The organism is Variovorax sp. CF313, from assembly GCF_000282635.1.
In the GTDB taxonomy this organism is placed as follows: Bacteria; Pseudomonadota; Gammaproteobacteria; order Burkholderiales; family Burkholderiaceae_C; genus Variovorax.
The window spans coordinates 111,464-169,134 of record NZ_AKIW01000068.1; the positions used below are offsets into that span (position 1 = coordinate 111,464).

At 68.0% G+C, this 57,671-nt stretch carries 46 protein-coding genes and 1 pseudogene (2 of these 47 running past the window's edge); 31 read left to right on the top strand and 16 right to left on the bottom strand.

Annotated features, from left to right (window positions below; genetic code table 11):
• Positions 1-66: the 5' end (the start) of a Bug family tripartite tricarboxylate transporter substrate binding protein gene (locus tag PMI12_RS16505; RefSeq protein ID WP_007834634.1), read on the bottom strand. The gene continues 945 nt to the left of window position 1, outside the view; the window shows 66 of its 1,011 coding nt (coding positions 1-66); its start codon is at positions 64-66; its stop codon lies beyond the left edge, outside the window.
• A pseudogene (locus tag PMI12_RS16510) lies at positions 63-1,058 on the bottom strand (Bug family tripartite tricarboxylate transporter substrate binding protein). Before PMI12_RS16510 ends, PMI12_RS16505 begins: the two are co-directional and overlap by 4 nt.
• 155 nt (positions 1,059-1,213) lie before the next feature.
• On the opposite strand from PMI12_RS16510, the gene PMI12_RS16515 reads away from it, so the two are divergent.
• From PMI12_RS16515 to PMI12_RS16545, 7 genes are all read left to right on the top strand, one after another.
• The gene (locus tag PMI12_RS16515) at positions 1,214-2,668 is read left to right on the top strand and encodes an FAD-dependent oxidoreductase (RefSeq protein ID WP_007834649.1); all 1,455 of its coding nucleotides are present in this window, start codon (positions 1,214-1,216) and stop codon (positions 2,666-2,668) included.
• 78 nt (positions 2,669-2,746) lie between these two features.
• A complete protein-coding gene (locus PMI12_RS16520; protein WP_007834650.1) occupies positions 2,747-3,589 on the top strand; it encodes an IclR family transcriptional regulator in 843 nt (280 codons plus the stop codon).
• Positions 3,590-3,642: 53 nt separating this feature from the next.
• Positions 3,643-4,938, top strand: coding sequence for an aconitase X (locus PMI12_RS16525; RefSeq protein WP_007834654.1), 1,296 nt, complete (start codon positions 3,643-3,645; stop codon positions 4,936-4,938).
• On the top strand, positions 4,935-5,384 hold the full coding sequence (locus PMI12_RS16530; RefSeq protein WP_007834656.1) for an aconitase X swivel domain-containing protein: 450 nt from the start codon (positions 4,935-4,937) through the stop codon (positions 5,382-5,384). The genes PMI12_RS16525 and PMI12_RS16530 overlap by 4 nt, the downstream gene beginning before the upstream one ends.
• Positions 5,381-7,081 carry a dihydroxy-acid dehydratase gene (ilvD, locus tag PMI12_RS16535; RefSeq protein WP_007834658.1) on the top strand — a complete coding sequence of 567 codons (1,701 nt, stop codon included), beginning with the start codon at positions 5,381-5,383 and terminating at the stop codon, positions 7,079-7,081. The genes PMI12_RS16530 and ilvD overlap by 4 nt, the downstream gene beginning before the upstream one ends.
• A 120-nt stretch (positions 7,082-7,201) precedes the next feature.
• Positions 7,202-8,329 carry a porin gene (locus PMI12_RS16540; RefSeq protein ID WP_007834664.1) on the top strand — a complete coding sequence of 376 codons (1,128 nt, stop codon included), beginning with the start codon at positions 7,202-7,204 and terminating at the stop codon, positions 8,327-8,329.
• 11 nt (positions 8,330-8,340) lie between these two features.
• Positions 8,341-9,303 (top strand): Bug family tripartite tricarboxylate transporter substrate binding protein, encoded by a 963-nt coding sequence (locus PMI12_RS16545; protein WP_007834665.1) that lies wholly within the window; start codon positions 8,341-8,343, stop codon positions 9,301-9,303.
• Here PMI12_RS16545 and PMI12_RS16550 read toward each other — a convergent pair.
• Positions 9,290-10,117, bottom strand: coding sequence for an aldo/keto reductase (locus PMI12_RS16550; RefSeq protein ID WP_007834666.1), 828 nt, complete (start codon positions 10,115-10,117; stop codon positions 9,290-9,292). The two genes, PMI12_RS16545 and PMI12_RS16550, sit on opposite strands and share 14 nt — an antisense overlap.
• Before the next feature lie 194 nt (positions 10,118-10,311).
• On the bottom strand, positions 10,312-11,442 hold the full coding sequence (locus tag PMI12_RS16555; protein WP_007834667.1) for an ABC transporter substrate-binding protein: 1,131 nt from the start codon (positions 11,440-11,442) through the stop codon (positions 10,312-10,314).
• A 116-nt stretch (positions 11,443-11,558) separates the two neighbouring features.
• Between PMI12_RS16555 and imuA the strand changes: the two genes are divergently transcribed.
• From imuA to PMI12_RS16575, 4 genes are all read left to right on the top strand, one after another.
• Positions 11,559-12,371: a translesion DNA synthesis-associated protein ImuA gene (gene imuA / locus PMI12_RS16560; RefSeq protein ID WP_007834669.1), complete on the top strand. Its 813-nt coding sequence runs from the start codon at positions 11,559-11,561 to the stop codon at positions 12,369-12,371.
• Positions 12,340-13,686, top strand: a complete 1,347-nt coding sequence (locus tag PMI12_RS16565) for a Y-family DNA polymerase (protein ID WP_007834671.1) — start codon at positions 12,340-12,342, stop codon at positions 13,684-13,686. The genes imuA and PMI12_RS16565 overlap by 32 nt, the downstream gene beginning before the upstream one ends.
• Complete coding sequence (locus tag PMI12_RS16570) at positions 13,679-17,047, top strand: error-prone DNA polymerase (RefSeq protein WP_007834672.1); 3,369 nt, start codon at positions 13,679-13,681, stop codon at positions 17,045-17,047. The genes PMI12_RS16565 and PMI12_RS16570 overlap by 8 nt, the downstream gene beginning before the upstream one ends.
• 73 nt (positions 17,048-17,120) lie before the next feature.
• Positions 17,121-18,041, top strand: coding sequence for a hypothetical protein (locus tag PMI12_RS16575; protein WP_007834674.1), 921 nt, complete (start codon positions 17,121-17,123; stop codon positions 18,039-18,041).
• Positions 18,042-18,059: 18 nt separating this feature from the next.
• Here the strand turns inward: PMI12_RS16575 and thpR are convergent, their stop codons facing one another.
• The 3 genes from thpR to PMI12_RS16585 form a co-directional block, all read right to left on the bottom strand.
• A complete protein-coding gene (gene thpR, locus PMI12_RS16580) occupies positions 18,060-18,575 on the bottom strand; it encodes an RNA 2',3'-cyclic phosphodiesterase (protein WP_007834677.1) in 516 nt (171 codons plus the stop codon).
• Positions 18,576-18,587: 12 nt separating this feature from the next.
• Entirely contained in the window at positions 18,588-18,791 is a 204-nt protein-coding gene (locus tag PMI12_RS28240) for a hypothetical protein (RefSeq protein WP_056592037.1), read from the bottom strand.
• A gap of 104 nt (positions 18,792-18,895) precedes the next feature.
• A complete protein-coding gene (locus tag PMI12_RS16585; RefSeq protein ID WP_007834678.1) occupies positions 18,896-20,173 on the bottom strand; it encodes an SGNH/GDSL hydrolase family protein in 1,278 nt (425 codons plus the stop codon).
• A gap of 107 nt (positions 20,174-20,280) precedes the next feature.
• Here PMI12_RS16585 and PMI12_RS16590 point away from each other — a divergent pair, with 107 nt between their 5' ends.
• Entirely contained in the window at positions 20,281-21,273 is a 993-nt protein-coding gene (locus PMI12_RS16590; RefSeq protein WP_007834680.1) for a LysR family transcriptional regulator, read from the top strand.
• On the opposite strand, the gene PMI12_RS16595 is transcribed toward PMI12_RS16590, so the two are convergent.
• The 3 genes from PMI12_RS16595 to PMI12_RS16605 are packed head-to-tail and all read right to left on the bottom strand — an operon-like array spanning position 21,249 to position 24,096.
• Positions 21,249-21,533, bottom strand: a complete 285-nt coding sequence (locus PMI12_RS16595; RefSeq protein WP_007834682.1) for a hypothetical protein — start codon at positions 21,531-21,533, stop codon at positions 21,249-21,251. The genes PMI12_RS16590 and PMI12_RS16595 overlap by 25 nt on opposite strands.
• A 44-nt stretch (positions 21,534-21,577) precedes the next feature.
• Positions 21,578-23,104 carry an amidase gene (locus tag PMI12_RS16600; RefSeq protein ID WP_042673573.1) on the bottom strand — a complete coding sequence of 509 codons (1,527 nt, stop codon included), beginning with the start codon at positions 23,102-23,104 and terminating at the stop codon, positions 21,578-21,580.
• A gap of 8 nt (positions 23,105-23,112) precedes the next feature.
• Entirely contained in the window at positions 23,113-24,096 is a 984-nt protein-coding gene (locus tag PMI12_RS16605; protein ID WP_007834686.1) for a Bug family tripartite tricarboxylate transporter substrate binding protein, read from the bottom strand.
• Between the two features lie 138 nt (positions 24,097-24,234).
• On the opposite strand from PMI12_RS16605, the gene PMI12_RS16610 reads away from it, so the two are divergent.
• Positions 24,235-25,146, top strand: a complete 912-nt coding sequence (locus PMI12_RS16610) for a LysR family transcriptional regulator (RefSeq protein ID WP_007834688.1) — start codon at positions 24,235-24,237, stop codon at positions 25,144-25,146.
• Positions 25,147-25,304: 158 nt separating this feature from the next.
• Entirely contained in the window at positions 25,305-25,568 is a 264-nt protein-coding gene (locus PMI12_RS29240; protein ID WP_193386558.1) for a hypothetical protein, read from the top strand.
• Here PMI12_RS29240 and PMI12_RS16615 read toward each other — a convergent pair.
• Positions 25,533-26,321, bottom strand: coding sequence for a response regulator (locus PMI12_RS16615; RefSeq protein WP_007834690.1), 789 nt, complete (start codon positions 26,319-26,321; stop codon positions 25,533-25,535). The genes PMI12_RS29240 and PMI12_RS16615 overlap by 36 nt on opposite strands.
• A 403-nt stretch (positions 26,322-26,724) precedes the next feature.
• On the opposite strand from PMI12_RS16615, the gene PMI12_RS16620 reads away from it, so the two are divergent.
• Positions 26,725-29,973 carry an autotransporter outer membrane beta-barrel domain-containing protein gene (locus PMI12_RS16620; protein ID WP_007834691.1) on the top strand — a complete coding sequence of 1,083 codons (3,249 nt, stop codon included), beginning with the start codon at positions 26,725-26,727 and terminating at the stop codon, positions 29,971-29,973.
• A 106-nt stretch (positions 29,974-30,079) separates the two neighbouring features.
• Positions 30,080-30,388 carry a hypothetical protein gene (locus PMI12_RS16625; RefSeq protein ID WP_042673575.1) on the top strand — a complete coding sequence of 103 codons (309 nt, stop codon included), beginning with the start codon at positions 30,080-30,082 and terminating at the stop codon, positions 30,386-30,388.
• 27 nt (positions 30,389-30,415) lie between these two features.
• On the opposite strand, the gene PMI12_RS16630 is transcribed toward PMI12_RS16625, so the two are convergent.
• A complete protein-coding gene (locus PMI12_RS16630) occupies positions 30,416-31,540 on the bottom strand; it encodes a pyridoxal phosphate-dependent aminotransferase (RefSeq protein WP_007834692.1) in 1,125 nt (374 codons plus the stop codon).
• 103 nt (positions 31,541-31,643) lie between these two features.
• On the opposite strand from PMI12_RS16630, the gene PMI12_RS16635 reads away from it, so the two are divergent.
• Complete coding sequence (locus PMI12_RS16635) at positions 31,644-33,107, top strand: aminotransferase-like domain-containing protein (protein WP_007834693.1); 1,464 nt, start codon at positions 31,644-31,646, stop codon at positions 33,105-33,107.
• Between the two features lie 30 nt (positions 33,108-33,137).
• On the opposite strand, the gene PMI12_RS16640 is transcribed toward PMI12_RS16635, so the two are convergent.
• The 4 genes from PMI12_RS16640 to sctQ form a co-directional block, all read right to left on the bottom strand.
• A complete protein-coding gene (locus PMI12_RS16640) occupies positions 33,138-33,632 on the bottom strand; it encodes a MarR family winged helix-turn-helix transcriptional regulator (RefSeq protein WP_157632213.1) in 495 nt (164 codons plus the stop codon).
• An 86-nt stretch (positions 33,633-33,718) separates the two neighbouring features.
• Positions 33,719-35,659: a tannase/feruloyl esterase family alpha/beta hydrolase gene (locus PMI12_RS16645; protein ID WP_007834695.1), complete on the bottom strand. Its 1,941-nt coding sequence runs from the start codon at positions 35,657-35,659 to the stop codon at positions 33,719-33,721.
• A gap of 343 nt (positions 35,660-36,002) precedes the next feature.
• Positions 36,003-36,662, bottom strand: coding sequence for a type III secretion system export apparatus subunit SctR (gene sctR, locus PMI12_RS16650; RefSeq protein WP_007834701.1), 660 nt, complete (start codon positions 36,660-36,662; stop codon positions 36,003-36,005).
• 12 nt (positions 36,663-36,674) lie between these two features.
• Entirely contained in the window at positions 36,675-37,793 is a 1,119-nt protein-coding gene (gene sctQ / locus PMI12_RS16655; RefSeq protein ID WP_007834703.1) for a type III secretion system cytoplasmic ring protein SctQ, read from the bottom strand.
• A gap of 300 nt (positions 37,794-38,093) precedes the next feature.
• Here sctQ and sctV point away from each other — a divergent pair, with 300 nt between their 5' ends.
• From sctV to PMI12_RS16725, 14 genes are all read left to right on the top strand, one after another.
• Positions 38,094-40,166 (top strand): type III secretion system export apparatus subunit SctV, encoded by a 2,073-nt coding sequence (gene sctV / locus PMI12_RS16660; RefSeq protein ID WP_007834704.1) that lies wholly within the window; start codon positions 38,094-38,096, stop codon positions 40,164-40,166.
• A 69-nt stretch (positions 40,167-40,235) separates the two neighbouring features.
• Entirely contained in the window at positions 40,236-40,502 is a 267-nt protein-coding gene (gene sctS, locus PMI12_RS16665; RefSeq protein ID WP_007834706.1) for a type III secretion system export apparatus subunit SctS, read from the top strand.
• A gap of 8 nt (positions 40,503-40,510) precedes the next feature.
• Positions 40,511-42,286, top strand: coding sequence for a type III secretion system outer membrane ring subunit SctC (gene sctC / locus PMI12_RS16670; protein WP_007834709.1), 1,776 nt, complete (start codon positions 40,511-40,513; stop codon positions 42,284-42,286).
• Between the two features lie 4 nt (positions 42,287-42,290).
• Positions 42,291-43,466 (top strand): FHA domain-containing protein, encoded by a 1,176-nt coding sequence (locus PMI12_RS16675; protein WP_007834710.1) that lies wholly within the window; start codon positions 42,291-42,293, stop codon positions 43,464-43,466.
• Positions 43,467-43,607: 141 nt separating this feature from the next.
• Entirely contained in the window at positions 43,608-43,811 is a 204-nt protein-coding gene (locus tag PMI12_RS16680; RefSeq protein ID WP_007834711.1) for a hypothetical protein, read from the top strand.
• 66 nt (positions 43,812-43,877) lie between these two features.
• Positions 43,878-44,306 carry a hypothetical protein gene (locus PMI12_RS16685; protein WP_007834713.1) on the top strand — a complete coding sequence of 143 codons (429 nt, stop codon included), beginning with the start codon at positions 43,878-43,880 and terminating at the stop codon, positions 44,304-44,306.
• Entirely contained in the window at positions 44,303-45,079 is a 777-nt protein-coding gene (gene sctJ, locus PMI12_RS16690; protein WP_007834714.1) for a type III secretion system inner membrane ring lipoprotein SctJ, read from the top strand. Before PMI12_RS16685 ends, sctJ begins: the two co-directional genes overlap by 4 nt.
• Before the next feature lie 9 nt (positions 45,080-45,088).
• Complete coding sequence (locus tag PMI12_RS16695; RefSeq protein WP_007834715.1) at positions 45,089-45,799, top strand: hypothetical protein; 711 nt, start codon at positions 45,089-45,091, stop codon at positions 45,797-45,799.
• On the top strand, positions 45,781-46,431 hold the full coding sequence (gene sctL, locus PMI12_RS16700) for a type III secretion system stator protein SctL (protein WP_007834716.1): 651 nt from the start codon (positions 45,781-45,783) through the stop codon (positions 46,429-46,431). The genes PMI12_RS16695 and sctL overlap by 19 nt, the downstream gene beginning before the upstream one ends.
• Positions 46,428-47,786 carry a FliI/YscN family ATPase gene (locus PMI12_RS16705; protein WP_007834717.1) on the top strand — a complete coding sequence of 453 codons (1,359 nt, stop codon included), beginning with the start codon at positions 46,428-46,430 and terminating at the stop codon, positions 47,784-47,786. The genes sctL and PMI12_RS16705 overlap by 4 nt, the downstream gene beginning before the upstream one ends.
• The gene (locus PMI12_RS16710) at positions 47,783-48,268 is read left to right on the top strand and encodes a hypothetical protein (RefSeq protein WP_007834718.1); all 486 of its coding nucleotides are present in this window, start codon (positions 47,783-47,785) and stop codon (positions 48,266-48,268) included. Before PMI12_RS16705 ends, PMI12_RS16710 begins: the two co-directional genes overlap by 4 nt.
• Before the next feature lie 13 nt (positions 48,269-48,281).
• A complete protein-coding gene (sctT, locus tag PMI12_RS16715; protein ID WP_007834719.1) occupies positions 48,282-49,061 on the top strand; it encodes a type III secretion system export apparatus subunit SctT in 780 nt (259 codons plus the stop codon).
• Positions 49,062-49,071: 10 nt separating this feature from the next.
• Entirely contained in the window at positions 49,072-50,103 is a 1,032-nt protein-coding gene (locus PMI12_RS16720) for an EscU/YscU/HrcU family type III secretion system export apparatus switch protein (RefSeq protein ID WP_007834720.1), read from the top strand.
• A 34-nt stretch (positions 50,104-50,137) separates the two neighbouring features.
• Positions 50,138-57,671, top strand: partial view of a hypothetical protein gene (locus PMI12_RS16725; RefSeq protein ID WP_007834721.1) — the beginning only. The gene runs 8,414 nt beyond the window's last position; the window shows 7,534 of its 15,948 coding nt (coding positions 1-7,534); its start codon is at positions 50,138-50,140; its stop codon lies off the right edge, out of view.

Genomic DNA, 57,671 nt, shown 5'->3' on the forward strand with positions numbered 1-57,671 from the left:
CGCGCCGAGCGCGAGCCAGGCGGCAACGCGGCGGCGGCGAAGAGAAGAAACAGGCCCGCCGCTCATTGCTTGACGAACCCCACCTGCTGCACCATCGCGCCCCAGCTGTCGTAGGTCGAGCGCGTGATGCTGGCGAATTCTGCCGGCGTGGTCGAGCCGGCCTCGTAGCCGCCGCTGCGGTAGAACTCGCGCACCTGCGGCATCGCCAGCACCTTCGCCAGCGCGGTGTTGAGCTTCTCGACCACTGGCGCCGGCATGCGTGCCGGCCCGTAGAAGCCCAGCCAGCTCGGCAGATCGAGCCCGGCCTAGCCCTGCTCGGCGAAGGTGGGTACATCGGGCAGCGCGGCAATGCGCGCATTGGCCGCCACCGCGAGGATCTTCACCTTGCCGGTGGAGGCGGTGATGATGGCCGAGGAGGCGGAGTCGAACATGTACTGCACGCGCCCGCCGATCAGGTCCTTCGCCGCGTCGGAGCCGCCCTTGTACGGGATGTGCACCGCGTCGATGCCGGTCTTCTTCACGAAGGCCTCGCCGTAGATGTGCGAGGAGGTGCCCGCGCCGAAGGAGGCGTAGCTCACCTTGTCGGGGTGCGCCTTCACGTAGGCCACCAGTTCCTTCACGTTGTTCACCGGCACGCTGGTGCTCAGCGACAGCACCAGCGGCCCGCGCCCGCCCATCGAGATGGCGGTGAAGTCCTTGAATGGGTCGTAGGGCACCTGCGCGAAGGTGTGCGGGTTCTGCGCCATGGTGGACGAGGGCGCGTACAGCAGCGTGTAGCCGTCGGGCTGGGCGCGCGACACCTCGTTGGCCGCCAGCATGGTGCTGGCGCCGGGCTTGTTGTCGACGATCACGCTGGTGTCGAGCACCTCGCCGAGCTTCTGCGCAACGATGCGCGCCTGCGCGTCGGTGCCGCCGCCGGCCGTGAAGCCCACGACGATTCGGATGGGTTTGCCGCGCACCGGGAAGTCTTGCGCGAGCGCCAGTGGCGCGAGGCCCAGCAGGGCCGCGGCGCCGAGGGCCGAGCCGAAGGCACGGCGGGTGCCGTGTGGTTTTCTCATCGATGTCTCCGTTGGATTGCTTTTTTAATATTGATCTTGAAATCCATAAAAATCCATATTAACTAGGGAATACCCCAAATTCATGCGCATTTAGTTTGACAAAATGGAAAGTGAAATCAAAATACGACGAAACAAGCCAAGCCGAGAACGCATTCATGAAAACTGTCGTCCGTACCGACGAGCGCATCCTGTCCTCCGACATCTTCGACCGTGACAGCCGCGTCAAGCGGCCTGACCACGGCAGCTGGGCCGAGCCCGGCAAGAGCATCCCGGTCTATCACCGCTGCGGCGTGCTGGTGGTGGGCGGCGGCCCCTCGGGCACCGCCGCCGCTGCCGCCGCTGCCCGTGCGGGCGCCGACGTGGCGCTGCTGGAGCGCTACAACCACCTGGGAGGCCTCTCGACCGGCGGCCTGGTCATCTGGATCGACCGCATGACCGACTGGGAAGGCAAGCTGGTGATCCGCGGCTTCGCCGAAGAGCTGTTCGACCGCCTGCCCGCCGACGCCATCGCCGGCCCGGCACGCGAGGACTGGGGCTCGCAGGACGCCGCCAAGGCCGCGCACTGGTCGCAGCGCACCGCGGCCTACCACGGCGTCGTCACCTGGTCGCCCACCATCGACCCCGAGCGGCTGAAGCTGCTCTCGCAGGAGATCGTGCTGGAGCGCAAGGTCAAGCTCATCTACCACTCGTGGGCGGCCATTCCCATCGTGCAGGACGGCGCGGTGAAGGGCGTGGTGTTCGAGAGCAAGGAGGGCCGCATGGCCATCATGGCCGACGTGGTGGTCGACGCCACCGGCGACGGCGACCTGTTCGCCCGCGCCGGCGCCGACTACGTGAACGACATCGAGGAGGCTGACGTGCATCACTGCATGAACACCTCCTGGCTGTTCGGCGGCGTGGACATGAATCGCTGGATCGAGTTCAAGGCCGGCCAGCCCGAAGCCTTCACCGCCTTCATGGCGGGCGGGCGCGAGCAGTGCGGCCTGTTCGAGCGGCCCTTCGTCTCGTGGCGCAACGACGTGGCGCTCTTCATGGGGCCGCGCCAGTCGGGCTACTCGGCGCTCGACGTGGACGACCTCACCGCCGTGGAGGTGCGTTCGCACCGCGCCATGGCCGCGCACCTGGACTACTTCCGCGCCCATGCGCCGGGCTTCGAGAACGCCTACCTGATGCTGAGTGCGCCGCAGATCGGCGTGCGCCACGCGCGGCGCCTCGTCGGCGTGGGCTCGGTGCTGCGCAGCCAGTGGCCCGACGGCGTGCCGCTGGCCGACGAGATCGGCGTGTCGCCCGCCGTCTCGCCCAAGTTCCCGAACATTTCCATCCCCTACGGCGCGCTGGTGCCCAGGCAGCTCGACGGCCTGCTGGCCTGCGGGCGCCACATCTCCTGCGACCGTAACTCGCACGGCTTCATGCGCGAGATCCCGCAGTGCTGGATCACAGGCCAGGCGGCGGGCGTGGCGGCGGCGCTGGCTTCGCGCGGCGACATCGCTCCGCGCTTCGTCGACGTGGGCGCGCTGCAGTCCGCGCTGCTGGAGCAGGGCGTGTACCTGCGCGCCGGTGCCGGGCAGGGCGACAACGCTTCGCTGGCCACGGCCGAGGCCGGCGCCTGACGCACATGCAAGGCCATGAACCCGGCAGCCCTGCATTCGCGAGCCTCTACATTGGAGAGTCTTGCGAAGGATTCCTCCATGTCCACTGAAAAAAACGACAACTCCCTGTCCGCCGCCGAGCCGGCCGACGCACGCGGCGAGCGCTCCGACACCGTGAGCGCGCTGGAGCGCGGCATCTCCGTGCTGCGCTGCTTCAGCGAAGACCGCCCGGTGCTCGGCCATGCCGACCTGGCGCGCATGACCGGCATTCCGCGCGCCACCGTCAACCGGCTGGTCGCCACGCTGCTCTCGCTGGGCATGCTCAAGCCCGCGCAGGCGGCGGACCGCTTCATGCTCGGGCCGGGCGTGGTGTCGCTGTCGCGCGTGTTCCTCGGCAGCCTCGACGTGCGCGCCGCCGCGCGGCCCAGCATGCAGGCGATGGCGGAAGAAGTCGGTGCCTCGGTCTACCTGGCCGTGCGCGACGGCATGGAGATGGTGCTGATCGAAGCCTGCCGCCCCCGCTCGTCGATGCTTTCGGCGCGGCTGGACGTGGGCTCACGTGCGCCGCTGGCCAACTCGGCGCTCGGCCGCTCGTACCTTTCGGCGTTGCCCGAGGCCCAGCGCAATCAGCTCATCGATTCGATGCGCCTGCTGCGCGGCCCCGAGTGGGACAGCATCGCGCCCGGCATGAACCGCGCCATCGGCGAGTCGAAGCGGCTGGGCTACTGCCTCTCGCTCGGCGAGTTCCACCGCGAGATCAACTCGGTGTCGGTGCCGCTCATCGGACCCGACGGCGAGGTGATGGCGCTCAACGGCGGCGGCGCCGCCTTCGTCTTCACCGAGGAGCGGCTGCGCAACGAACTCGCGCCGCGCCTGCACGACATCGCGCTGAGCATCGCGCGCGACATCGGCGGCCACGTACCCACACCCTCGCCGGGCTAGCAGTCCCGGCCGGGGTTCATTCCCCACGACACAGAAGAACGGAGACACAGGTCATGCACCTGAGCGATGAAGAAAAGGCCATGTACGACGGGCGCGACGGCCCGGCGGTGCAGAAGGCGATGGACCTGCTGGTGCGCTACGGCGAAGCCCTCGGGGCAGAGCGATTGGTCGAGACGCGCAACGTCTGCGCCACCATCACATCGACCACGCCCTTCCAGCGCGACTTCGCACTCGCCAAGGGCGGCGGCATGGACGCGGTGTTCTCCGAATTCAGCCTCGACAGCCAGGAGACGGTCGAGATCCCGAAGTTCAAGGTCTTCACCAGTCACCTGCAGCTGGGCTTCGACCCCGGCCAGCCCGAGCGCATGGGCGTGAGCGAGGAGATCGTGCGCTTCTACGAGAAGAGCGAGCGCCACGCAGCCGGCCTTGGCGCGCAGATCATGAACACCTGCACGCCCTACCAGGTCGGCAACATCCCGACGCGCGGCGAGCACTGCGCATGGATGGAGTCATCGGCGGTGGTGTATTGCAATTCGGTGCTGGGCGCGCGCACCAACACCGAAGGCCGCGAGAGCACCGGCGCCGCCATGCTCACCGGCCGTATTCCGTACTGGGGCTACCACCTCGACGAGAACCGCCGTGCCACTCACGTGGTCGAGCTCGACATCGAGGTCGAGTCGGTGCAGGACTGGGGCCTGCTCGGCTACTACATCGGCGAGCACGTGCAGGAGCGTGTGCCGGTGGTGCACAGCCGGCGCGGCATCTCGCGGGTGCCGAACCTGCCGAGGCTCAAGCACTTCGGCGCGGCGGCCTCCTCCTCGGGCGGCGTGGAGATGTATCACATCGCGGGCGTCACGCCCGAGGCGCTCACGCTCGAACAGGCACTGGGCGGGCGCCCTCCGGCGCAGGTGCTGCGCTACGGCGAGGCCGAGCGCCGCGCCACCTACGAGAAGATCAACACCACGGGCAAGGATGCCGAGGTGCAGTACGTGATGCTGGGCTGCCCGCACTACACCATCGAGCAGATCTGGGAAGCCGCGCAGCTCATCGAAGGGCGCAAGGTGCACCCCGGCTGCGAGCTGTGGATCTTCACGCCGCGCGCCATCAAGGCGCTGGCCGACCGCAACGGCTACACGAAGATCATCGAGGACGCGGGCGGCATCATCATGGGCGACAGCTGCTCCGCCATGAGCCGCGCCGTGCCCAAGGGCACGAAGACCGTGGCGCTCGACTCGGCCAAGCAGGCCCACTACCTGCCCGCCATCCTCGGCGTGCAGGCCTGGTTTGGCAGCACGGCCGAATGCATCGATGCTGCCTGCACGGGCCGCTGGAATGGAGCCTACGCATGAGCGCCGAAGTCATGAGCGAAGCAACCATCGTCATCCGCGGCCGCAAGGTGGTGGGAGGCGTGGCCGAAGGCGAGGCGCTGGTCACGCGCGACCGCATCTCGGGCTGGGGCGGCATCGATCCGCGCACCGGCACCGTCATCGAGACTCGGCACGAACTGCGCGGCCAGAGCTTTGCCGGCAAGGTGCTGGTGTTCCCGGGGGCCAAGGGCTCCTCGGGCTGGTCGGCTATGTTCCACATGACGCGGCTCATGAACTCGGCGCCTGCCGCGTTCCTGTTCAACGAGATGACGACCAAGATGGCGCTGGGCGCGGTGGTCACGCACGCGCCTTCGATGACCGACTTCGAGCGCGATCCGCTCGAATGCATCGAGACCGGCGACTGGGTGCGCGTGGACGCCGACCGCGGCGTGATCGAGATCACCAAGAAGAGGGGAACCCAGCCATGACCCGCCCCCTGCGCAGCAACTTCCCGCGCGGCTCCTACCTCTGGTCGGTGCGCAACGCGCACTGGCGCGCGCTCGGCATTCCGGAGGAGGACTGCGAGAAGCCCAAGATCGCCATCGTCAACAGCTCCTCCGAGCTGGCCGCCTGCTTCAGCCACCTCGACCGCGTCGCGGCCGAGATCAAGGCTGCCATCCGCGCGGCCGGGGCCGTGCCCTTCGAGATCCGCACGGCCGCGCCCAGCGACTTCATCACCGGCGCGGGCGCGCGCGGCGCCTACATGCTGGCGGCGCGCGACCTCGTCACCAACGACATCGAGGTGGCCGTCGAAGGCGCGCAGCTCGACGGCATGGTCTGCCTCACCTCCTGCGACAAGACCGTGCCGGGCCAGCTCATGGCGGCCGCGCGGCTGAACATACCGACGCTGCTCGTGCCCTGCGGCTACCAGCCCAGCGGCGAGTACAAGGGCCACCACATGGACATCGAGGAGGTGTTCATCGGCGCGATGCATGCGGTCACCGGCAACCTGCCTGTGGAAGAACTCGTGGGCATGAGCCGCGAGGCGATTCGCGGCCCCGGCGTGTGCTCGGGCCTGGGCACGGCGAACTCGATGCACATCGTCTGCGAGGCGCTCGGCATGGCGCTGCCCGGCAGCGCGCCGGTGGCTGCGCTGAGCCCGAAGATGATGGCCGACGTGCGCGCGGCCGGCACGCGCATCGTGCAGATGGTGTGGGACGACCTGAAGCCGCGCGACATCCTCACGCCCGGCGCCTTCGCCAACGCGGTGCGCGCGGTGCTGTCCATCGGCGGCTCGCTCAACACCGCCAAGCACCTGCAGGCGGTGGCGACAGAAGGCGAATGCGGCGTCGACGTGTACGGCATGTTCGAGCGCCTGGGCCCCGAGACGCCGGTGCTGGCCGGCGTGCGGCCCATCGGCGCGCATTCGATCGAAGCCTTCGAGGCGGCGGGCGGCTGCCGCGCGCTGATGAAGCAGCTCGAGCCGCTGCTGGACACCGGCGCGCGCACCGTCACCGGCGGCACGGTCGCCGACAACCTGCGCAATGCCGAAGTGGCCGACGCCGAGGTGATCCGCCCCATCGGTCGCCCGGTGGCGCCGCTCCCGGCCATCGTGCTGCTGCGCGGCAACCTTGCGCCCGAGTCGGGCCTCATCAAGACCGGCATCGCCGAGCGCAAGGTGCGGCGCTTCACCGGCCCGGCCGTGTGCTTCTGGACTTCGGACGCCGCCATCGCCGCGCTGAAGAAGGGCGAGATCGTGCCCGGCCAGGTCGTCGTGATGCGCGGCGCCGGTGCCTGCGGCGGCCCGGCCATGGGCGGCGGCGCGTCGCGCGTGGTCTTCGCCGTTGACGGCGCGGGGCTTGGCGACCAGGTGGCGCTGCTGACCGACGGCCATCTTTCGGGCCTGGTCTGCAAGGGGCTGGTGGTGGCCGAGGTGTCGCCCGAAGCGGCGCTCGGCGGACCGCTGGGGCTGGTGCGCGACGGCGACACCATCACCATCGACCTCGACGCGCGCCGGCTCGACATCGACCTGACCGACGCCGAACTGCAGGCGCGCCACGACGGCTGGCAGGCGCCGCCGCCGGCGCATGACACCGGCTGGCTGCAGCAGTACCGGCGCAACGTGGGGCCGCTCTCGAAGGGCGCCGTGCTCGTGCGCACCGAGCGGCCCGAGCCCTCGAGCTAGACCTTTTTCACCCCCCGGCCTTCGCCAACCGGTGCGCACACCCGAGCGCACCCGGTGGCGCAGCCCTGCGCGTGTTCCGAGTTTTTCAACCGAAGAGAAGAAGCAGGAGACAAGGAAACCATGAAGAGAATCTTGATGTGGTCGGCGCTGGGACTGGCCGGCACCGGCGTGGCGCACGCGCAGTCGAGCGTCACCGTGTTCGGCGTGATGGACCTCGGCATCCAGTACACGAACGGCGCCGGCGGCGGCTCGGTGAAGGCGCTGTCGAACGGCGGGCTCTCCACCAGCCGGCTCGGCTTTCGCGGCACCGAGGACCTGGGCGGCGGCCTGCGCGCGGGCTTCTGGCTCGAAGGCAGCCTGAACCCCGACACCGGCACCGGCCGCCCGAGCAACAGCAACAACCAGGCGAGCGGCGCGGGCACGGCGGGGCCGATCACCTTCGACCGCATGTCCTTCGTGAGCCTCTCGTCGGACACGCTGGGCGAGGTGCGGCTGGGCCACGACTTCATTCCCACGCACTACAACAGCATCTACTTCGACCCCTTCAACGCCAACGGCGTGGCGCGCGCGGGCAACCTGACCTTCGCGGCCGTGGGCACCGGGCCGCTGCCCACCACCATCACCGGCAGCAACACGGTGAGTTACTGGCTGCCGCCGAACCTCGGCGGCTTCTACGGCATGGCGATGGCAGGCATGGGCGAGAGCGACTCCACCGTGGTAAACCGCCACGACGGCAACTTCGCCGGCGCGCGCTTCGGCTTCGCATCGGGCGCCTTCGATGTGGCGGCGGCCGTCACCCGCTCGAAATTCAATGCCACCGCCACCGTCGGCAACTACACGCACGCCAACATCGGCGGCTCGTGGGACGCGGGCTTCGCCAAGTTCTTCGCGCTCTACAACAAGGTGACGGTGAAGCTGGCGGCCGGCACGGTGCGCAAGAACACGGCCGAGATCGGCGCGCACATCCCGGCCTTCGAGGTGGGGCGCATCCGCATCAGCTACGCCTACCTCGACGACCGCAGCGACGAGAGCCTGCGCAACGCCAACGGCATGCCGCGCAACCGCGACGACGCGCGGCAGTTCGGCATCGGCTACGTGCACAACCTCTCCAGGCGCACCGCGCTCTACGGCACCTACGCGCGGCTCATGAACAGCGGGCAGGCGCGCTACGTGGTCAGCGGCGGCGTGGCGCCCGGGGCCGGGCAGCGCTCGACCGGCTGGGAATTCGGTGTGCGCCATCTCTTCTGAAGGAGCCTCTCATGCGACGCAGAACCCTGACCCTGGCGGCCTTCGCCGCGACTGCCTTGCCCGGCACGGCCGCATGGAGCGCCGATGCCTTTCCCAACAAGCCGCTGAAGCTGATCGTGGGCTTCGCGGCCGGCGGCGGCGCCGACGTGCTTACGCGCATCATCGCGGAGGGGCTGGCCAAGCAACTCGGCCAGCAGGTGATCGTGGAGAACCGGCCCGGCGCCGACGGCGTGCTGGCCGCGCAGGCCACCTCGGCGGCCAGGCCCGACGGCTACACGCTGCTGATGGGCACCAACACCGCGATGGTGGCCGCGCCCACGCTGCGGCCGACGCCGCCCTACGACCCCTTCAAGGCCTTCACGCCGATCAGCTCGGCCGGGCAGTTCTCGATGTTCCTGGTGGTGCCGACCAGCCTGCCGGTGAAGAGCGTGAACGAGCTGCTCGCGCTGGTGGCCTCGAAACCCGGCGCGCTCAACTCGGCGTCGAGCAACAGCGCCTCGGAGCTCGCGATGCTGCAGCTGCTGGGCGACCGCAAGGTGGTCAATGCGCGCTACAAGGGCGACATGCAGGCCATGACCGACCTTCTGGGCGGGCAGATCCAGATGATGTTCACCACCGGCACGCTGGCGCCGGGCTTCGTGAAGGAAGGGCGCATCCGTGCGCTGGTGACGCTGCTGCCGCAGCGCAGCGCCCTGTTGCCCGACGTGCCCACGGGCGGCGAACTGGGGCTGGGCAAGCTCACCATCACGCCGTGGGCCGGTTTCTTCGGGCCGCCCGGGCTGCCGCAGGCGATCACCGACAGGCTCTCGCAGGAACTGCAGAACACGCTGAAGCGCCCCGAGGTGCACGCCCAACTGGTCCAGCAGGGCTTCGAGGGCTACGGCATGAGTCCCGCGAAGTTCGCCGAGTTCTTCCGCGCGCAGTACGACGCCTTCGGCGCCACGGTGCGCGAGCACAACGTCAAGTTCGAATAGAGGCGGCCTCGCGCTGCCAGAAGGCCGCGTCGGGAAAACTGCCCGTGCCGGCTGCCGCGTTGTCGGCCATGTGCTCGCGGCGGCTGGTGCCCGGTATGGCGCAGGTCACGGCCGGGTGGCTCAGCACGAACTTCAGCAGCACCTGCGCCCAGTTCGTGCAGCCGATCTCGCCGGCCCACGCGGGCAGCGGCTTGTCGCGCAGACGGCGCAGCAGGCCGCCACCGCCGAAAGGCATGTTGACGATCACCGCCACGCCGCGCTCGGCGGCCAGCGGCAGCAGGCGCTGCTCGGCCTCGCGCGCGTCGAGCGAGTAGTTGATCTGCAGGAAGTCGAGCTTCTCGGCCTTCAGCACCGCTTCGACCTCGCCGTAGGCCGAGGCGGTGTAGTGCGTGATGCCGATGTAGCGCACGCGGCCCTGTTCCTTCCAGCCGCGCAGCGTGGCGAGGTGCGTGCGCCAGTCGACGAGGTTGTGCACCTGCATCAGGTCCATGCGCAGCGTGCGCAGCCGCGCGAAGGACTGCTCCATCTGCGCGATGCCGGCCTCGCGGCCCGAGGTCCAGACCTTGGTGGCGAGAAAGACCTTGCCTTGCAGCTTCGACGCGGCCAGCAGTTCGCCGGTGCTTTCCTCGGAGCGGCCGTACATCGGCGAGCTGTCGATCACCGTGCCGCCGGCCGCGAACAGTGCGTCGAGCACGCCGGGCAGGCGCGCGTATTCCTCGCTGCCGGGGCGCTGGTCGAAGCCGATCCAGGTGCCGCAGCCGATCACGGGCAGGGCCTCCTGGGTGGAGGGGATGGGGCGGGTGTTCATCTTCATCGCAGGCCTGCCTTGTTGCTGGGCGAAGGAGGGGAGCGCGGCGCCAGCACAAAGTGCGACGCTCGCACGCAGCAGCCGGGCGCGCGTGAAAGCGGGGAGGTGGGGCTCGTTCGTGAAAGGCGTCGTCACGGACGAAATTCTGCGCCGACAGGTTTCGGCTTGGGACCTGTCGGGGCCAGCGGCAGGCAAGGCCCTCAGCGCAGGTAGCGCCCGTCGGCCTTCAGCATCGACAGCTCGGAGAAGGTGAGGCCGCGGTGCTCGCCGGGCCGGTACGACACCGCAATGCCGCCGATGTCGAGCGTCTTGAACGACTCGAGGCCCTTCTGCAGCGATTCCGGCGTCGGGTTCGCCCCGGCGCGTTTCAGTCCTTCGACCATGACCTTCGCCGCGACATAGCCCTCGAGGCTGGCATAGCCGAACTCGGTCGCGCCGATCTTCTTCATGGCCGCCTGGTACTCGGCAATCACCGGCATTGCGCTGTTCCACGGATAGGGCACGACCTGCGAGATGACCACCCCGGCAGCGTCCTTCTTGATGTCCTGGAACAGCTTCTGCCCGTTCAGGAAGGAGAACGAGTAGAAGGCCGTCTCGCCGCCCGTCGCGCGGTAGGCCGTAATGAACTTCGCCGCCACCTCGTTGGTGGCTGCCAGCACCACCGCCTTGGGCTTGAGCTTGGCCAGCTCGGCGGCGCGCTCGGCGGCGTCGGAGCCGTCGTTCTTGATCGCCACGCTGCCGGCCATCTTCTCGCCGCGCTCGGCAATGAACTTCTGCGTGCTTTCCAGCGCCGACCGTGCGCCCGGGTTGTCGTTGTGGGCGAAGGCGATGCGCGAGAGGCCGATCGTGTAGAGGTGGTTCACGATGCGGCTGTATTCCTCGTCGAAGCTGATGCGCACCGGGAAGCCGTATTCGGTGGGCTTCACCACCGGGCCAGAACCCGAGTAGGGCCCGACGATGGGAACCTTGAGTTCGTTGGCCGCCTTGATCGCGCCGATCGACGACGAAGTGCCGATGGGCATCAGCACGCCGATGGCGCCGTCCTTCACGAAGGTCTTGACGTTCTCGGCGCCCTTGGCGGGGTCGTAGGCGTCGTCGAGCTGGCGCAGCTCGACCGGCCGGCCGTTGATGCCGCCGTTCGCGTTCACCGCGGCGAACATGGCACGGATGCCGAGCAGGGGCTCGGGCGACAGGGACGCCAGCGGCCCCGTCTGCACGTAGGTCTGGCCGATCAGGAGCGGCTTGGTCTGCGCCTGCACCGCAGACGGAAGCCCCAGGACAGTGGAGAGAGCGACGAAGGCCGAAGCCAGCAGATGAATCTTTTTGTGCATGTTGGTAACTTAGTGTTAGCGACCCCATCTTAAGGCGATGGCCCTGCGAGGTAAATCGGGTCTTTGGTTGCGGCCTGGAGAGTACTGTATAAAAATACAGTTAACAGTCTTCACCCATGGGCCTCCCTTTCCTCGACTCCTTTTCCGCTGCCGCGGGCCGCGGCGTCTGGCATGCCGACGAACTCGGCCTGGCCGACGCGCAGGTCACCGCCACCGGCCACGCCGCGCTCGATGCGCAGCTGCCGGGCGGCGGCTGGCCGGTGGGCGCGATGACGGAACTGCTGCAGGGCGCACCCGAGGCCCATGTCTGGCGGCTGCTGCTGCCCGCGCTGGCGCAGGCGGTGCAGGCGCGCGGCGGGCCGGTGGTGCTGGTCGGCGCGCCTTATGAACCCTGCGGGCCGTCGCTCGCGGCGCAGGGGCTGCCGGTGGAAGCGCTGATGTGGGTCAGGAGCGAGGCTCCGGCCGCGCGGCTGTGGGCCTGCGAGCAGGCGCTGCGCTGCGCGGACATCGCCGCCGTCGTGGCCTGGCTGCCGCAGGCGCGGGTGGGCGAATTGCGGCGGTTGCAGCTGGCGGCCGCGCAGCACGAGGTGCTGCTGTTCGTGTGCCGGCCCGAATCGGCCGCGCGGTCGGCCTCGCCGGCGCGGCTGCGCATCCGCGCCGGGCGCTGCGAATCGGATGCGTCGCAGATCGAGCTGCACATCCTCAAGCGCCGCGGCCCGCCGCTGGCCGCGCCGGTGATGCTGCCGGCGCGCAACGAACGCATGGCCGCGCTGCTGGCCGCCGCCCGGCTGCGGCGCAAGTTGCGGTTGCAGCAGTCGGGCACGGTGCCGGCCGGCGAGACGGCAGCGTCTTCGGCGACCGTGGTGCGCATCGACGCGTGGAAAGGAGGAGGCCCGGATGCACTGGATCGCCTTGCAGTGGTTGCCTGACGCCGACACGCCCGACGCTCCCACGCTGCCCACGCCCGAATCGCTGGGCTGGTGGGCGCTGCAGTACACCCCGCACGTCGCCTGGCAGGACGAAGCGCTGATGCTTGAAGTCTCCGCCTGCGAGCGCCTGTGGGGCGGGCGGCTGCAGCTGATGCGCCAGTTGCTGGCCGCCAACCCCGCGCCCGATGTGCGCATGCTGGGCGCGCAGGGCGCCACGAGCCTGATCGCGCTGGCGCGGCTGCGCCTGTTCGAGCGCGACGAGAACAGGCCCCAGGACATTCCGGCCGGCCTGCCGCTCGACACCCTGAGCGCCGCGCGTGAGCACCTCGACCTGCTCGCGCGCCTGGGCTGCCGCACCTGGGGCGATGTGGCGGCACTGCCGCGCGGCGGCCTCACGCGGCGCTTCGGCACTGGCTTGCGCGAGGCGCTCGACGCCGCCTGGGGCCTGCGCCCCGAAAGCCATGCCTGGCTCACGCTGCCCGACGTGTTCGAGCAGAAGCTCGAGCTGCCCGCGCTGGCCGAGACTGCGCCCGAACTCATGTGGTCGGCCAACCGGCTGCTGTCGGCCCTGCAGATCTGGCTGCGCGCCCGCCAGCGCGGTGCGCGCGCGCTCGAGCTGCAGTGGACGCTCGACCTCAAGCGCTTCAACGGCGTGAACCTGCCGCCGCACCAGCAGGTCACCGTGCGCACGGCCGAGCCCACGCAGGACATGGCGCACCTGCGCCGCCTGCTGTCGGAAAAGCTCGCCCTCACCACGCTGGCCGCGCCCGCGAGCTGGCTCAGGCTGCGCACGCTCGAAACCGATCCGTGGGCCGGCGCCAGCACCAGCTTCCTGCCGGAGGACAACCGCAAGGGCGACAGGCTGCACGAGATGGTCGAGCGGCTCAGCGTGCGGCTCGGAGCGCAGCAGGTGATAGTGCCGGCGGCGCAGGCCGATCACCGGCCCGAGCGCAAGCAGGCATGGCGCCCCGCGCTGCAGAAGGAGAACGCGCCCGCCAAGGCCCGCAAGGACGAAAAACCCGCAGCCTCGCAGCCCGATGCCATCTATCCGCCGTGGCTGTTGCCCGAGCCGCTGCTGCTCGAGATGGACGGCGAGCGCCCGTGCTACCGCGGTCCGCTGAGCAGGCTGATCGGGCCGCAGCGTGTCGAGGCCGGCTGGTGGGGCGACAAGGAAGACGGCGGCCAGCCCGCCATGCGCGACTACTACGTCGCCGAAAGCCCCGAAGCCGGCCTGGTGTGGATCTTCCGCGAGCGGCCCTCCGCCCGTTTTTCGTCCGGCGAGGTGCGCTGGTACCTGCAGGGGTTCTATGCCTGACCTGAGCGGCAAGCAACTGCGTGGACGCAACTCGGCGAAGGTGCATGCGCTGCCCTTGCCGCTGCGCGGGAAGCCCACATTCACGCTGCCCGACTACGCCGAGCTGCATTGCCTCACCCACTTCAGCTTCCAGCGCGGCGCCTCGACGCCGGAGGAAATGGTGGAGCGCGCCTACCAGCTCGGCTACACGGCCTTGGCCATCACCGACGAATGCTCGGTGGCGGGCATCGTGCGCGCGCATGTGGCCCTGCGCGACCTGCCTGCGAAGCTGGACGAGTACGAGCGCGAACATCCCGATGAGCCGCCGATTCCGCGCAATCCCGGTTTCCGCCTGCTGTTCGGCAGCGAGTTCCAGTTCGAGCGCTTCAGGCTCGTGGTGATCGCGAACGGCACCGAAGGCTGGGGCAATCTCTGCGAGTTCATCACCGCCGCGCGCAACACCGAACTGCCCAAGGGCGAGTACCGCGTGAGCTGGGAAGGCAGCGACGTGGCCTCGCTGCGGGACTGCCAGGTTCTTTTCGTACCGCAGCGCAACCCCGGCGGCGCGATGGAAACGGCGACGCTGCACGAAGACCTGTCGGCCGCCAGGGCGCTGTATGGCGCGAATCTCTGGCTGGCCGTGGAGCTGTTCAACGAACTCGACGACGACCTCTGGTTCGTCACGCTGATGCAGGCGGGCGAAGAGGCCGGCGTGCCGCTGGTGGCGGCCGGCGACGTGCACATGCATGCGCGTTCGTGCAAGCCGCTGCACGACGTGCTGACGGCCGTGCGCGAAGGCCGGACCGTGGCCGAATGCGGCTTTGCGCTGCAGCCGAATGCCGAACGGCACCTGCGCCCGCGCATGCGGCTGGCCGATCTCTACCTGCCGCTGATGCTGGCGAACACGCTGGTGGTGGCCGGTCGGTGCAGCTTCGATCCCGAGGTGATCCGCGAAAACTACAAGTACCCGCTGGAAAGCGTGGGCAGCCATGAAACACCGGCGCAGACGCTGGTGCGAAAGACGTGGGAGGGCGCGCAGGTCCGCTATCCCCAGGGCGTTCCCGACGTGGTGCGGGCGCAGGTGCAGAAAGAGCTCGACCTGATCCTCGAACTCGAATACGAGATGTTCTTCCTCACCGTGGAAGACATCGTGCGCTTCGCGCGCTCGGAGCACATCCTCTGTCAGGGGCGCGGGTCGTCGGCCAATTCCGCAGTCTGCTATTGCCTGGGCATCACCGCGATCAACCCCGAGAAGGGCCACCTGCTGTTCGAGCGCTTCCTGAGTCGCCACCGCCGCGAGCCGCCCGACATCGACGTCGACTTCGAGCACCAGCGGCGCGAAGAGGTCATCCAGTACATCTACAGGAAGTACGGTCGCGAGCGCGCCGCCATCGCGGCCGTCGTCATCTGCTACCGCTCGCGCAGCGCGTTGCGCGATGTGGGCAAGGCCATCGGCATCGACGAGCGGCTGATCGACGAGTTCGCGAAAGACCACTACTGGTTCGACGACACCGTGCTCGGCGAGCAGCTGCGCCAGGCGGCCGCACGCGTGGGCGTGGAGGAAGACGAACTCAAGCTGGTGCAATGGATCGAGATGACGCAGCGGCTCAAGGGCTTTCCGCGCCATCTGAGCCAGCACGTGGGCGGCTTCGTGCTCACGCATACGAAGCTCACGCGGCTGGTGCCGGTCGAGAAGGCCTCGATGAAAGACCGCTCCGTCATCCAGTGGGAGAAGGACGACCTCGAAGCCATGGGCATGCTCAAGGTCGACGTGCTCGCGCTCGGCATGCTCAGCGCGATCCGCAGGGGACTCGACCACATGAACCGCTGGCGCAACTCGGCGATCGAGATGCATCACATCCCCAACGACGACCAGAATGTGTTCGACATGATCTGCGATGCCGACACCATCGGCGTGTTCCAGATCGAGAGCCGGGCGCAGATGTCGATGCTGCCGCGCCTGAAGCCGCGCACTTATGAAGATCTCGTGATCGAGGTCGCCATCGTGCGGCCGGGGCCGATACAGGGCGGCATGGTGCATCCGTATCTCAAGCAGCGGGAGCGGAAGCGCAACGAGCTGCCCATCCACTACGAGAAAGAAGAGCTTCGCCCCGCGCTGGAGCGCACGCTGGGCATCCCGATCTTCCAGGAGCAGGTGATGCAGATCGCGATGATCGCGGCCAAGTTCACTGCCGACGAGGCCGATCAATTGCGCCGCGCCATGGCCGCGTGGAAGCGCAAGGGCGGCCTGGGCAAGTTTCACGACAAGCTCGTGGATGGCATGGTCGATAACGGCTACAAGGCCAGCTTCGCCGAAGCCATCTTCAAGCAGGTCATGGGCTTCGGCGACTACGGTTTCCCCGAAAGCCACGCCGCCAGCTTCGCGCTGCTGGTCACGATCAGCAGCTGGCTCAAGAACTACGAGCCGGCCTGCTTCCTCGCGGCATTGCTCGATTCGCAGCCGATGGGCTTCTACAGCCCCTCGCAGCTCGTGCAGGACGCGCGGCGCCATGGCGTGGAAGTGCGTCCGGTCGACGTCACGAAGAGCGAGATGGACACCACGCTCGAAGCCCGCGCGCTCGATGCGCCGCGCATGCCGACGGGCACCGATGCGCGCTACGCCGATCGCCTGGGCAACGAGAACCAGCCCGCGGTGCGGCTCGGCCTGAAACGGATCTCGAGCCTCAGCGAGCAGGGCGCCAAGCGACTGCTCGAGGCGCGTGCGCAGGCGCCTTTCACCAGCACCGAAGACCTTGCCCTGCGCGCTGAACTCGATGGCAAGGACATGGCCGCGCTGGCCGCGGCCGATGCACTGATGTCGCTCTCGGGCCATCGGCGCCAGCAGGTGTGGGACGCCACCGCCACCCGTGGCATGGGGAGCCGCGCCCCGGCCCTGCTCAAGGGCGTGCCGATCCACGAACAGGCGCTGCTGCTGCCGGCCGCGCCGGAGGGCGAGGAGATCGTCGGCGACTATGCGGCGCTCGGCCTCACGCTGCGCCGCCATCCGCTCGCGCTGCTGCGCCCGCGCCTCGCGCGCTTGAAGCTCATGAGCGCGGAGCAACTGCGCGCGCAGCCCAGCGGCCAGACCGTGCGCGCCTGCGGCATCGTCAAGGGGCGCCAGCGGCCCGGAACCGCCAACGGCACCATCTTCGTCACGCTGGAGGACGAGACCGGCAACGTCAACGTGATCGTCTGGAGCCATGTCATCGAGGTCTGGCGCGAGCCGCTGCTGAAGTCGCACCTGCTCGCGGTGCAGGGCACATGGCAGCGCGACGACGACAGCGGCGGCAAGGTGCAGCACCTGATCGCCACCGGCTTCAGGGACCTGACGCCGCTCATGGGCCGGCTCGCGCAGAGCAACACCAGCCGCGACTTCCATTGACGGGCAAGGGCGAATGCAACCGATCGTTCCATGCCTCGCGCCCCCCTCGACTTTTCGCTAACCTGTTTCTCCCATGTCCGCACTCGCTCTTGACTCCGCCGTCGACACGCCGATCGGTCCGCCGCCGCCCGCGCCCGACGTGCCCATACCCATGCCGCCGCCACCGCCGCCCGGACTTCCGCCCGAGGGCGATCCGCCACCCGTGGAGCCGCCGTTCACCGATCCCGGTTTTCCGCCACCCGTGGTGGAGCCTCCACCGCCCATACAGAGAACCGGCGAGGTGCCGTTCGGAAAATTGCATGCGCGGCGGCTGCGCGAGATCTACCGATCCGCGGGGTGGCCCTGCTGCGATGCCATCGAGGTCGAACTGCTGGCGGGCGGTTATCTGGAGCGCGTGCGCACGCCGCACGGCCACGAGACGCTGCGCGTGACCGACGCCGGCATTGCGCGCATCGCCACCACGCTCACCATCAACCGCGCGGCGCTGTCGCCGCACGAGGCATTGGTCGAACGCGTGGCGCGCGAGATGACGCGCGGCGGCCGCATCGCGTGGCGCGGCCTCGGCCTACGGGCTCGCCTGCCGCCGCTGGAAGAGGGCGGCAAGCCGCGCTGGTGCGTTGCGCGGCCCGATGTGTTCTCGATCCGCAATACCAGCGTCGAGGCCTATGCGCACCCCATCGTGCACGAGGTGAAGGTGAGCCGCGCCGACCTGCTGGGCGACCTGCGCAAGCCCGACAAGCGCGCGGCCTACCTCGACCTGGGCGGCGAGTGCTGGTACGTGCTGGGCAACGACGCGAAAGGCCGCTGCATCGCCACGCCGGAGGAGGTGCCGGCCGAGTGCGGCGTGATGGTGCTCGAGGGCGATCGCCTCGTGGTGGCACGCGCGGCCGTGCATCGCGCGTTCGATCGCATTCCGTTTGCGGTGTGGCTTGCGCTGGCCAAGGCGCAGCCGGTCGAGGGCTTCGAGGACGACGCGCAGGACATGCTGATCTGAGCCGTTTCCTTGCGCAGTTCAGTGCAGGGGATAGGAGTCCAGCAGCTCGTGGCGGAACGGGGACGTGAAATGCGAGCGCACCAGGCGGAATTCGGTCGCCGTCCAGCGGATCGGGGCCCGCAATGTGGGCCCTGCGGCATGCTCCGAGTGCCGTGCGATCGTGATGTGCGGTGTCCACACGTGAACCAGAAGGGGAAAGCCGGCCCGCAGCAGCACGTGGGTGATGTCGCGCTGAAGGCGTCGCAATCCTTCGTGCTCGGACAGCTGCATCACCGAGACATTGTTCGACCAGGTGCATGAGCGGTCGAGCGTGAGCTCCAGCGGCTGCATCGACACTTCGGCGAGCGCGGCACGCAGCCGTTGCTCGGCGTCTTCCTGTTGGTCGTCGAGGTACTGAAGCGTCAGGTGCAGGCGTTCCTGGGGCGGAAAGGAGCAGCCGCGGGGCCACAACCAGTCCTTGCGGTGAGTCTCGATGTCGACCTGGACTTCCCTGGTGGGAAAAAGCCCGATGAGAAGCTGTCTGCGAGCAGCCATTGCGCACCTCCATCAGGATTCGGATGGCCACCAATTCTCGGCCGTCGTGCGGATCACGCGCGCCGCCTGGACGCGAATGTCGTCCCTGTCGCGGGCTACCTTGAAGGGCCAGGTCGAAATCCGGCCAGTGCGAGAGCGGGAGCGGGCCTGCAACGGATGCAGCCGGGAGAAAAAAAGAACCTGCGCAGAGGGCGCAGGCGGATTGGCGGTGGTCATGGTCGTCGCCTTGAAGTTGTTCTCGGAGACGACGAATTCTAGGGAAATACTGTGTTTGTGTACAGTATGTTTCCGGGCTCGCAAGCCCTGAGGAAGGCTGCTCTCTAAGGCTGGACGGGTGCGCCGAGCAGGGCGTCCAGGTCGATGGCCGCCGCCATCGCCTTGTAGCCGGCATCACCCGGATGCAGGTGGTCGCCCGAGTCCATTGCCGCCTTCAACCGCGAGGGGCGGGCCGGGTCGCGCAGCAGCGCATCGAAGTCGGCTACCGCGTCGAACACCTTGCTCTCGCGAATCCAGCGGTTCACGGCCTGGCGCACCTTGTCCTTGTCGGGCGAGTAGTGGCCTTCGAGCGGCGTGCCTTCCAGCGCGCGCTCGGTCGGCGCGATGGTGCCGGCCATGATGCGCACGTTGTGAGCATGGGCCATCTCGGCCAGTTGCCGCAGGCCCTGGATGACGGCTTGCGCGCTCATCGCGGGCTCGTCCGGTGCGAAGGGGCCGCCGGGCCAGCCGATGTCGTTGGTGCCCAGCAGCACGACCATGGCGCGCACGCCGGGCTGGCTGAACACGTCGCGGCCCGCGCGCTCCAGGCCGGCACGGCCCATGCCGTCCTTCAGCAGGCGGCCGCCGGAGATACCGGCGTTCAGCACCGCGACGTTGCGGCCCGCCAGCCGCTCGGCCAGCGCGTCGGGCCAGCGGGTGTTGGCGCCGGGCGTGGAGCCGTTGCCGTCGGTCAGCGAATCGCCGAGGGTGACGACGGTGATGGGTGGCTGCTGCGTCTCGACCATGAGGCCGCTCACGTAGACGCGGGTGCTCCACGCGGTGGCCGTGGCAGGCAGGCGCTGCGCCGCGCTAAGGTCGCCGTCGGCCACGTAGGCTGTCTGGCGCGCATCGAAATGAAAGCCCGCGGGCTGGCTGGGCTGCGGCAGGTAGAGCGACACGGCCACCTCGGCGAGTGCAGGCAGGGCAATGTCCACCGGGTCGCTGACCAGCCGCGCGCCGGGCGGGATGGTGACTTCGGTCTGCCCGCCGAAGCGCAGCGGCCGGTCGCTGCCTTCGACGACCGCCGAGCCCTCGGCATGCCGCGCCAAGCGCGCCGCGCCGATGTGCAGCGGTGTGGTGCCGCCTTCGTTGCTGATCGCCACGCGCAGCCGCGAGCCACCGATGCTCAGCCGCGCCACCTGCCGCACGGTCTGCCGGTTGAACTGGAACGGCAGGCCGGTGGGCAGCACGAAGTCGCCGCTCCAGATCGGCTGCGTGCTGGACATCCAGCTGGGGCTCCAGTGCGCGGCGGCCGGTTCGGCCACCGAGCCGGCAGCGAGGCCGGCCAGGGTGAGTGCGAGGGCGCCGTGGCGCAGGATCGATGCGAATTTCGGGGTTGTCATGGGAGTCCTTCGATGAGCGGTGAAGCCAGGACTCGACTTTCTTTCATGCGCATCCGGATGGGTAGACGGCAGAATGGCATGCAGACCATTCCATATTCGAATACACCATGGACACCCTGCGCGCCCTCGAAGCCTTCGTGCACAGCGTGGAGCTGGGCAGCCTGTCGGGCGCGGCCCGCGCGCTCGGCACCACGCAGCCGACCGTCAGCAAGCTGGTCGCGGGACTGGAGCGCTCGCTCGGGGTGCGCCTGCTGCGGCGCACGGCGGCCGGCCTGAGCCTGACGGAGGAGGGGCAGCGCTTTCACGAGCGCGCACGGCGCATGCTGGAGGACTACGGCGACGCGGTGTCCGATGCACGCGAAGGCATCCAGCAGCCGCGCGGCCCGCTGCGCATGAGCGCGCCGGTGACGATGGGGCAGCGGCATCTCAATGCAATGGCGCTGGAGTTCCTGGGCCTGTATCCGGACATCGAACTGGAGCTGGTGCTCGACGACCGCTTCGTCGATCCGCTGGAGGAGCGCATCGACGTGTCGCTGCGCGTCGGCGGCGCCTTGCCGCCCGACCTCGTTGCCCGCCACCTGGGCACGTGGCCGCGCGTGCTGGTCGCCTCGCCCGAGTACATCGCGGCGCGCGGCAGGCCGCGCAAGCCGCAGGACCTGCTGGCGCACGACTACCTGCGCTATGCGTCAGGCGACGACGGCGTGCTGCTGCAAGGCCCTGAAGGCTCCGTCACGGTGCCGGTGCGCAGCCGCTACCGTGTGAACAACGCGGTGGCTTTGCTCGACAGCGTGCTCGGCGGCGCAGGCATTTCGCTGCAGCCCACCTGGATGGTGGCCGACCTGCTCGCGCAAGGCCGGCTGGTGCGCGTGCTGGGCCGGCACACCGGGCCGCCGCAGGAGGCGCACCTGCTGTATGCCCCGCGTCGCCAACTGCCGCTGCGGGTGCGCGTGCTGGTGGACTTTCTGTCGGAGCGGGTGGCGAAGCTGCCGGGCGCCTCCCGCGCGGCTGTTTCGTCTGCTGGGTTCAGTGGCAGCCGCAGGCCGGCTCCCGAGCCGTTGCAAAAGAAGACGGCAGGTCAGTCGAGGCGGATCTCGAAGTAGGCCTCGTCGGCTTCGCCCAGCGCACGGAAGCCCGCGGTCTTCGCGGCTTCGTAGGCCTTGGCCCAGGTGGCGGCCAGTGCGAGTTCGTCCTTGGTGAGTTCGTCGGCGCTGGACTCGCTGGCGTTCTCGAATGCCTTCAGCGCAGGTTCGACGCCGTCGCCCAGCAGCTTGTCGAGTTCACGGCGAAAGCGCGACTCCGCGGTAGCGATGACGTCGGCCGGGGCGTCGGGAAAGTCGACCAGTTTCACGGTGTAGCTCATGGCCGGATGCTACGTGATGTGGGTGCAGGGAGCGGCCCCTTCGCTCAGACGACCGACACAGCGGCGGCCCCCGCGGCGCGGTTGTCGAAGATCGGCGGCGTCTTGACGATCGACGTGAGCGCGGGCACGGCCGCGCGCAGCGAGGCCAGGTCGGGGCGCGGACGGCGCAGCTGCGCATCCGACGAGAACGCCGCCTCCATGGCATGCGCCGCACCCAGCACCTGGTGGTCGGCCCTGAACCCGCCCACGATCTGCAGCCCGAACGGCATGCCTGCGTGGTCGAGGCCGCAGGGCAGCGAAATCGCCGGGTGCGTCGTCAGCGTGACCACGTAGGTCAGCGCGAGCCAGCGGTAGTAATTGGCCTGCGTCTCGCCATTGATGGTGTCGGCGTACAGCTGTGTCCACGGGAAGGGCGAGACCGGCGTGGTCGGCGACAGCACCAGGTCGTAGTCGGCGAAGGTCGCCTGGAAGCGCTTCAGGAGCCGGGTCTGCTCGGCCTGCGCCCAGGCGCTGTCGAGCAGGCTCATGCGTGCGCCCATCTCGTAGTTGGCGCGCGGGTTGGGGCCCAGGCTGTTCGGGTCGCGCTCGTAGGCTGCCTGCATGCCCGCCACGAAGGCCTCGGCGCGCAGCACGTCGAAGCAGCGATGCGCTTCGCCCATGTCGAACTCGACCTTGTCGCAGCGGCGAAACAGGTGCCGCATGGCCTCGATCTTCCGGCGGAAGGTGGCGCGGATGCCGTCGTCCACCGCGCAGGTGCCGAAGTCCTCGGTCCACGCCACGCGCAGGTTGGCCAGGTCGACGCGCTCCGGCACGAGAAATGACTGCGGGTCCAGTGGATAGCTCAGCGGGTCGCCGGCGTTCGCGCCCGCGGACGCCGCCAGTTGCAGGCAGGCGTCTTCCACCGTGCGGCCCATCGGGCCGACCACCGAGATCGGCGTCCAGCCCAGCGGCTTGCGCACGCTCGGCACGATGCCCGGCGAGGGACGGAAGCCCACCACGCCGCACTTGGCTGCTGGAATGCGCAGCGAGCCGCCGGTGTCGGAGCCCGTGCACACGGGCAGCATGTCGCAGGCCAGAGCGGCCGCCGAGCCGCCGGACGAGCCGCCGGCATTCAGGTTCGGGTTGAAGGGGTTGCCGGTGGCACCCCACACGTCATTGCGCGAGTTGGCGCCCGCGCCCATCTCGGGCACGTTGGTCTTGCCCGCCACGATGGCGCCCGCGCGGCGCAGCCGGGCCACGAGCTCGATGTCTTCCGTCGGCACGTGGTCGCGGTAGATCGCCGAGCCCCAGGTCGTGAGCAGGCCCTCGGTGGGCTCCAGGTCTTTCACGCCAAGCGGCAGGCCATGCAGCAGGCCGAGCGTGTCGCCGCGCAGGACGGCGCTTTCCGCCGCCTTGGCCTCGGCGCGCGCGCGCTCGAAGCAGGTGGCGGTCACCGCGTTGACGAAGGGGTTCACGCGCTCGATCCGCGCGATGCACGCTTCCAGCAGTTCGACGGGCGAGACCGCCTTGCTGCCGATGAGGCGGCGGAGTTCGACGGCGGACTTCTCGACGAGCTCCGTGCCGGTGTTCATGTGATTCATCAGTCGGCAGTGATGTTGGCGCGCGCCGCAACCGCGCGCATCAGGGGCAATTCACGGGTGATCAGCTCGCTCGCCGCGGCGGCGTTGCTGTAGGTCGGCTCCAGGCCCTGGCCCAGCAGCTTGGTGCGCGTGTCGGGGTCGGCGATGGTCACGGCCAGCGCCTTCTCGAGCTTGGCCTTGACGTCGGCGGGCAGGCCCTTCGGCCCCGCCACCATCAGCCACGAGTCCATGTCGATGCCGGCGTAGCCGCTCTCGGCGAAGGTGGGCACGTCGGGCAGCAGCGCGGAACGCTTGGCGGTGGTCAGTGCAATGGCCTTGATCTTGCCGCTCTTGAGCTGGGGGATTGCCGCGCTCACGGTATCGATGCTGAACGGGATCTGGCCGCCCATCAGGTCGGTCATTGCGGGGGCGCTGCCCTTGTAGGGCACGTGCGTCATTTTCAGGCCGGTCGCATGCAGCATGGTCTCGCCGGCGAACTGGGCGGTCGTTCCGGTGCCGAAGGAGCCGTACGAGTATTTGCCCGGCGAGGCCTTCACGTAATCGACGAACTGCTTCACCGTCTGCACCGGCACCTCGCTGTTGGCCAGCAGGATCAGCGCGACGCGCCCCGCGATGCCGATCGGCTCGAAGCTCTTCACGGGGTCGTAGGGCAGGTTGGAGCGGATCGCCGGGTTGACGGTGAATGTGGAGCCCGAGCTGATCAGCAGCGTGTAGCCGTCGGGGGCCGCTTTCGCCACATAGCTTGCGCCGACGACCGTGCCTGCGCCAGCGCGGTTCTCGATGACGACGGGCTGGCCGAGCTCCTTGCCGAGCCGCTGCGCGATCACCCGGCCGTTGACGTCCGTCGCGCCGCCGGGCGGGAAGGGAATCACCAGCGTGATGGGGCGCGACGGGAAACCCGTGTCCGCGGCGAGGGCGGCCAGCGGTGCAAGACCAAGGCAGGACAGCAGCGCCGTGCCGACCATAAGCGGGAGACGGTTCATCGGGAGACTCCTGGAGCTAGGGGGATGAGTTCATCCTAGGAGTGGCGGGGCGCTGCTACAAGCGCAATGTTTAGAATTGTCGATTGCCGATTCGGCAATCGACGCAGGCCGCTTGTGGCCGCACCAACCGGGAAATCCATGGCAATTCGCGCCTTGCAGGAAACCGCGGTCCGGTACTTTCTAGAGGTTGTGAAGACCGGTTCCGTGAAGGACGCCGCGCTCAAGCTCAACGTCGCGCCCTCGGCGGTCAGCCGGCAGGTGGCACGGCTGGAGCGCGAGCTCGACACGCTCCTGTTCGAGCGCCACGCGCGCGGCATGGTGCCCAACGCGGCCGGCGAGATGCTGGCCGCGCACGCCAAGCGGGCGCAGCAGGACATCGAGCGGGTCACCAACGACATCGCCGGCCTGCGCGGCCTGCGCAGCGGGCATGTGCGCGTGGCGAGCACGGAGGGTTTTGCCTTCGACTTCATCCCGACGCTGATCGCACAGTTCCGGCAAAAGCACGAGGGCATCCGCTTTCACCTCGAGGTCTGTTCGCTGGGCGACATTTCCAGGCGCGTGCGCGACGGCGAAGCCGACGTGGGCATCACCTTGGGCGCTGTGCCCGAGCCCGGCATCGAGATCGAACTGCGGCACCCCAGCCCCATCCTGGCCGTGATGGCGAGGGATCACCCCCTGGCGATGCAGCGGCAGTTGTCGCTGCGCCAGGTGGTGGCGTACCCGCTGGGGTTGCCGCAGGAAGACAGCTCGATCCGGCGCCTGCTCGACGCCAGCTGCATCCGGCAGGGTTTGCGCTATGAGCAGGCCATGTCCAGCAACCATGCGAGTGCGCTGCTGAGTTTTGCGGCGGCCGGCGGCAGCGTTGCTTTCTATGGCGCGCTGTCGATGCGAACGCTGTTGCGGAGCAAGGCGCTGGTCGCCATTCCGCTCAAGGACCGCGAGATGAACGAGCGCCACCTCGAGATCGAGACCATGGCGGGGCGCTCGCTGCCCGATGCCGGGAAAGCCTTTGTGCGGTTTTTGGTCGAGGCCGTGAAAGCCTCCGGCTGATCCGGCCGCCCAGCAAGGACCGCCCCACGCGAATCGCGTGCGGACCTCCTATAAATACGGGATGCCTGGAGAGGCTCCTTTCGGGTCAACTCGGACACTTGCAAGCATGCGAAAGCGAAGCAATGCCGAGACGGACCATCCACAGCGCGACCATCACCTTGAAACTGCCATTCGACCTGGACGCCAGCGAAGAGGTCACTGCCCTTCGGGCTGCCGGCATTCCCGTTGACGCGCAGGGCAATGCAGAACGGGGCTTTCTCTTCGTCAGGTTCGGCGAAGAAAGGGGAAAGCAGACCAACATCTTTCGGTGGTTTGCCGGTGGGGTGGGGCCAGACCGTAGCGATGTCCGCACTGCTTCTCGATCCCGCGAACACAGTGCCGCGCGTTCAGGCGACGTGCTCAATGGCTGGATGCCCAACTAGCTTCGCGTCCAGGTCGGGTGGTCGAATAACCCCGCCTTCGCCGCTGGGGTCGAACATATACCCGACGCCCCACACCGTCAGGATGTAAGAGGACGGCCCGTTCTGCAATAGCTTTCGAAGCCGGGAGACTTGCACATCCAGGCTGCGCTCGAAAGCGCCGAGTTCGCGGCCACGCGCTACCTGAGCGAGTTTTTCCCGCGAAAGCGGCTGCCCCGCATGGCGGACCAGCACCTTGAGTATCGCGATCTGAACGGTTGTGATGCCCAGGATTTGCCCGTCCCTGCGAAGCGTGCGCGTGCCCAGGTTGAATTCGAATGGACCAAACCGGACCACCTCGTTTCTGCTCGAAGGACCGCCCGGCTCCTCCCTCGGAGGGCTGCGCCGCAGAATTGCCTGGATACGCGCTCGTATTTCCCTGGGATTGAATGGTTTGCGGACATAGTCGTCCGCGCCCATCATCAATCCCGCAATTCGATCGGTATCTTGCGCCTGCGCACTGAGAATGATGATGGGAACCCGGATGCCATTGGCTCGCAGCCGCTGGCAGATCGAAAAGCCGTCCTCGTCCGGCAGCAGCAGGTCGAGCACGATGAGGTCAATCGCGCGGCGATGCAGGATCGACGAGAGCGATGCACCGTTCTCGGCCTCGAATACCTCGAATCCCTCTTGCGAAAGATAGCTGCCTAGCAATTGCCGCACGCGGGGGTCGTCATCAACTATTGCGATCGCGTCGGCTCGGTGGGCTATCGTCATGGAAGCAAACTTTGTTAAATGAGAATCTCGCTCGTCTCGGCGGTTTTGCGGGGTTATAGGGCTGCACCAGTTGATTGATCAAATCCATCAATTTGGCCGAAGGGCGATTTGCGGAGCGAAAAAGCAGCCCCTCCGGACCCCGTTGTTTCCAATTGACGCGATAAATGAAATTCAGTCTCTCATATTTCAATGTAATCCTGAGATAGATTCAGGATGCAATAAAAACGAACGTGAATAAATTGGCGTTTGTACGAGGAATGCATAATTCGGGCTGAGGCGAAAGCTCCAATTACGATTGTTTGTATTTAGAGTCCGCGGCTCGCACAGGGAGGCATGGAGCACCGGAAATACCGGCGCCCGCGCTCGCAGTTCTTGCGGAGCGCATTGCCAGGACAGACAGGTTATGAACCGGATTTTTCGCGTCATCTGGAACGACGCACTCGCCCTTTGGACCGTCGCTTCCGAATTGGGACGTGGCCACGCAAGATCTACCTCAGCCACGCAGGGCGTGGCCCTGCTAGCCGCCACTTTGCTGGCGGCTGCTTCCTTGCCCGCCTCCGCCGCATGTACGACGGACACGAATGCCAATGCAGTCAATTGCACGGGAAACCAGGGCACGACGGTAGGTACGGGCGCGGCGACCACGCCGGGCGTCTCGGTCACGGTCACGTCGGGCGCGACGGTCGATACAGGCAACAGCTCGGGCATCAGCGTCGGCGACCAGGCTGCCATCGTGATCCAGAACGGCGGGATCGTTCAGAACAATGCCGCCAGCGGCGGCGCATCGCCTTACCCGGGCATCGGTGCGAACACGATCGAGGTCAACAACAACAGCACGATCACCATCGATGCAGGGGGCTCCGTCGCCGCCAGCGGCTCAGGTGGCAACTCCGAAGCCATCAACCCCCTGGGCAGCGGAAACATCATCACCAACAACGGCGCGATCAGCTCTGCCCATACCGCGATCTGGTTCCAGGCGAACAGCGGTTCCAACACCGTCGTGAACACCGGCAGCATCGTCGCTGGTGCCGGCACGAACTCGACCACGACGACCGTCATCGGCGCCAGCGGCACGATGGCGGTCGATTTCACCAACAAGGGCAGCCTCGTCGGCTCGCTCGCCTTCGCTGGCGGCAGCGACGTGCTGCGCTGGTACACGGGAGCCACGATCACCGGCAACATCAGCGGTGGCGCGGGCGCCGACCTGCTCACGCTCAACAGCGACAACGGCGCGAGCGACACTTTCGCGCCGCGGTCTCTTACCGGATTCGAAACGCTGGTCAACAACAGCGGCACCTGGAAATTCAATGTCGCGCTGGCACCAGCGGGCATCACGAGCACCACGGTCCTGGGGGGAACGCTGATCCTTGGCGCCGACAACAGCGCCTATGCAGGCAGCATGACCGTGGGCTCGGGCGGCGTGCTGCAGAGCAGCGCGCAGTTCGCGCCGGCGACGATCACCGACAACGGACTCGTGCGCTTTGCCCAGCCCGACAACGCAACCTACAGCGGCCTGTTGAGCGGCACGGGCGGCATCGAGAAGACCGGCACGGGCACGCTCACGCTGATCGGGGACCAGACCTTCACGGGCCTCACCACTGTTTCCGCGGGAACGCTGCAGCTCGGCAACGGCGGCACCACGGGCAGCATCGTGGGCAACATCCTGAACAACGCGACGCTGGCCATCAACCGCTCGAACGCGCTCACGCTGTCGGGCACGATCAGCGGCACCGGCTCGCTCGTGAAAGAGGGCGCCAGCGCCACGACGCTGACCGCAGCCAACAGCTACAGCGGGGGCACCGCGCTCAAGCAGGGCCGATTGAACGTCGGCAACAGCCTGGCGCTGGGCACCGGCGCGCTGGCAATGGACAACGGCACCACGCTCGGCTTTGCCGCCGACGGCCTGAACCTCGCCAACGCCATCGTGCTGACCGGCAGCGACGACCCGGTGATCGACACCGGCAGCTTCAGCGCAGCGCTCAGCGGCAACATCAGCGGCAGCGGCTTCATCACCAAGCTGGGCAGCGGCACCCTCACGCTCTCGGGCGCCAACAGCTATACCGGCGCGACCGACGTGGCCGAAGGCACCCTGAGGGCAGGCGCGAGCGGCACCTTCAGTGCGGCCTCGGCACACACGGTGGAAAGCGGTGCCACGCTCGACCTCGCGGGCTTCAGCCAGACGGTGGCCTCGCTCGCCAACAGCGGCACCGTCTCGCTGGTGGGCACCGCACCGGGCACCACGCTCACCGTCACCGGCGCCTATGCCGGCAACAACGGCGTGCTGCGGCTGGGCACTTTCCTGGGCGACAGCAACAGCGTGAGCGACCGGCTGGTGCTGGACGGCGCGAGCGCCTCGGCCAGCGGCCGCACCAGCGTGCAGATCACGCAACTTGGTGGCCTGGGCGCACTGACCACGGGCAACGGCATCGAGGTGATCTCGGCGCGCAACGGTGCCACCACCACCGCGCAGACCACGAAGGACGCCTTCTCTCTCGCAGGCGGGCACGTCGATGCGGGCGCCTACGAGTACCGCTTGCATGCCGCCGACGCGAGCGGTGCCGGCGAGAACTGGTACCTGCGCTCGACCACCACGGCGACGGTATCGACGGGAACGCCAGCGACAGGCGCGGGTGTCTCGACCGGCGGCACCGGCACTACAGGCCCCATCACCGTGCAAGTGCCAACCTATCGCGCCGAAGTCCCGCTGCTGTCCGCGTTGCCCAGCCAGGTGCGCCAGATGGACCTGGCCATGATCGGCAACCTGCACCAGCGCATCGGCGACGACGACGTCAAGGCCGGCGGCCCCGCATCGACCGGCACCGAGCGCCGTGCCTGGGGCCGTGTGATCGCCACCGACATCGACATCCGCCAGCAGGGCACCGTCAGCCCGCACAGCAAGGGCAACGTCAAGGGCTTCCAGGCCGGCACCGACCTCTTCGCCACCTCGAACTGGCGTGCCGGTGTGTACGTCGGCCAACTCGACGGCCGCGTCAGGGTCAACGGCTTCGCCAGCGGCATCGCCAACCTGGCCGTCGGTTCCAACGACCTGCGCAGCCAGTACCTGGGCGCCTACGGCACCTGGACCGCCGATTCGGACTTCTATGCCGATGCCGTGCTGCAGGCTGGGCGGCACCGCTACACCATCGAGCCGTTGTCGACCTCGCGCGGCGCGGGCAAGGGCGACAGCCTGATGGCGTCCATCGAAGTGGGCCAGGCCTTCGCGCTAGGCGAGAGCGGCTGGAAGATCGAGCCGCAGCTCCAGCTGATCCACCAGCACCTTGGCCTGGACAACATCGCGATCTCCGGTGCGAACGTGCGGCAGGACAGTAACGACGGCTGGATTGCGCGCATCGGCGTGCGCCTGAAGGGCGAGATGGCCACGGCGCTCGGCACGCTGCAACCGTACGGCCGCTTCAACCTCTACAAGGCGAGCAGTGGTGCCGACGTGGTCCGCTTCGTCGGACCCGCCGCCACGACCGACGTCACGGGCCGCACCGGTTCCACCGTCAGCGAGCTGGCCGGTGGCCTCACCCTGGCGCTGAATCAGACGACCAGCATCTACGGCGAAGTCGGCAAGCTGTGGGCCTCGGGTGGCGCGATGGATGTGAAGACTTCCCTGCAAGGCTCGCTCGGGCTGCGCATGAAGTGGTGAGAGCGCGCCGCGCCATGAACCAGTTCTTGGCGCGGTGCGGTCTTGCGCCGGCAGTCGAGAAGAAGCCCGGCCAGGACAAGAATTCAAAGGTACCTGCCAGCCCCCTATGAAGCCGGACATCGATCTTCCTTGGACTCCTTTCAGCTTCGATGGTGTAGCAACCTGGTTGTGTCCCAGTCTGTGGGACGAGACGAAGCACGTCCCCCTCAGGGGGGCGTTATTCGTTCTTTCCTACAGCGCATCAACCATTTTCTTTTTCTCGGTAGTGATGGTTCCCGTCGGGTTGCTTGTTTCCGTTCCGTTGATGACGACGCTTGCGATCGCACTCATCCCCGGGACGTGGTTTGGTATCGCGATGGGTTTGCTTTCTGGGTGGCATTTCAGAAGAAAAGTGCATAAATCCAGGCAGCCATAGCATGGCGGGCCCCTGCCGAGCAAGACCTCAGGCCGCGGCCCACTCCAGCGCCTGGCCCACGCAGTGCAGCGCGGCGGCGAGCTCGGCGTTGGTCGCCAGGCCGAAGCCGAGGCGGAACACACGGGGCTGGTCGCCGAACCAGGGGCCCGGCGCCAGCCGAACACCGCGTTCATGCAGTGCCGCCTGAAAACGCTGCAGCGCCGCATCGTCATACACCTGCGGCTTCAGCCGCACGCAGCACAGCGCGCCGGCGTCCGGACGCACCCATTCGATCCGCGCGGCGTGGCGGCCGACCCAGGCCTCGAGCGTCCCCAGGTTGTGCGCGAGATGCCGCCGCCGCGCGCCGACGATGTGCTCCCCTTGCTTCAGAACCGTGGCCGCCAGTGCCTCGTCCAGTGGCGAGCACGAGATCACGGTGTTGAACTTTGCCGTGACCAGCGCTTGCCGCAGCGCCGCGTCGCGCACGATCGCCCAGCCGATGCGCAGCCCCGCGGCGCCATGGCACTTGGAGAGCGATGCCACCGTGACCACCCGAGGCCCCAATGCACTGGCGCTGGGCAAGGTGGAGTGGTCGCCGTAGGCCGCCTCGCGATAGGTCTCGTCGACGATCAGCCAGGCATCGGGCGCATGCGTGCGCATCAGCTCGGCCACTTTGCGCAGCGTCGACGCCGGGATGGCGACACCCGAGGGGTTCTGCGGCGAAGCGAGGCTCACGATGCGGGTCTTCGGCGAGAGCAGCGCGCGCAGCGCCTCGAGGTCGAGCCGGTAGCCGGCGTCGAAGTTCAGCGGCAGCGAGCGCACGGTCGCGCCGACCGCCCCGAGCGTATTGCGCGCGAGCGGAAAGGCCGGTTCGGCGATCACCGCTTCGTCGCCTGGCCCGCAGAGCGTGAAGGCAAGGAGAAACAGCGCATGCATGCCGCCGACCGTGACGACCACATCGTCGGCATCCACGCCATGACGCGCGGCGATCTGCGTTCGCAGCTGCGCACCGCCCGCCGCGGTGCCGTAGCCCAACTGAAGCGCGCCGATCTCTGCCAGGTTGGAGCCGAGCAGTTCGCCGAGCCAGAGGTTCGGTCCCACGCTCTCGGCCAGGTCGTGGCGCGGCGCGCTCGAGACCAGCGAGATGATGTCGTTGTCCGGAAATCGATCCATGGCTTCTCGTACCCGTCTTGTGTAGCTGCCTTCGATGGTGCAAGCTCCAGGTTCAAGATAACAGCCACAGTTTTCTGAAATTGCGACCAGCACAGTTGAAGCCATGACGCTCGAAACACATTCCGCCGGCGGTGCCGATCTGCAGCCCGCCACGCGCTTCCGCTACGAAGAGCTGGCCGATTTCATCGCCGGCCTCGTCGAGAGCGGCACGCTGCCCGCGGGCAGCCGCGCGCCATCGCTGCGCGAGATCAGCGCGCAGCACCGCACCAGCCTGAGCACCGCGGTGCAGGCCTATCGGCTGCTCGAGGACCGCGGCGTGCTCGAGGTGCGGCCGCAGTCGGGCTACTACGTGGCCCGGATACCGACGGCGCTGCCGCTGCCGGCGCCCACGCGGCCGCCGCTGCGCCCGACCAAGGTGGCAGTGTCGAACCTCATGCTGCAACTGCTCGAGAACGCATCGAACGAGGCCTACGTGCCGCTGGGCTGCGCCATTCCTAGCGCGCGGATCCTTGCTTCCTCCAAGCTCGACCGCATCCTCGCGCGCACCGCGCGCGTGAAGGGCGCGCAGCTCAACACCTACTCACCGCCGCGCGGCGAACTGTCGCTGCGCATGGAAATCGCGCGCCGTGCCATGCGCTTCGGACAGGCTTTGTCACCTGACGCCATCGCCATCACCTGCGGCTGCACCGAGGCGTTGGCGCTCGCGCTCGACGCGGTCACCGAGCCTGGCGATGCGGTCGCCATCGAATCGCCGACTTACTTCGGCCTGCTGCAGGTGTTGCGCATGCGCGGCCTGCGGGTGGTGGAACTGCCCACCGACGCCGGCACCGGCGTGGTGATCGATTCACTGCGCGACGTGCTTGCCGCGGGCCAGGTGCGCGCCTGCGTGCTGGCTTCGAGCTTCCAGAATCCGCTGGGTTTCACGATGCCGATCGAGAATCGCCGCGAGGTGCTGCGCCTGCTCGCGAAGCACCGCGTGCCGCTGATCGAGGACGACGTCTATGGCGACATCCATTTCGGCAAGGAACGCCCGATTCCCTTCAGCGCGCTCGACCGCCACGACAACACCATCTACTGCGGTTCGTTCTCGAAGACGCTGGCGCCGGGCTATCGCATCGGCTGGATCGTGCCGGGCCGCCACATGGCACGCGTGCTCGAGAGCAAGTTCGCCTCGACGCTGGCCACACCGGTGCTGACGCAGGCTGCGCTTGCGGACTTTCTCTCGAACGGCGACTACGACCGCCACCTGCGCCGCTTGCGGCGCGAGTTCGCCGACACGCTGGAGCGCATGTCGCGCGTGATCGAGCAAGCCTTTCCGCCGGGGACCAGGATCACTCGGCCAGCGGGCAATTTCGTGCTGTGGCTCGAACTTCCCAAGGCGCTCGACACGCGGGCGCTGTTCGCTCAGGCGCTGAAGAAGGGCGTGTGCTTCGCGCCCGGCGTGGTGTTCTCGGCGAGCGGGCGCTATGCCCATTGCATGCGCCTGAGCGGCGGCTACGGCTGGGATGCGCGCATCGAGAAGGGCCTGCGCACGCTGGGCGCGCTCGCGGCAAAGGCAGTGAGCTGAACGAAGAGGCTGCGGCGGGAAACCCGGGGCTCACACCCGCCGGTGCGCAGCCACCCGTTCGAGCAATTCGAACAGCATCCCTCGCTCGCCGGGCGTCAGGTGTGCCAGCAGATCGGCCTCCATCTTCGCCGCGACGGTCTCCGCCTTCTTGACGAGATCGCTGCCCTTGCGCGTGAGGCGTACGTGCGCCGAGCGGCGATCGGTCTCGCTGCGGCTGCGATTCAGCAGGCCGCGTTCTTCGAGCCGATCGAGCGTGATCGTGAGATAAGGCATCGAGACGTACAGCGCACGCGCGAGCTGCTTGGGCGTCACATCGCTGTTCGAGTCGACCAGCACGAGCAGCGAGAACTCGACCCGCCGCAGGTTGAAGGGTTCGCCCACGTGCTTCTCGTAGAGGGTCGACGTGGGGATCGTGGCCTGCACGAGGCTGTAGCCCAGCAGCCGGCGCATGCGCTCGTCTTCCAGTCCGCTGCGGTCGGGATGGCGAGCGGGTTCATGGGAAGAAGGAGGGGGGCGGGCCGTCATGGAGGCGGCCAGTGTAGCGGTCCGGCCGGACCGATCGCACGCGCCTGGCAGGCGGGCGACCGCATCGCGGCCGGCGATGCCCGCCGTCAGTTGGCGCAGACGAACTTGCCGGGATCGTTCTGTTCCAGCAATGCCGCCGGCGCCGAGCCGGTGGTCCCGATGTACTGCGCGTATTGCGGGTAGGGGCACAGAGGCCGCACGCGCGAGCTCACTCCCGCGGGCAGCGTCCAGCCGGCGGTGTCGGGATTGCCGGGCTTCGAGCTCGCGATCAGGCGATCGGGCGCCTTGCCTTTCTCGACCCAGTCGACCACCGCGCTGAATACCGGGAAGGTATCGGTGGCGGGGCCGCCCGAGCAGTGGTTCATGCCGGGCACCGCGAACAGCCGCACGAAGTCCTTCACGGTGCCGTTCGCCGTGTTGCCGGCCAGCGAATCGACCCACTTGGCCGTGTAGTTGAAAGAGAAGACCGGGTCGCTGGTGCCGTGATAAAGAATCAGCTTGCCGCCCTTGCCCTTGAGCTTGGACATGTCGGTCGAGTGCGTGCCCATGAAGCTGTAGGCCGACTCGGTGTAGGTTCCGTCGGTGGCCTTGATCTTCGGCGCGTCGGCATCCCAGTCGAAGCGCAGCTGGAACTGCACCAGCGAGTTGCCGGTCGCCAGGCCCTGTGTGGGCGGGGTGGTGAAGATCAGCGGACCCGCGCCGCCGCCGAGGGTGGCGTTGATCGCATCGTTCGCGCCGCTCGTGCGGTAGCCGAATCCGGTCTTCCAGATCTGCCATCCGAAGGCGCCGATGCCTGCGTCCCAGGGCCAGTCCGAGTAGAGCGCGTCGCCGGCGCTGTTTTTCACGCCGCCCATCACCTTCTGCATGGCCGTGACCTGGGCCGGAACGAGGCAGCCCGGCGCGCCTGGTGCGCCCGGCGCGCCGCAGGCCAGCGTGCTGACATCGAAGGTGCAGGAGCGCTTGTTGATCATGCCGTCGACCAGTCCGTCGTCGGCATCGCACTTGGCCAGTACCGCTTGCTGCAGGGCCGCCCATTGCGCGGGCTGGAAGGCCGCATTCATCAGGGGGGTCGAGTTCGAGGCGCCGGGACCCGTGGTTTCCAGGAAGCCCTGCGCTTGCGCCGCAGCCGCGAACTGCTGCGTGTCCCAGGCCTCGGCGAGCCAGGCCTTCGGAAGATCCGAGCCGGGGTCTCCGGCGACCACGCCGTCGAACTCGTCGCCGAAGCGCTGCGAAACCATCATCGCTTCGCGTCCGCCTTCGGAGCAGCCCATGAAATAGGCGTAGTCCTGCTTCTTGGCGTAGTAGCGCGCGACCAGCTGATTGGCGAGCTGCTTGGTCTGGCCGATCGCGTTGTAGCCGAAATCGACGCGTGCCACGGGGTCGAGTCCGAAGGAGGCCGTGCCCGCGTTGTTCGGATCGTTGTTGGTCGCGTTGCTGTGGCCGCTGTCGTTCGAGATGGTGGCATAGCCCGACAGCAGCGGCTGGACGGTTTCACCGTTGCTGATGGCGCCCGTGGTGTCCGGCACCGAGCCATCGGAGCCGCCGCCGCCGCTCATGAACATGCGGCCGTTCCACCGCGTCGGCAGGTTGATCTGGAACGCGATTGCATAGGTCGACATCGCATCGGTCTGGCCCGCGGCCTGGAGGCCCTTGCGGCCGCCGTTGATGGTGCCGGCCACCGCGCAGTAGCTTTGCGGGTTGCCGCTCGCGTCGGTCGCGGTGGTCTTCGCGATCTTGGTCGAAGTGATGCTCACGGTGCGTCCCGCGGCCGAGAGCTCGGCCGCCAGTGCCGCGACCGCTGCACAGCCGCCGGCCTCGTCGGGCGTGTTGAGCAGCGCGGGCTGGGCCACGGGTGCCGGCGCGGGCGAAGGCGGGGGAGGGGGAGGGGGCAGGGGTGACGTGGGTGCGGGGGCCGGCGTCGGCAAGAGGGTGAACGCGGAAGACGGCCCGTCGCTCCCTCCGCATGCGCTTGCGGCGGCTGCCGCGACGACACAGGCCAGCAGCGGCCTCCAGGTAGGGGAACTCATTCGATTGTCTCCGGTTGTTAACTAATTTCCGAGTCCGCATCACCCGATTCCCCCTCGTGACATTGGAGGAAACGAGTCGTTCGAGCGGGAGAATAGTTAACTTGCTTAATCAAATGCTCAGGATTTACCCGAAGCATTTCGGTGCGTCACGACCAGCGCGGCGCCGGCCGGCGCGCCCTCGCTTGCGATACTTCACTTGGTGCTGCGTCGAAGATTCGCAACATGGAACCGGGGATGTCGATGCCGTGTCGGCAAGAGCTAAAGCGGCGTGTAGGCCGCAACGAAGCCGACGCGTGCCAGGCCGCATCGGTTCATACAGCCACGCGCTGCGCGCGTTCGGGCATCAGCGGTATGACAGCACCAACCCGTGCACCAACCGCGTCCATCCGTCCAGCATCACGAAGAGCAAGAGCTTGAAGGGCAGCGAGATGGTGGTGGGAGAGATCATCGACATGCCGAGCGCGAGCAGCACGGTCGCCACGATCAGGTCCACCACCACGAACACCAGGTAGATGATGAAGCCGATCTGGAACGCGCGCGTCAGCTCGCTCAGCGTGAAGCTCGGCACCAGCACCATGAAGTCGTCGTCCTTCAGCTGCTCGGCCCGCGCCTTGGGCCAGATGTTGGAGGCCGACTTCAGGAAGAACTGCCGCTCGCGCTCGTGCGTGTGCTTCTGCAGGAACTCCTTGACCGGCACCTTGGCGGCATCGATCACCGCCATGATGTCGCCCATGCTCTCGCCCTTGATGCCGAAGTTGCGGTTGCGCAGGGTGTCGCCGATGTCCATGCCCACCGGCGCCATGATGTAGACCGTCAGGATGATCGCGATGCCGTTGAGCACCATGTTCGGTGGCGTCTGCTGCAGTCCGAGCGCGGTGCGCAGCAGGCCGAACACGATCACCAGCTTGGTGTAGCTCGTCACCATCAGCGCCGCGAAGGTCGCGAAGCCGAAGGCGACCATCACCGCGACGAGGGTGAGCGGCTCGGGAATTCCTCCTTGCATCGGCTGCTCCGCTCAGACCTCGCCGGGCGCGAACTCCGACACGCGCACCCCCAGGCGATCGCCGACGGCCACCAGGTAGCCCTTGCCCAGCACGTTGCCGTGCGCCAGGATGCGCACCGGGCTGCGGTTCAGCGGCTCGGCCAGGTCGAACACATGGCCGGCGCGGATGCTCCTCAGTTCGCCGAGCGACAGCGATAGGTCGCCCACCTCGAAGCGCAGCGTCACCTCCAGCGCATCGAGCCGGTCGATCGGCAGGTTGGCGTAGTCTGCGGCGGCCGCAGGATCGGTGGGCGTGTCTGGCTTCATGGCACTGTCTCTCGATTGCTGAACGGTGATGCGCGAGCCTTCGGCCACGGCCGAGAGAAACAGCCCCGCAGGGCCGCCCAGCGCGGCGGTGACGACGATGCCGCCCCCTGAAGAACTCCATTGCTCGATGCTGACGATGTCGCCAGGGCGGATGCTGCTGATCTCGCGCAGCTGGATCGGCGTGCTGCCGAGCTGGAAGCTCACCGGCAGGCGCAGGGTGTCGAAGGCCTCGGTGGTGCGCACGGCGTGCAGCGGGCCGGCGATCGGCGGCACGAGGGCGTCGAGCGTGGCGGCGTCGTCGAACTGCACGAAGCCGCGCAGCATCGCGCCGCCGTCCGAGGGCGTGGCCACGAAGAAGGCCGCGCGCTCGGGGTCGCAATGCACGAGCGGCTGTTCGTTCATCGCGCGTGCATCACGCGGATCGCGCGCTCCTGCTTCCGAAGGCTGCCATTCGAAGTGCAGCCGCAGTGTTTTTTCCAGCGCGTCGATCACCGGGTGCAGCGCGTCGGCCAGCAGGATGTAGCGCAGGTCGCGCGGCAGCAGGTCGATGCGGCGCTCGCCGAGCAGCACCTGCATGCTCGGTGCATCCAACGCGAGATGGCCCACGTGCGCGCCGAGCCGGAAGCTGTAGCGTTCGCGCGTCGTGTGGCCGAAGGCCGCGTCGTGGTGCCACGCGAGCCGGTAGCTCACGCCGCGCGCCGCCACGCCGTTCAACGGTGCGGCTGCATAGAGGCGGTTGAGCGCTCGCACGTTCGCTGCATCGGCGCGGGGCAATGCACGTGCCTCGCCGAGGTCCGTCACCGCTTCAACGGCCTGGCTCGGCATGCATGCTTTCGTTCGAACAACGGCTACGTCCTGTCACTGTCTACATACCTTGGAGCAACGCGAAGAGCTTCGCGTCGGGTCGGCGCAGCTTAGCGAAAAGGGGCAGTGCGCAGGTAGTACGGGAATGCGTAGTGCCGCGCGCGCCACAGGTCCTTCGTACTTACGAGAACTCGTGGTTGCCGTGATCGGAGGGCGCCGCTTAGAGTCCGTCGCGACGTGATGTTCTTCACGTTCGTTGTGCAACTGGAGGGCAGTGCGCAGCAGAAAACAACTCCAAGATTTCACTTGAGCAAGGACGCAATGGCGAGTTCCTCGCGATCTCTTCGACAGTACCGCGGAAGCTTTCGCGACCTGCTGGGAAATGCCGGCCGCTACAACGATTTGCTGCTTGCGGCGTTGCTCGTCGTGGTGGTGGCGCTGTTCGTATTGCCGCTGCCCACGCCGCTGCTCGACTTCCTGATCGCGAGCAACCTGGCCATCAGCCTGGTGCTGCTGATCGTCGCGATGTACGTGCCTTCGGCGCTGTCGCTGTCGACCTTTCCGTCGCTGCTCCTGTTCACCACGCTGTTCCGCCTCGCGCTGAACATCGCGTCCACCAAGTTGATCCTGCTGCACGCCAATGCGGGCCACATCATCGACACCTTCGGCAAGCTGATCGTCGGAAACAACGTGGTGGTCGGCGGCGTGGTGTTCCTGATCATCGCGATCGTGCAGTTCATCGTGATCGCCAAGGGCTCCGAGCGCGTGGCCGAGGTGGCGGCGCGCTTTGCGCTCGACGCCATGCCCGGCAAGCAGATGAGCATCGACGCCGACGTGCGCGCCGGCGTGCTGTCTTCCGCCAAGGCGCAGAAGCAGCGCCGCCTGCTGGAGCAGGAATGCCAGCTGCATGGCGCGATGGACGGCGCGATGAAGTTCGTGAAGGGCGACGCCATTGCGAGCATCGTGATCGCGCTGGTCAACATCCTCGCGGGCATCGCCATCGGCACGCTGATGCACGACATGACGCTGGGCGGCGCGCTGCAGCGCTACGCGATCCTCACGGTGGGCGACGGCATGGTGTCGCAGATCCCGTCGCTCCTGGTGTCGATCGCCGCCGGCATCGTCATCACCCGTGTGAGCACCGGCGACCGCCGCGACTCGCAGCTCGCGCAGCAGATCGGCGACCAGCTGATGGCGCATCCCCGCGCGCTCATCATCGCGGGCCTTGCGGTCGCCAGCTTCCTCGTCGTGCCGGGCTTTCCGAAGTGGGTGTTCGGCGTGCTGGCCACCATACTGCTCGGGCTGGGCTTCACGATGCGCATGCTGCGCCAGCAGCGCAACACGCCGGGCTGGATCTCGCACGGCGGCGGCGTGGCCGCGGAAGAAACCGACACCGACCACGCCATCGCAGCGCCGCTCGCGGTGCGCCTGTCCTCGGGCCTTCGCACCTCGGTCGACCGCTTCGTGCTCGACCAGCATCTGTCGCTCGTGAAGACCTCCGTCGAGTCCGACCTCGGGCCGATCTTTCCGCGGCTGCAGCTGAACTACGTCGACGGCCTGGCCGACAACGAGTACCAGGTGCTGGTGCACGACGTGGCCGTGGCGCGCGGCACGCTCAAGCCCGACTGGCTGCTGCTCGATCCGGCGCAGGCGGTCACCACGCCGCCAGGTGCGGAGGTTGCCGAGCCCTTCGGCCCGTTCACGCGGGTCGTATGGGTGCCGGGCACCGAGCCCGGCCTCACGACATGGAGCGCAGCGGAAGTCGTGGGCCTGCATGTGGACCACACCGTGCGCCGCAACGTGAAGGACCTCATCGGCCTGCAGGAAGTGCAGCGCCTGCTGCACTCGGTGCAGCGCGATGCGCCGGAGCTCGCCACCGAGGTGCTGCGCGTGGCCTCGGCGCAGCGCATCGCCGAGGTGCTGCGCCGGCTGCTGCAGGAGGGCATTCCGATCCGCAACCTGCACGCCATCTTCGAGAGTCTGACGATGTGGGCCGCCAAGGAGCAGGACGGCATTGCGCTCACCGAGCTGGTGCGCATCCACCTGGGGCGCTACATCACCAGCCGCTACGTCGGCCCGAACCGCCAGCTGGAGGCGATCCTGTTCGAGTCCAGCCTGCTGGACCGGGTGCAGAACGCCATCGAGCGCTCGCCGCGCGGCAACCTGCTGCTGCTGAGCCCGGCCGTCACGCAGGACATCCGCGAGCAGCTGCGGCGCGTGCTCGGCTCCACGGCCAACCGCGTGGTGGCCATCGCGTCGTCCGACGTACGGCGCTACATCAAGAACCTGATCGAGCCGGTCGCGCCGCAGCTGGCGGTGCTGTCCTACCAGGAAATCGACGACGACGTGGCCCTGCAACCCGTGGGATGGATCACCAATCCCCAAGCGCATTGATGAACGCCCGCAACTACTCGCACAGCAACCCGCACCGCAACCTGTCTTCCGAGGGAGAGCCGATCCGCCATGACACCGCAGAACATCCTGGACATCACGCGCGAGGGCCTCATGCTCGTGCTGTGGATCTCTTTGCCGGTGGTGGTAGTGGCCACGCTGTCGTCGCTCGTCGTGGCGGTGCTGCAGGCGGTGACGCAGGTGCAGGACCAGAGCATCGGCCAGTCGGTGCGGCTGATCGCGGTGATGGTGGCGATCATCGTCACGGCCGGCTGGCTGGGGCGCGACGTGATGCGCTTCGCCGAGCGCGCCTTCCTGTCGCTGACCTCGCTGTCGTGACCGCCGCGATGATGATGACGACCGCCGCCGCGCGTCTGCTCTCGATGCGTCGCCAGGCCCTCATGCTGCTGGGCTGCGCGATGCTCATGCTGCTCATGCAGCACGGCATGGCGGCGGAGTTCCGCTGGCAGAACAAGCCCTTCCAGATCATCGCCAACGAGAAGCCGCTGAACGACTTCCTGCGCGAGCTGGCTTCGTCGCAGGGCATCACCGCGGTGATCGACCCCAAGGTCAACGGCGTGATCAGCGGCAAGTTCGACGGACCGGCGAAGAACATCCTCAACAGCGTCTGCTCGGTCAACGGCCTCACCTGGTACTACGACGGGGCCTTCCTGTTCGTCGACCTCGCCGCAGATGCCAAGAGCGAGGTGCTGCCGATCGCGGCCGAGAACGCCGCGCGCATTGCCGAGACGCTGGTGCGGCTGCACATCTCCGACGAGCGCTATCCGCTGAGCATCAGCGAGCGCGATGCCAGCGTCTACGTCACCGGGCCGCGGCGCTACGTGGAAATGGTGCGCCAGGCCGTGAAGCTGGCGGACCAGAAGACCGCGATGGCGGAGGGCGCGGAGATCCGCCTGTTCCCGCTCAAGTTCGCCTGGGCCTCCGACTTCCGTATCAACCGTTCCGGCAAGGAGACGGTGATTCCGGGCGTGGCCAACGTGCTGCGCAGTCTCTACGGACGCAGCACCGGCAACCAGTCCTCGGGCGGCGGATCGGGTGGGCGCGGTACCAACGGCACGCTGTCGGTGGGGCCGAACCGGCAGATCAAGCTGCGCAGCGGCGAAACCATCAACGCGCCAAAGATCGACGTCGCGGGCGCGGGGCAGGGCGGCGACGCCACCACGCTCGGCGGCATGTCGAGCGTTGCCGGCAACGAGCTGCCGCAGTTCCAGGCCGACACGCGCATGAACGCGGTGCTGGTGCGCGACATGCCCGAGAAGATGGCGCAGTACGCCAGGCTGATCGAGTCGATGGACACGCGCCCGCGGCTGGTCGAGATCGAGGTGACCATCATGGACATCAGCTCCGACAACCTCACGAGCCTGGGTGTGGACTGGCGCCTGCACGGCCGCCACGCCGACTTCCAGACCGGCCGCGGCGACCGCGGACAGTTGACTTGGGGTGGCACGGGCAGCGAGGCGGGACAGATCGGCAGCGCCGACACCTTGGGCAACCCGCTCACGCCGCTGGGCGGCATGTTCACCGCTGCCATCGGCAACAGCGCGCGCAACTACCTGCTGGCCCGCGTCACGGCGCTGGCCACCAACGGCAACGCCAACTTCGTGGCGCGCCCGAAGGTGATGACGCTGGACAACACGGAGGCCGTGCTGGAGAACCTCAGCGAGTTCTACGTGCGCGTGGACGGCTTCCAGGATGCGGGCCTCTTCAGCATCACCGCCGGCACTGCCGTGCGCGTGACGCCGCTCATCATCGACGAGAAGGCCGGCCGCGGCGTGATGATGTCCATCGACATCGTCGACGGCGACCTGAGCCCGCAGTCCGTCGACAAGATCCCGATCGTGCGCCGCCGCACCGTCAACACGCAGGCACTGGTGGACGAGGGTGCGAGCCTCTTGATTGCCGGCTACTCGTCGGAGGAGAAGAGCAATGCCGTCACCGGCGTGCCGCTGCTGAAGGACATTCCCGGCGTCGGCGGACTCTTTCGCTACACCGACAAGAAGCAGAACAACATGGAGCGCTTCTACCTGTTGACGCCGCGCCTGGTCACGCCCGGCTCCACAGCCTCGGTGCCGACGCTGCCCCTGCCCGAGCCCGGAGGTTGAAGCGATGAATGGCGACATTCCGTTCGACGACGAACCCACGGCAGGGCCGCAGGCGCCTCAGGGCGTGCAGGCGCAAGCCGCCGGCTGGTGCCTGCGCTTCCTCAGCGGCGCGGTGAAGGGGCGCACCATCGTGCTCAAGCCCGGCATCAACGTGCTCGGTTCGGGTGGCGAGTGCGAGGTGATGCTGCCGGGCGGCGACGTGCTGCCGCGGCACCTGGCGTTCACCGTGGGCGAACTGGTCGTGTCGATGCAGCGCCTGGGCACCGCCTCGGCGCGCCTGAACGGCGAAGAGATGCAGCAGCCGCGCAAGAGCGTGGTGGCGGGCGACATCGTGAGCGTGGGGCAGATCGACTTCCAGCTCGACCGCACCTATCCCACCCATGCGCAGGAGGACCGCATGTTCGCGCCGGCCCATGGCGCGCTGCCCGACGAGAACGCGCTGGCGGGCCGGCCCGCATCTCGCACGCAGCGGCTGGGCCTTTGGGTCGGCGGCGTGGTCGCGATCCTGGCCGTGCTCGGCATCGCGGCGATGTCGTTGGGCGGCGATCGCGGCGGTGCGGCCGGTGGCAACAGCGTGAACCTGGCCGAGGTGGAAAAGGCGCTCGTGCCGTTCCCCGAGGTCGAGGTCATCGCCGCGCCCGGTGGGCAGTTCGGCGTGAAGGGCTACGTGGAATCGAAGCAGCGCCGCCGCACGCTCGAGGATGCGATGGCGCGCTTCGGCAGCAAAGTCAGCGTCAACGTGCATTCGGCCGAAGACATGGTCGAGCAGGCGCGCCGCTACGTCGACGATCCCGGTGTGGCCGTCACCTACACGGGGCAGGGCCGGCTGGTGCTGACGGGCACGGTGGAAGACACGGCCGTGCGCCAGAAGATCCGCCGCCTGAGCGAGGACCTGCACCCTTCGGTGCTGGTCTCCGACAAGGTGCAGTACCGCGAGAAACCCAAGACCGAGAACAAGGACGACGACGTGCGCGCCCAATGGGAGAACTGGCAGAGCATGCTGCCCGCGCGCATGGTGAGCATCACCGAGGACAGCAACGGCCTGCGCCACATCCAGCTGTCGAACGGCAACCGCTACTACGAAGGCTCGGTGTTGCGCTCGGGCGCGGAACTGAAGAGCATCGATGCAGATGGGCTGGTGCTGAGTGGCGGCGTGCCCAACAAGAAACCCGCGAGGTGAAGCAGATTTTTTTCTTCATCCCGCGTTCCCCGATTTCATGCGCAAACGCACCGCGGTGCGCTGCATGGAATGGCTTTGCCGAATGGCGAAGCGTTTTCATCCGCAACTTCATAAACCCCAACTTTTGACAGGAGTTTCACCATGAGCGCAGTCGACACCTCGATCCAGCAAATGCAGCAAGCCGCGGCCGACCAGGCTCGCCTGATGAGCGTCAGCATGGCTGCGGGCGCGACCATCTCCGGCGCAGCCGCCACCGCCCAGACGGTCAACGGCGCCAACGCCGCCGGCACCGAAGTGGCCAAGTCCACCGGCAACGACATCCGCCAGTCCGCCAAGCAGAACTGACGGCAAGGCACGCGCGAGGCCGACGGGCTTCGCGCGGCCCTTCTTTCTTTGCGAGGAGAGTGAACCATGACCGATCCCATTGCCTCTGCCGCGCTCAGCGCGCCGCCCCCCGAAGTTGCTGCATCCACCGCATCCGCCAATGCCGCTCCCGCGCAGCATGTGACGAGCCCTTCGCACTTCGAGCCGGGCGAGACACGCATGTTCGCCAACATGATGCAGGGCGTGCAGGCGCCGGCCGGGACGAGCGCGCCGAGTGCGATCGGCGATGCGGCCAAGTCGCTGGCCGCGCAGTTGTCGGGCAACGTGCGCTCCATGGAAGACATGCGCAAGAGCATGCTCGAGTCCATCGATTTCGCCGACCCCATCAAGACCATGTTCGTGATGACCGATCACGCCATGGAAGCGAACATGATGTTCGCGCGAATGCATATCTCCACCGGGCTGGCCAGCGCCGCGACCAGCCTGTTCGGCAGCCTGCTGAAGAACCAGCAATGAGGAGGCCTCCACGCCTGCGCTGGCTTGCCGCGCTCGTGCTGTTGCTGGCACTGGCGGGCTGCAAGGTCGCGCTCTATTCCAACCTCAAGGAGCAGGAGGCCAACGAGATCGTCGCCGCTCTGTCGAACGACGGCATCGCCGCGACCAAGACAAAGCTCGAAGGCAGCAACTGGCAGGTCGAGGTGGAGGAAGACCGCCTGAGCCAGGCGCTGGATCTGCTGCGGGTGCAGGGCCTGCCGGCCGAGCGCTACGTGAGCATGGGCGAGGTGTTCCAGAAGCAGGGCCTGGTGTCGACGCCCTCCGAGGAACGCATGCGCTACATCTACGCCATGTCGCAGGAGCTGTCGCAGACCCTGCGCAGCATCGATGGCGTGGTGGACGCGCGGGTGCACGTGGTCATTCCGGCCAACGACCCGCTGAGCGAGAAGATCCGGCCGTCGTCCGCTGCGGTGTTCATCAAGCACCGGCCCGACATCGATCTGCGCCTGCTGGCGCCGGCGGTGAAGGACATGGTGGCGCACAGCATCGAAGGGCTCACGCACGACCAGGTGTCGCTGTCGCTGTTCGAGGCGCGCCGGATATCGCGCGCAAGCTCCGCGGGCGCCGCGGCCGGCTCGCCGATGGTGCTCGGCCTGTTCTCGACGCAGACAGCGATGGTGCTGCTGGGCCTGCTGCTGCTGGCCGCCGTCTGCCTCATGGCGCTGCCGGCTCTGTTGCGCCGCCAGGGCCAGGACTGGCATACCTGGATGCGCCGGCAGGTGCTCAAGCGCTGATCGCACGCCATGGCCGCGCCGACCACTACGCCACACCCCGCCTCGGCCGCGCCCGGCCCGATGGACCTGGTGCGCCTGGTGATGCGCTTCAACCTGCATCCCGAGGCCGACCTGCATCCGAGTTGGCTGCCGGCGAACTGGCCGGCCCGGCATCGCTCGGTGGCCCGCATGGGCCCGGCCGGTCGTGCGGTGCTGGCCGAACTGCTGCGGCGCGGCCAGGCGCCGGGCCATGCGCAGCCGCATGCGGCGGCCGACTACAACTTCGACTCGCGGCTCAAGCGGCTGGCGCTGCTTGATGCGGCATCGCTGCGCCGTCTCGCGGCCTACCTCGGCTTCTGTGCGCACCTTCCGCTCTTCAAGGTGCGCGGCGGGGCGGGCTTGCAGATCCGTCGCCAGGCGCGCCGCTTCGACCGCGACGCCGTCGACTTCGTGCTCGACCGCGTCCCCCAGCTCACCGAACTGCGCATGGACAGCGCCGTGGTGCAGCAGCGGCCCCTGGCGACGGGCCGCGTGGTGCTCGACCGTGGCTACCGCCTGCTGCTGGGCGCCGCGGCGTCCGAAGGGGAGCTGGTGCTCCAACGCCTGAAGCACAAGCTGCCGCGGCGCATTTCCGCCTTGAGCGTGCCGGCATTGGGGCCGCGCCAGGCCCTGCAACTCAACGAACTGATGCTCTCCTGCATCGTTCCCGAAAGACTGCCGCAATGGGACTGGCTTTTCTGATCACCACCGACAACCTGCAGCTCCTGAGCGAGCGCAAGGTGTTGAAGGAGAACGAATACGCGGCGCTGCTCGACGCATCGGCCGTGGTGGACACCGCGCGCCAGGAGGCGCGCCGCATCACCCAGCAGGCCCTTCACGATGCCGAGGCGAGCCGCCGCCAGGGCTACGAGGAAGGGCTGAAGCGCGCCAAGGCCGAGTACGCGCGGCAACTGGTGTCCGAGACCATGGCCGCCGAGCGGCAGCTGCATTCGCTGCGCAGCGCGATGGCGCAGATCGTGGTCAAGGCCGTGGGCAAGTTCATCGCCGACGCCCGGCCCGAGGCGCTGTTCGAGGCCGCATTGATGCGGGTGGACACGCTGATTCGCGGCGAGCCTTTCATCAGCGTGCGCGTGGCGCCGGCACAGGAGGCCTCTATGCGCGAAGTGCTGGCGCGGCTGCGGGCCGAAGCCCAATGGAACATGACGGTGAGCGTCGTGGCCGACCCGGCACTCGCCATCGGCGCCTGCGTGGTACAGACCGCATCGGGCACGCTGGAGCTCGGCGTGGAGGCGCAGCTCGAAGCCTTCCGGCGCGCGGTCGAACGCGGTGGCGCGGTCGACCGTCCGGGTGATGGCGCGGAGGCGAAGCGATGAGCGCGCCGCAGTCGATCGCGTCCGACGCGGCGTTGGGCATCGTCGCTGAACTGGAGCAGGTCTTCGGCCGCGTGATGCCGGTCGGCATGCGCGGGCGCGTGAGCAAGGCGGTCGGCATGCTGATCGACGCCACCGGCATCCAGGCCCACGTGGGCGAGCTGTGCGAGCTGGTCACGCCGGGCGAGCCGCCGCTGCTGGCCGAGGTGGTGGGCTTTCGCAACAACACCGCCATCCTCACGCCCTTGGGCCCGATCACCGGCATCTCGGCGCTGACCGAGGTGGTGCCGACGGGGCGCGGCCACATCTGCCCGGTGGGCGCCGGCCTGCTGGGCCGCGTGCTCGACGCGCTGGGGCAGCCCATCGACGAACTCGGACCGCTCGCCACCCACGCGCGGCTGCCGGTGCACCGCGAGCCGGTGAGTCCGCTCGCGCGGCGCATGATCGAGGCGCCGCTGGCCACCGGCATCCGCGCCGTCGACATGCTGCTGACGCTCGGCGAAGGCCAGCGCGTGGGCGTGTTCGCGCCGCCCGGCGTCGGCAAGAGCACCTTGCTCGGCATGCTGGCGCGGGGATCGACGGCCGACGTCAACGTGATCGCGCTGATCGGCGAGCGCGGGCGCGAGGTGAAGGAGTTCATCGAGCACAACCTCGGCCCCGAGGGCCTGGCCAAGACCGTGATGGTGGTCTCCACCTCCGACCGGCCGCCGATGGAGCGCATCAAGTCGGCCTACGTGGCGACCACCATTGCCGAGCACTTCCGCGATCAGGGCAAGAAGGTGCTGCTGCTGGTCGATTCGCTCACGCGCTTTGCGCGCGCGCAGCGCGAGATCGGCCTTGCCAGCGGCGAGCCGCCGACGCGCCGCAGCTATCCGCCGTCGATCTTCTCGATGCTGCCGCAGCTGCTGGAGCGCGCGGGACAGGGCAAGACCGGTTCGATCACCGCCGTGTACTCGGTGCTGACCGAAGGCGACGAAGAGAACGACCCGATCGCCGAAGAGGTGCGCTCCATCCTCGACGGCCACATCGTGCTGTCGCGCAAGATCGCGGCGGCCAACCGCTACCCGGCCATCGACGTGCTGGCCAGCATCAGCCGCGTGATGCCGCTGGTCGCCTCGCGCGAGCACTGCACGGCGGCGGCGCACTTTCGCAGCCTGCTGGCCAAGTACCAGGAGATGGAACTGCTGGTGCAGATCGGCGAGTACAAGCCGGGCAGCGATGCGCTGGCCGATGAGGCGATCCAGGGGCGGCCCGCGATGCTCCAGTTTCTGTCGCAGCCGCCGAAGAGCAGCCAGCCCTTCGACCAGTCGTTGGCCGCCTTGCTGCGCTATGAGCCGGTGGCTGGGAGGGCGCGATGAGCATCGACTGGAAGCTCCTGGTCGACGTGCGCGAGCGGCAGAAGACCGCTGCGATGGGCGTGGTTGCACGCGACCGCGCGGCCGCCGAGGAGAGCCAGGCCCGGCTGCAGCAGGCCGAGGCCTGGCAGCAGCAACAGGTGCAGAACAAGGCACGGCACTGGGAGGCCACCCGGGGCGCGCTCTCTGGCGGCCAGTGCAGCGTGGAGGCCTTCCGAAGCGCAGGCGCATGGAGCGGCGCGCTCGATGCGCGGATCGCCGAGGCCGGGCAGGCCACGGTGCAGGCTGCGCGGGCGCACTCCGAGCGCGAACAGGTGCTGGAGAAAAGCCGGCGGCAGTTGCGCGCCGCTCATGGCGAACTCGAGAAGGCCCGGCAGATGCAGCAGCGCGCGCGCACCGAGCGCCTGCACCTGCAGGAGTTGCGGCTCGAAGACGCCAACGAAGAGAGCACCGCGCAGGCCTGGGCCATGCGCCGGCCCGCCTAGGTACGCAGCAGCCATGGAAAGCTTCGAACTCGGCAACATGGAGCAGTTCTTCTCGGCGGTGGTGCTCACGCTGCCGAGGCTGTTCGCGATCTTCGCGGTCGTGCCTTTCCTGTCGGGCGGCATGATCACCGGCACCGTGCGCAACGGCATCCTGCTGATGCTGGCGATCTTCATGTCGCCGGTGGCGGGCGAGGTGCCGGCCGCATCGATGACCACCTGGGTGTTCATCGCGGGCAAGGAGGCCCTGATCGGAGTGTTGCTGGGCCTGGGCTTCGGCATCTTCATCTGGGCCATCCAGAGCGTCGGCGACCTGATCGATTTCCAGACCGGCTCCAGCAACGCCTCCTTCTTCGACCCGGTGGCCGGGCACGAGAACGGCGCGACCAGCGAATTCCTGGGCTGGATGGTCATCACGCTCTTCGTGTCGGCGGGCGGGTTGCTCGCGATGCTCGGGGTGGTCGTCGACTCCTACCGCATCTGGCCGGTCGGCTCCTTCTTTCCCAACCTGGGCCTGGTGCTCGAGCAGTTCGCGATCCGGCAGGGCGACACGCTCTTCCTGTGGATCGTGAAGCTGGCGTCGCCCGTCATCGTGGTGCTGCTGCTGGTGGAGCTGGGCGTGGGCCTGGTGGGCCGGGTGGCGCCGCAGCTCAACGTGTTCGTCTTTGCGCAGCCGCTCAAGAGCCTGCTGGCGCACCTGATGATGCTGCTGTTCCTGTTCTTCGTGTACGAGTCGCTGCAGGATTTCCTGCGGCCGGAGAACAGCGTGCTCGATTTCCTGAGGTCCACGCTGTAGCGGGCAGGGCATGGCGGAGAAAGACCAGGCCCCCACCGCCAAGCGCCTGCGCGACGCGCGCAAGCGCGGCGAGGTGGTGTTCAGCACCGACGTGGCCTCGACCGTGGTGTTCATCGTGGTTGTGCTGTCGCTGTGGCTGGGCGGCCGGCTCATCTACAGCCTGCTGCGCGAACTCTGGCTGCATGCGACCAGCACCACCTTGCTGACGGCACCCGACGACCGCTTCGCCGAGTTGCTGCTGCACACCGGCGAAACCCTGGTGTGGGGAACGTTGCCGATCATGGCGATCACCGCCGCGGCAGGCATCGTGGGCTCGCTGTTCCAGGTCGGCGGCGTGGCAGCGTGGGAGCGCATCAAGCCCGACGTGAACCGCATGAACCCGGCCGAGGGCCTGACGCGCATCTTCTCGACGCGCAGCCTCATCAACCTGCTGAAGATGTGCACCAAGACCGCGCTGCTCGGCATGCTGATGTTCGTGGTGGTGCGCGGCTTCGTCGACACCGCGCTCAAGCTGGGCTACGCGCGGCCCGAGGGAATCATGACGGCCGCCGCCCACATGGTGCTGGTCGCCTTCGGCTGGGCGGTGGTGATCTACGCGGTGATGGCCGCGGTCGACTACGTGCACGAGCACCACGAGTTCATGAAGAAGCAGCGCATGTCCATCGAGGAGATCCGCCAGGAATACAAGGAGATGGAGGGCGACCCGATCAACCGCTCGCGCCGGCGTTCGGCCTACTTCGAGGCGGTGTACGCAAGCCTGAACGACCGGGTGCGCGCGTCGTCGGCCGTGATCCATTCGCCGCGCATCGCCGTCGCCCTGCAATACCTCGGCGAGACCGACCTGCCGCGCGTCATCGCACGCGGCGAGGGCGAAGTGGCCGCGCAGATCCGCCGCTTCGCGAGCGAAGGCCTGATCCCGACCGAATTCGAGCCCGCGCTGGCCGAGCGCATCTATGAAGAAGTGCCGCAGGACCAGCCGATCCCGCGTGCGCTGTATGCGCCCGTGGCCAAGCTGCTTCGCTGGGCGCAGGGCAGCGAATGAATCCTGAAAAACCGATGACCGAAAGGAACACCCCATGGTTCTGATAGCGGATGGTGGCGGCAGCGTACGCGTGCCGGTGAACGTTCCCAACCCTGTGAGCCAGGCACGCCAGCCCGCGAGCTCGGCCGAGTCGGATGCCGCGGCGCGTGCACGGGAGCTGCAGCGCCAGCTCGAGGCGCTGCTCGAGAAGCTGCGCGAGGCGCAGCGCCAGGCCGAGGAGGCGCGCAAGCGCGCCATCGAGGCGGAGCGCAAGGCCCAGGAGGCCAAGGCCCATGCCCAGGCCATGGAGGCGCAGGCCCAAAAATCCAAGGACCTGGCCGATGCCAACAAGGCCAGGAAGGCGCAGCAGGATGGCAAGCTCGAGGACGCCCGCGCCAAGAGCGCGAGCGCCGAGGCGAACCTGAAGGACAAGGACGTCGACCTGCTGAGCGCCCAGGTCACGCAGAAACGCGAAGAGAAGAAGAGCCCCGAGGCCAAGGCCTCCGCGCCCACGGACAAGAAGGTGCAGGACGCCCAGGCCGACCGCAACGAGGCGCAGAAGACCCGCGACCTCTCCAATCTCTATCTCGAATCGCAGGAGAAGGAGAGCAAGGCGCAGGACGCGGAAGCCAAGGTGGTAGAGCTCACGCCCGCGGCGAGCCGCCCGCAGGTCACCATCACCGACAAGGAGCGCACCGCGCTCACCGATGCGCAGACGAATGCGGCCACGCTGCGGGGCGAAGCCGATACCGCGACGAAGAAGTTCACCGATGCCGTCGGTGCCGAGGCGCAGACGGAGTTCTACGGCAGTCCGCCCACGCCGCCGTCTCCGCTGAAACCGCTGCCGCCGGAGCAGACAGCGCAGATCGGCACGGACCCCCTGCATTCGCCGCTACTCCAGTTGCTGCAGGTGCAATCGCGTCCGTCGCTGACCGCGAACGGCGGCCTGCCGCTCGCGCCGCTGTCGTTGACCGCGCAGAACAGCCCTCTGCAGGCGCCGACCACCTTCCCTTCGACGCTGAATGCGCCGTCGAACAGCCTGTTCCAGCCCAAAACGACCGCGGTGACGCCGGAGGTCACGAAGACGCTGTCTTCCATCGCCGACGGCAAGACCGTCGACCAGATCGCGAAGGACCGCAACATCGGCGTGGAGAAGGTGATCGCGGAGGCCAACGCGGCGGGCATCAGGATCGAGACGAGCCAGCCCAGCACCGACGTGCAGGTCACCACCGTCAAGAAGGGCGATGCATCGCTTGCCTATACCAACGACTACCACAGCGGCTCCCTTTCGGTGGACGGCTCGTTTGCCGACGCGAAGGCGCCGGGCGGGCGCAAGACCTTCCAGACCACGCAGGACGGCAACGGGCTGCTGAGCCAGACGGTGAAGGACGAGAAGACGGGCAACAACGTCACGCACACCATCGACGTCAAGGCCGGCACGCGCACCGACACCGTCGTCGGCGCGGACGGCAGGCGCACCGAGACCACGACACCCCTGACCGGCGCGCCGGTGCTGCGCCCGGTGGGCGAGTACGAGGACTACGCTGACGTGGCCGAGGCGGCGGGCCTGAAGCCGGAGCAGTTGCTGGCGCTGAACCCCACGGTCGACTACGGCAAGCCGCTGGAGACCGGGCAGCAGATGGTGGTGGCCGGCGTGCCGACCACCGTCAAGACCTACGGCGCGGACGGCACGATCTTCGAGGAGACCATCGCGAGCAACGGCGCGCGGCATGCGGTGGCCACCGACGCGAGCGGCCACCGCAACGTGCTGATGGGCGAGCCCGACGCGAAGACGGGTCAGGGCGAAGAGGCCCGCAAGGCGATCTTCGACGACAAGAAGCCCATCGCCGAAGTGGCCAAGAGTCTGAACCTCTCCGAAGACAAGCTGCTCGAATTGCTGCCGCCCGGCACCGTCGACGTGACGAAGGCCAGCGCGGCCAACAGCGGCATCCAGACGCGCACGCTCTACGACCCGACCACCAACCGCACCGTGGTCGAGTCCTACGATGCGCGGCGCGACCACACCTCGCGGCAGGTCATCGACGAGAAGACGGTCTTCAAGGTGCAGGGCTACGACGACAACGGCAAGCCCGCCATCGTCGAGATTCCCGGCGGCGCCGGCTATGCGCAGCAGCGGGCCGACCAGAAGCTCGGCACCGTGGGCGACTACAACAAGCAGATCGGCGAGCTCGACAAGGTCCTGCGCGATGCCAGGCACATGGGCGACGTCCTGCCGGACGTGCAGGAGCAGCGCCGCCAGCTGGTGGCTCAGCGCGATGCCGCGCAGGGCGAGGCCGACATCGCGCAGGGCAAGGCCACCTCCGTGCTCACCAAGTACAAGCAGACGGTGATCGACAAGAACACCGCCATCGCCTACAAGTGGGTCACGGTGGCGCGGCCAGGCAGCAAGGAGCAGGCGGAGGCGCTTGCGAATCTCTCCGACATGCTCGAGCGCTCGGACAAGATCGACCGGCTGGTGGTGGCGGCCGACAAGGACGTCGACCTCATCAAGGCCGGCGTCGACAAGGACAAGGCGCACGACGCCAACCTGAAGGCCAATCAGGACCTGCAGGCCGAATTCGAGAAATGGAAGCGTACCTGGCGCTGGAGCGGCCTCGACGAGAAGGAGATCCAGAAGCGCGAAGCCCAGGGCCAGCGGCCCGTCGGGCCGATGTACCGCAACGCCGAGGAAGAGAACGAGGCGGCGTGGAAGGCATTCAAGCAGACGCAGGAGTTTCTGGACGAGAGCCGCGGCAAGAACATGACGAACGGCGAACTGCCGCACCGCGATGCCTGGCTGCGCCGGAACCAGGCGAGCGACGCTGAGCAGCAGGCCAACCTGCGCTACGACAACGCCGCCATCGCCAAGGGCGCGGCCGATGCCCACGCGATCCAGGGCGATGTCGATCGGCTGAAGGCGAAGAAGAACGATTGGTTCAAGGCCAACCCGACGGCGTTCTCCGAATCCTTCGAGCAGCAGGAGCAGCTCGACAAGCTCACCGACCAGCTCGCAAAGAAGAAGATCGGCGTGTTGCAGGACGGCGAGCACAAGAAATACACCGAGCACCTGCTCGACGCGTCGGCGGCCGACCGCGAAGAACCCGAGTCGCTCAAGAAGCTGCAGGACGAGTACAACAACGACAACCAGGAGTCTGCGGAAAAGGTCGACCAGCAGATCAAGGACCTGGGACTGGCGCGCACGCGCGAGCAGACGAAGGCCGCCGAGGACTTCATCAAGCAGTGGCCGGGGCGAAACCCCGAGCTGCAGAAACAGCTCGCGGCATACGAAGTGACCTCGGCCACGACCAGCGTGCGCGCCGCCGAGCGCCGCGTCGAGGAGAAGAACGAATTCCTGGCGTCGTCCGAGCAGGGGCGGTATCTGCTGAAGGCGCAGGACATCGCGTCCAAGGCCAGGGGCGAGTGGACGCAGCTGAGCTCGGACGACGTGTCGCGGCTGCAGAAGGACCATGACGGCATCAAGAAGGGGCAGGAGGGCCACACCTGGCTGCGCGACATCTTCGACGATTCCGCCGACGAGGCGCTCGACTACACGAAGAAGCAGCTCGAAGGCGTGAAGAAGCTCAAGGACCAGTTGGCCTCGGGTGAAATCTCTCTCACCGAATACTCGCAGAAGGAAGACGCGCTCATGGATGCCTACGGCCTCAAGGCCGTCGACATCGCCCACGAGCAGCGCGAGAACGACGAGACCTGGAGCGTGGTGGACGAGGCCGCGCGCATGGGCGTGTCGGCACTCGCCGGCATCGTCACCACCGTCGCCACTGGCGGCAACGTGGCGGCGGGCTTCGCGGTGGGTCTGGCCGTCAGCGAGCTCTGGGACACCACGGGCGACGTCGTGGCCGCGGCGCAGGGCCGCAACATCTACGCCGACGGCCACAGCTCGCTGCTGACCCTGGGCTACAAGGTGCGCAACGGCGATGCCACCTGGGACGACGTGAAGTTCACGCTGAAGGACGAGGCAGTCGACATCGCATCCGCGGCCCTCACGCCCACCGGCGTGGGCGCGGGCATGCGCACCAGCGCCGCGCTGACTGCCAGGCTCGCGGCCAAGGAGGGCGCGCAGCTCGGCGCCAACACCACGCTGAAGATCGGCAACCGCATGGCGATCGGCGCGCGCGCCGGCCTGACCTCGCAGGCCGTGGACGGCGCCGGCCGCGTGGGCATCGAGACCATGCACGTCGGCCTGGACGGCCAGCTCGGCACGCAGGAGGGCGAGAAGCGCATCACGTCGACCTTGGCCAGCTCGGCGACGGGCTTGTTGACCGCGCCGGTCACCGGGGGACTCTCGGGCGTGCTGCCCCTGCCCAACAGCCTGGCCGGTGTCGCCGGGAAGGTGAAGTTCGGCGGCGCGGTGGCCGTGCAGTTCGGTAACGACCTCAGCGGAAGCTATGGCACCGGCCAACTGATCTCGCTGGTCAACAACGGCCGGTCCATGAACGAAGGCGAGCGCACGGCAGCCTGGATCCAGGCCTTCCCGGGTACGGTGAGCAACATCGGCCTGCATCCGTACATGGCGCGCAAGCTGGCAGCGCAGCAGGCACAACAGGGCCATGCGCAGAACGCGGGCAATCCTGCGAACGCAGCCAATGCGGCCAATGCAGCGAACGCAGGAACCCCCGCAGCGCCCGGCGTGCCCGTGGTCCCGGCGGTCGCCGGCCACCCGCAGGCGCATGTGCCGCAGAACCCCGGCGACGTCACGGGCACCGTCCCGCGCCCCGTCAACGTCAGGACGGACAACCTCCCGGGTCTTGCCGGGCACGACATCGACAACCTCGTGGTGGTGAATGCGACCTCCCATGACCTGTCGACGGGCCTCGACACCCACACCCGCGCGGCCGAAGCGCTCGCACCCGGCGGCGTGGTCGAGTTCCGGGTGGCGCTGGACACGCAGAAGGTCGTTGCCTCGTCCGGCGACCCGAAGGCGCCCGGCAGCGGCACCAAGGTCAAGGCCAGCGACAAGAGCAGCTCGGATGAAGGTGGCGTGACCCGCAAGGGCGACGAGGACGCGCAGCAGCTCAAGGAGCACCAGGATGCGCAGGACAACGCCATCCGCGTGCGGCTGCGCGGCGTGGGCCTGGACAACATCAAGATCACCCGCAACCCGAACCCCGGTTCGAAGGAGCCCGAGATCATCGTGCAGGCGAGCAAGCCGGAGTTGGCGCGCGGGCCGGACAGCGTCTTCGCGAAGCCGGCCTACGACGGCTACGACCAGCGCCAGTCCTACCTCACCGGCGACGAGATGGTGGCGATCTACGGCTCGGGTACGCGGCTCGACCCGCGCGCGCTGGAGACGGCGCGCAATGAAGCGCGCGCCGCCCGGCGCGACATGCGCCTCGGCGTGACGGCGCGCAGCCGGTTGAACGTCGGCGAGGTCGAACCCTGGCTCGCTTCGCCGACGGTGCAGTCGGTGAGCACCGGTATCGGCACGCGCACCAACCTCCGCGCGATTGCGCGGGGCGCCTACGACAGCTTCCAGCTGCGCTCGATGGATCCGCTGAAGAATGCGCTGGGCAAGGAGCTGTCGGTCGCGGTGCGGCCCGACGAGTACCGGCGCACCAGCATGCTGCAGTGGGGCCTGCTGCCGTTCTCGCGCGACACCATCTTCACCGTCTTCGCCAAGGACCTGATCAATATCGCGAAGAAGGAGATGTTCGCTGGGGGAACGCCGGGCTACGGCGTCAACATCCGGTCGGCCAAGATTGTCGGCCCCGCCGCCGACGGCTCGGGCCAGGTGGTCGAGGTCACGCTCAGCGTGAAGCTGGACGGCGAGCACATCAAGCTGTCCGAGGGCGAGAAGGACTTCCTTGGCGGTCAGGCCCACAACACGCCGGGCGACCACGTGAAGGTGCCGAGCAGCCTGATGTTCGACCGCGTGATCGAAGACCGCCGGTTCGCCCCGTTCATTCCGGCGCTGAAGAAGGCGACGGGCTACAACGGCGTCTTCTCGGCGTCGGTGGAGCGGCGCTGGCAGATGTTGCTGAAGGATGTAATTGGCGAGGGCGACATCGTGCCCGCGCGCTTCTTCGAGCAGTTCCAGAAGACCTTTGCCGATGCCAAGTACAAGATGCAGGTCGTGGTGCCCCACGCCGATACCGCGCGGCTGCACGACCCCACGGCCATCGACGTGCGCGATTTCGTCGCCAGGCCCGACGTGGCCGGCCTCAAGGACCTGGTCGCGAAGGGCCATGTGGACCCCGAAAAGGCGCTGGTCTTCGTGCCCGAACGCGGCGGCAACCACCACCGCACCGCGGTGCCGGGCAAGCCGTTGCAGAACGAACTGGTCGACCTGACCGGCAAGCCGCGGCGCGTGCCCCACGAGTCGACCAGCAACGTCTGGGTGATCTTTGCCGACAACAAGCTGGAGCGCGGCTTCCAGCGCGGGGTCTACCGGGTCAAGGACTTTGCCTACAAGATGCTGCCCGAATCGGCGCAGCGCTCGCAGCCTTCGCCGCACCACGTGGCGGGCCGCGGCAACCTGATCGACGGGATGACGGGTGGCAAGGGCCGGCCCGATTCCGACGGATCGCTGCGGCTCACCGCGGTGTTTCCGGTGCCGAAGATCTTTCACGCGGGCCTGCTGGCCAGTAGCGTGGAGTTCCGCGTGCAGGTGGGCGTGGAGGCGAACGGCGTTTCCAGATCGGTGGCAAAGGGCGGCTCCAGCAGCGTCAGGGTCTCATCGGACGGCACGGCCGCCGTGGACGTGCCGAACTGGGTCCCGCGCGTGCTCGAGCAATCGCTGACGGGATCGACGCCGCTCGTTCCGACGGGCGGCGCGAAGCAGCTGGGCAAGTTCTTCGACGACTTGCAGGCCCACCTCGACCCCTCGCAGCGCGCCACTGTGGCGGCGCTGCGCGAGAAGCACATGGGTGGCGACAATCCGGCGATCGGCGATGCGAAGTTCCTGCGCGCCGACGTGGCACAGGACATCGTGGACGTGCTGACGGGCCTGCAGCCCGGCAATGGGCGCAAGCCCCAGGCGCTGGTGGCGGGGCAGCGGCCCGACGAGGCATTGCCCGTGGCGCCCGCCGCCGCGACGCGTCCCTCGGGGCTGCGCCGCGCGGACCTGAACTACGTCGACGGCGAGGTCACGGTCAAGGGCCAGCCGGTGCGGGCCAGCGACATCGAGCTCGCCGTGCCGTCCGACAGCATCCTGATCATCGCCAACAGGGCCAACCCGCCGAGCGCCGAGCGCATTGCGGCGGATGTGCGCGCCGCGGGCCACCCTGAAGGCAAGGACGTGGTGATCTACCTTTGCGACGCGGGCACGCCGGTGCGGCCCGATGCGCCGGTGCCCGCATCGCTGGCGCGCGAGGTGAGCAACAGGCTCGGCGCGCGCGTGCATGCGGTGGATGGCGAGGTGGTGCTGGGCGAGCAGGTCGTGCTCGGGGGCGATGCCGTCACCCAACGGCCGAACCTGCCGCTGACCGATATCTCCCAGAACGGGCAGAACGCACCGCACCGGGCGACCGATGCCAGCTTCGATGCGCAGAAGCGCTTCTGGCTGGAGCCGGGCGGCCGCACGCAGGAAGCCGATGCACCGTTCTCGTCCGAAGTGCTCGGCAAGGGCGCAT

Coding starts and splice junctions, on each gene's coding strand:
- PMI12_RS16515 (WP_007834649.1), top strand. CDS start 1,214: ATGAAAACTGTCGTCCGTACCGACGAGCGCATCCTGTCCTCCGACATC.
- PMI12_RS16520 (WP_007834650.1), top strand. CDS start 2,747: ATGTCCACTGAAAAAAACGACAACTCCCTGTCCGCCGCCGAGCCGGCC.
- PMI12_RS16525 (WP_007834654.1), top strand. CDS start 3,643: ATGCACCTGAGCGATGAAGAAAAGGCCATGTACGACGGGCGCGACGGC.
- PMI12_RS16530 (WP_007834656.1), top strand. CDS start 4,935: ATGAGCGCCGAAGTCATGAGCGAAGCAACCATCGTCATCCGCGGCCGC.
- ilvD (WP_007834658.1), top strand. CDS start 5,381: ATGACCCGCCCCCTGCGCAGCAACTTCCCGCGCGGCTCCTACCTCTGG.
- PMI12_RS16540 (WP_007834664.1), top strand. CDS start 7,202: ATGAAGAGAATCTTGATGTGGTCGGCGCTGGGACTGGCCGGCACCGGC.
- PMI12_RS16545 (WP_007834665.1), top strand. CDS start 8,341: ATGCGACGCAGAACCCTGACCCTGGCGGCCTTCGCCGCGACTGCCTTG.
- PMI12_RS16550 (WP_007834666.1), bottom strand. CDS start 10,117: ATGAAGATGAACACCCGCCCCATCCCCTCCACCCAGGAGGCCCTGCCC.
- PMI12_RS16555 (WP_007834667.1), bottom strand. CDS start 11,442: ATGCACAAAAAGATTCATCTGCTGGCTTCGGCCTTCGTCGCTCTCTCC.
- imuA (WP_007834669.1), top strand. CDS start 11,559: ATGGGCCTCCCTTTCCTCGACTCCTTTTCCGCTGCCGCGGGCCGCGGC.
- PMI12_RS16565 (WP_007834671.1), top strand. CDS start 12,340: ATGCACTGGATCGCCTTGCAGTGGTTGCCTGACGCCGACACGCCCGAC.
- PMI12_RS16570 (WP_007834672.1), top strand. CDS start 13,679: ATGCCTGACCTGAGCGGCAAGCAACTGCGTGGACGCAACTCGGCGAAG.
- PMI12_RS16575 (WP_007834674.1), top strand. CDS start 17,121: ATGTCCGCACTCGCTCTTGACTCCGCCGTCGACACGCCGATCGGTCCG.
- thpR (WP_007834677.1), bottom strand. CDS start 18,575: ATGGCTGCTCGCAGACAGCTTCTCATCGGGCTTTTTCCCACCAGGGAA.
- PMI12_RS28240 (WP_056592037.1), bottom strand. CDS start 18,791: ATGACCACCGCCAATCCGCCTGCGCCCTCTGCGCAGGTTCTTTTTTTC.
- PMI12_RS16585 (WP_007834678.1), bottom strand. CDS start 20,173: ATGACAACCCCGAAATTCGCATCGATCCTGCGCCACGGCGCCCTCGCA.
- PMI12_RS16590 (WP_007834680.1), top strand. CDS start 20,281: ATGGACACCCTGCGCGCCCTCGAAGCCTTCGTGCACAGCGTGGAGCTG.
- PMI12_RS16595 (WP_007834682.1), bottom strand. CDS start 21,533: ATGAGCTACACCGTGAAACTGGTCGACTTTCCCGACGCCCCGGCCGAC.
- PMI12_RS16600 (WP_042673573.1), bottom strand. CDS start 23,104: ATGAACACCGGCACGGAGCTCGTCGAGAAGTCCGCCGTCGAACTCCGC.
- PMI12_RS16605 (WP_007834686.1), bottom strand. CDS start 24,096: ATGAACCGTCTCCCGCTTATGGTCGGCACGGCGCTGCTGTCCTGCCTT.
- PMI12_RS16610 (WP_007834688.1), top strand. CDS start 24,235: ATGGCAATTCGCGCCTTGCAGGAAACCGCGGTCCGGTACTTTCTAGAG.
- PMI12_RS16615 (WP_007834690.1), bottom strand. CDS start 26,321: ATGACGATAGCCCACCGAGCCGACGCGATCGCAATAGTTGATGACGAC.
- PMI12_RS16620 (WP_007834691.1), top strand. CDS start 26,725: ATGAACCGGATTTTTCGCGTCATCTGGAACGACGCACTCGCCCTTTGG.
- PMI12_RS16625 (WP_042673575.1), top strand. CDS start 30,080: ATGAAGCCGGACATCGATCTTCCTTGGACTCCTTTCAGCTTCGATGGT.
- PMI12_RS16630 (WP_007834692.1), bottom strand. CDS start 31,540: ATGGATCGATTTCCGGACAACGACATCATCTCGCTGGTCTCGAGCGCG.
- PMI12_RS16635 (WP_007834693.1), top strand. CDS start 31,644: ATGACGCTCGAAACACATTCCGCCGGCGGTGCCGATCTGCAGCCCGCC.
- PMI12_RS16640 (WP_157632213.1), bottom strand. CDS start 33,632: ATGACGGCCCGCCCCCCTCCTTCTTCCCATGAACCCGCTCGCCATCCC.
- PMI12_RS16645 (WP_007834695.1), bottom strand. CDS start 35,659: ATGAGTTCCCCTACCTGGAGGCCGCTGCTGGCCTGTGTCGTCGCGGCA.
- sctR (WP_007834701.1), bottom strand. CDS start 36,662: ATGCAAGGAGGAATTCCCGAGCCGCTCACCCTCGTCGCGGTGATGGTC.
- sctQ (WP_007834703.1), bottom strand. CDS start 37,793: ATGCCGAGCCAGGCCGTTGAAGCGGTGACGGACCTCGGCGAGGCACGT.
- sctV (WP_007834704.1), top strand. CDS start 38,094: ATGGCGAGTTCCTCGCGATCTCTTCGACAGTACCGCGGAAGCTTTCGC.
- sctS (WP_007834706.1), top strand. CDS start 40,236: ATGACACCGCAGAACATCCTGGACATCACGCGCGAGGGCCTCATGCTC.
- sctC (WP_007834709.1), top strand. CDS start 40,511: ATGATGATGACGACCGCCGCCGCGCGTCTGCTCTCGATGCGTCGCCAG.
- PMI12_RS16675 (WP_007834710.1), top strand. CDS start 42,291: ATGAATGGCGACATTCCGTTCGACGACGAACCCACGGCAGGGCCGCAG.
- PMI12_RS16680 (WP_007834711.1), top strand. CDS start 43,608: ATGAGCGCAGTCGACACCTCGATCCAGCAAATGCAGCAAGCCGCGGCC.
- PMI12_RS16685 (WP_007834713.1), top strand. CDS start 43,878: ATGACCGATCCCATTGCCTCTGCCGCGCTCAGCGCGCCGCCCCCCGAA.
- sctJ (WP_007834714.1), top strand. CDS start 44,303: ATGAGGAGGCCTCCACGCCTGCGCTGGCTTGCCGCGCTCGTGCTGTTG.
- PMI12_RS16695 (WP_007834715.1), top strand. CDS start 45,089: ATGGCCGCGCCGACCACTACGCCACACCCCGCCTCGGCCGCGCCCGGC.
- sctL (WP_007834716.1), top strand. CDS start 45,781: ATGGGACTGGCTTTTCTGATCACCACCGACAACCTGCAGCTCCTGAGC.
- PMI12_RS16705 (WP_007834717.1), top strand. CDS start 46,428: ATGAGCGCGCCGCAGTCGATCGCGTCCGACGCGGCGTTGGGCATCGTC.
- PMI12_RS16710 (WP_007834718.1), top strand. CDS start 47,783: ATGAGCATCGACTGGAAGCTCCTGGTCGACGTGCGCGAGCGGCAGAAG.
- sctT (WP_007834719.1), top strand. CDS start 48,282: ATGGAAAGCTTCGAACTCGGCAACATGGAGCAGTTCTTCTCGGCGGTG.
- PMI12_RS16720 (WP_007834720.1), top strand. CDS start 49,072: ATGGCGGAGAAAGACCAGGCCCCCACCGCCAAGCGCCTGCGCGACGCG.